Genomic DNA, 55,917 nt, shown 5'->3' with positions numbered 1-55,917 from the left:
TTCGACCGGCGGTACGCAGGGCTTGGGCCTCGGCGCGATACAGCGCCAGGCCACCGTGCTCGATGCCTGGTCCGACGACAAGGGCTGCGTGGTAATGGCGCGCGTCTACGCCAGCCGCGTTGCCCGCGACGTGGACGTGCCCTACGGTGCGCTGCGCCTGGCCATGCGCCATGAGGTGGCCTGCGGCGACGCCTGGCACCTGCGTGCCGATGCCCAGTCGGTGGCCGTGACGCTGATCGATGGCCTCGGGCACGGGCTGCCGGCGGCCGATGCCGCCCAGGCCGGCGTGGCGGTCGCAGCCGCGCGCGGGGCGGTTGCACCGGCGGACCTGGTCGCGGCGATGCATGCCGGCATGTCCGGTACCCGGGGCGGGGCCGCGGCGGTTGCCAGCGTGGACGTTGCCAGCGGCGCGGTCCAGTTTGCCGGCATCGGCAACATTTCGGCGGGCCTGCACGAGGCGACCACGACCCGTGGCATGGCCTCGCACCCGGGCATCGTCGGGGTGCAGTTCCGCAAGGCGCAACCATTCCATTTTCACGCGCCGGAAGGCACGCTGCTGCTCATGCACAGTGATGGATTGCAGGCGCGTTGGAGCCTGCGCGACTACCCCGGCCTGTTCCATCGCCACCCGGCACTTATAGTGGCGGTGCTGCAGCGCGATTTCGATCGTGGCCGCGACGACACCGGCATCATCGCCCTGCGGCTCGGAGACCTGCATTGAACGCGCTTCCCCCCGAACAGGAAATCGTCCAGCTGCGCACGCAGGCCGATGCCCTGCGCGCGGAGCTTGAGGAAACCAACCAGGGCGTGCTGGCCCTGTACGCCGAACTGGACCAGCAGGCCGAGCAGCTGCGCGAGGTCTCCGAGCTCAAGAGCCGGTTCCTGTCTTACATGAGCCATGAATTCCGCACGCCGCTGGGCTCGATACTGAGCATGACCCGGCTGCTGGAAGACGGCATGGATGGCCCGCTGACCGAGGAGCAGCGCCGGCAGGTGCGCTTCATCAGCGGCTCGGCGGCCGAGCTGCGCGAAATGGTCGACGACCTGCTGGACCTGGCCAAGATCGAAGCGGGCCGGATCACCATTTCGCCGGCCTGGTTCGACCTGATGGACCTGTTCGCGGCGCTGCGCGGCATGTTCCGGCCCCTCATCGAAGAAAACCGGGTGGACCTGGTGTTCGAGGATCCGCCGGCGTTGCCCCTGCTGTACACCGATGACAAGAAGCTGGCGCAGATCCTGCGCAACTTCATTTCCAATGCGCTCAAGTTCACGCCCAACGGCCAGGTGGTGGTGTCGGCCAAGCTGGTCGACGCGCATTCGGTGTGCTTCAGCGTTCGCGACACCGGCATCGGCATTCCGCAGGACCTGCTGCCTACCCTGTTCGAGGATTTCGTGCAGGTGGACACGCCGCTGCAGAAGCGTCTGCGCGGCACCGGCCTGGGCTTGTCGCTGTGCAAGCGCTTTGCCGAGCTGCTGGGCGGCGAGGTGGGGGTGACCAGCGAACTGGGCGTCGGTTCGGAGTTCCATGTGAAGCTGCCGCTGAAGCTGGCTGCCGAGGAGACCGCTGATGCCGACGCGTGACCGGATCCTGATCGTCGACGACAACGCGGCCACCCGCTATTCGGTGCGCCGGGTGCTGGAACACCACGGGTTCCGCGTGGAAGAAGCCGGCACCGGCACCGAAGGCCTGGTCCAGCTCAACACGCAGGATTTCGGTGCGCTGGTGCTGGACGTCAACCTGCCCGACATGAGCGGTTTCGACGTGGTTCGCCAGCTGCGCGAAGACCCGCGCATGCAGCTGTTGCCGGTGGTGCATGTCTCGGCCGCCTCGATCGCCACCGGGGACCTCATCACCGGCCTCAACGCCGGTGCCGATGCCTACCTGGTGCACCCGGTGGATCCGGACGTGCTGCTGGCCACGCTGCGCAGCCTGCTGCGTGCGCGCCGCGCCGAAGACGCATTGCGCGACGCCGAAGCGCGTTTCGGCGAGATCTTCCGCCAGATCAATGCACCGATCACCGTCCTGGATGCGCAGCTGCAGGTGCATGAAGCCAACGATGCCTTCAAGCGCCTGCTGGGAGAGGACCTGGGGCCGGGCCGGATCGAGGCCTTGCTGGACCACCAGTTCGGGCCGATGAGCGCGTTGAAGGTGGCGCTGGCCGAAGGTGAGCGTTGGCAGGGCACCTTTGCCCTGCAGGTGCAGGGCAACCGGCGCATGACCGAGTGGCGGGTGACGCCCTACAGCGCTCCTGGCCTCGGCCTGGTGCTGGTCGAAGACATCACCGAGCGCCACGTGCGCGAACTGGAGCAGCGCCAGGAACTGGAAAGCGCCAACAGCGAGCTGGCCTTCCAGATCGCCGAGCGCGAGCGCACCGAAATGGAGCTGATGCAGGCCCAGAAGATGGATTCGCTCGGCCAGCTGACCGGCGGTATCGCGCATGATTTCAACAACCTGCTGACCACCATCATCTCCGGCCTGGACATGATCGAGATGGCCGCCAGCAGCGGCAAGTGGGACAAGGCAAGCCGTTACGTCGACATCGCCACCGCCTCGGCACACCGCGCCGCGGCGCTGACCCAGCGCATGCTGGCCTTTGCCCGCAAGCAGCCGCTGGACCCGCAGACGTTCGACGTGGTTGCCCGCGTACGCTCGCTGGAAGACATGCTGCGGCGCTCGATCGGCGAGAACATCGAACTGGAACTGGAGCTGGGCGCCGAACCGCTGGTGGCCATGGCCGATCCCAACCAGTTCGAGAACGTCATGCTCAACCTGGTCATCAACGCGCGCGATGCGCTGGCCGGCCAGGGCCTGATCCGCATCCGCGCGGGCCGCGCGAGGATCGAGCGTGACCACGAGCTGTCGCCGGGCAACTACATCACCATCAAGGTGATCGACAACGGAACCGGCATTCCACTGGACCTGATCAACAAGGTGTTCGAACCGTTCTTCACCACCAAGCCGCAGGGCGAAGGCACCGGCCTGGGCCTGTCGATGACCTACGGCTTCGCGCGCCAGTCCGGCGGCAGCGCCCGTATTGCCAGCGAGCAGGGGGAAGGTGCCGAGATCGAACTGCTGTTGCCCGAGGGGCAGCAACAGGTCGAGCCGGCGTCTGCGTCCACGGCGCAGGTGCAGGTGCAGCGCGGCCATGCCGAACGCATCCTGCTGGTGGACGACACCGATTCGGTGCGGATGATGGTGCGCGAGATGCTGCTCGAGGTCGGCTACCAGGTCGTGGAAGCCACCAACGCGCAGCAGGCGCTGCTGGAGCTGCATTCAGCGCGGGCCGTGGATCTGTTGTTGTCCGACGTCGGCCTGCCCGGCATGAACGGTCGCGACCTGGCCGATGCCGCGCGCGCGTTGCGCCCGAGCTTGCCGGTGCTGTTCATCACCGGCTATACGGAAAGTGCCGCCGTGCGCAACGAGTTCCTGGGCGAGGGCATGTCGCTGCTGCCCAAGCCGTTCAGCGTGCACGAACTGCTGCACAGCGTTGGCGCGATGTTCGGCCCCCGTCAGTAACCTGCCACCGGTTCGGTTTCGAACCGTTCGCCGAAGCCGGTGATATGCGGGCGTGCGCGGGCAATGGCCTGCTGCACGCCCGGCAGCGCCAGCGAGGCGTGGTGGAGTTCAGCGCTGTCCCAGACTTCAGTGATCCAGATCGCGTCGGCATTGGCGGGATCCTTGGCCACCACGTAGCTCCGGCATCCCGGCATGGCCTGGGTGCCCTCCAGCAGGATCGCGATGACCGCGTCGCGCTCGCCGGGAGCGATGTTCATCTTTCCGATCAGACCGTACATGGATGCCTTCCTGCTGCTCGAGGGAGGGTCGATGGTATCCTGCGCGCCGTTTTGCCGCCTGGCCCCCCATGTCTGTCTCCTATCCCCCGCGCCAGCAGTGGCTCGGCAATATCCGTGGCGACCTGCTTTCCGGCACCGTGGTCGCCTTGGCGCTGATTCCTGAAGCCATTGCCTTCTCGATCATTGCCGGCGTGGACCCCAAGGTGGGCCTGTATGCGTCGTTCTGCATCGCCGTGGTCACCGCCATCGCAGGCGGCCGGCCGGGCATGATCTCGGCGGCCACCGGCGCAATGGCCCTGGTGATGGTGGACCTGGTGAAGGACCACGGCCTGCAGTATCTGCTGGCCGCGACGATCCTGGCCGGCCTGCTGCAGATCATCGCCGGCGCACTGAAGCTGGGCGCGCTGATGCGGTTCGTGTCGCGTTCGGTGATCACCGGCTTCGTCAACGCACTGGCCATCCTGATTTTCCTGGCACAGATGCCCGAGCTGATCGGGCGCTCGTGGCAGGTGTGGGCGGTGTGCGCGGCGGGGCTGGCGATCATCTACCTGCTGCCGCGGTTGACCCGCGCAGTGCCGTCGCCGCTGGTGGCCATCGTGGTGCTGACCGCGCTGTCGATCGGGCTGCACTGGGAAGTGCGGACCGTGGGCGACATGGGCGCACTGCCCGACAGCCTGCCCACGTTCCTGTTCCCCGATGTGCCGATGACGTGGGACACGCTGGCGCTGCTGCTGCCGGTCTCGGCAACCCTCGCGGTGGTGGGCCTGCTGGAGTCGATGATGACCGCGCAGATCGTCGAGGACATGACCGACACCCCGAGCCAGCGCAACCGTGAGTGCGCCGGCCAGGGCCTGGCCAACATCACCGCTGGCCTGTTCGGCGGCATGGGCGGCTGCGCGATGATCGGGCAGTCGGTCATCAATGTATCCTCCGGCGGGCGTGGCCGGTTGTCCTGCCTGGTGGCAGGCGTGCTGCTGTTGCTGCTGGTGGTGTACGGGCACGACTGGGTGCGGCAGATTCCCATGGCCGCGTTGGTGGCGGTGATGATCATGGTCAGCATCGGGACCTTCCACTGGCGTTCCTTTGCCGAGTTCCGCGTGCACCCCATGAGCTCCTCGGTGGTGATGGTGGCCACCGTCGTGGTGACCGTTGCCACCCACGACCTGGCCAAGGGCGTGCTGACCGGAGTGCTGCTGTCGGCGTTGTTCTTCGCGCGCAAGGTGGGTCGGCTGCTGGTCGTCACCGACCACACCGATGCCGGCGGAGTCCGCACCTACACGGCCACCGGGCAGGTGTTCTTCGCTTCGGCGGGGCAGTTCGGCGAGAGCTTTGATTTCCAGGAAGTGCCGGCGCGGGTGCGGATCGACCTCAGCCAGGCGCACTTCTGGGACCTGAGTGCGGTTGGCGCACTGGACAGGGTTACCCTCAAACTGCGCGGGCATGGCGCGCAGGTCGAGGTGATCGGACTCAATGCCGCCAGCCAGACGCTGGTGGAGCGGCTGGGTGGCCGTACGCCTCACTGAACCCGGTCAGGATCCGGCGCTCAACATCTCCAGCACAGGGCCGTTACCAGCGTATGACCCGACCTGCATGTGCGTTGCACCGTGCCGGGCGGGCCGCAATGGACTGCGTGACGTAGTAGCGGTGCCCTCGGGCGCGCGCTGTTCTGTACTCCTGCCTGGAACACCCCCATGTCCACGTCCCGCCCGTCCGCTTCCAAGCGCCCCGGCAGCATCGCCAACCGGCTGATGCTGGGAACCGCGCTGATCGCCATGCTCTGCTTCGGCGTGACCGCCGCCCTCAGTTACCGCGAAGCCAGCCAGGCGCTGCTCGAATCCTCGCGGCGGACCATGGAAAGCCAGGCCGAGGCCGAATCGCGCCGGGTCGGTGCCGACCTGGCCGCCGCGTTTTCCACCAGCCAGGCACTGGCCGACAGCCTGGTGGTGCAGCACCGCGCTGCCACCCTGTCGCGCGCGACCGCCGCACAGGTGCTGCAACAGCAGCTGCAATCGCACCCGGAATGGGTGGGCCTGGGCACGCTGTGGGAACCGCAGGCCTTCGATGGCAGGGACGCCGACTTCGTCGGTGCCGACGCCCACGATGCCACCGGCCGCTTCATGAGCTACTGGGCCTGGCAGGACGGCGCGCCGGTGCAGGATGTACTCAAGGGCTATGACGTCCCCGGCGATGGTGACTGGTACCTGCGCCCGCGTGAGCTCAAGCGGCAGGCCGTGAGCGAGCCGTACCGTTATGAGATCGGCGGCAGGCAGGTGCTGATGACCACGCTGTCGACCCCGGTGCTCGACAACGGCCAGTTCCTGGGCGCGGTCACCGTGGACTTCGGCCTGGCCGCGCTGCAGGAGCGTCTGGCGGCGCTGCGCCCGATGGGCCAGGGCCACGTCGAACTGATCTCGCCCGGCGGCATCGTGCTGGCCGCGCAGGATGCCGGGCAGATCGGCCAGCGCCGCGACGATGCCGTCACTGCGCAGGTCCTTGCAGCCGTGGCGCGTGACCAGCGTTTCGAAGCGTTCACTCCGGATGCCGCAGGCAACGTGAAGGCGTATGTGCCGCTACGCATCGGTGGCAGCGAAGAGCGGTTCGCGCTGGGCGTGATCGTGCCGTATGCGCTGATCACCGAACAGGCGCGCTCGCTGCTGTGGATCATCCTCGGCGTTGGCCTGGGCGCGGCGCTGGTGCTCAGCGCCAGCGTGTACGTGCTGCTGCGCCGCCAGGCGATCCGCCCGCTTGCCGATGCCGTGCGGCTCTCGGCGGACGTGGCCGAAGGCCGCCTGGACACGCCGCTGCCGCCCCCACGCGACGACGAGGTTGGCCGCCTGCTGGAATCCATGCAGCGCATGCGCGGCCAGCTGCGCGCGGTGATGGCTGCGCAGGGCGAGATGGCGCAGCGCCATGAAGCCGGCGAACTCGGCTACCGGATGGATGCGCAGGCCTTCCCGGGCGCGTACGGACGCATGGTCGAAGACACCAACCAGCTGGTGGGCGCCAACATTGCCGTCACCCGTCGCCTGGTCGAGGTGATGCAGCGCTATGCGGTGGGCGATCTGTCGCAGGACATGGACCGCCTGCCCGGCGACCAGGCCGTGTTCACCGATGCAATGGAGACCACCAAGGCCAACCTGCGCGCGATCAATACCCAGATCCGCGACCTGGCCGGTGCCGCCGCGCGCGGCGATTTCAGCCAGCGCGGCGACGGAGTGCGCTTCGACCATGACTTCCGCGCCATGGTCGAAAACCTCAACACCATGATGCAGGTGAGCGACGACAACCTGCAGCAGATCTCCGCGCTGCTGCGCGCGATCGCCGCCGGTGACCTCACCGCGCGCATGCACGGCCAGTTCCATGGCGTGTTCGCGCAGATGCGCGACGATGCCGATACCACCGTGACCCAGCTGACCGACATCGTCGGTCGTATCCAGCAGGCGACCGACAGCATCAACCTGGCGGCGGGCGAAATCGCCTCGGGCAACAGCGATCTGTCGCGCCGTACCGAACAGCAGGCCGCGAGCCTGGAGGAAACCGCCGCGTCTATGGAGGAACTGACCTCCACCGTGCGCCAGAACGCCGACCACGCCGTACAGGCCAACCAGCTGGCGGCCGGTGCTGCCAACGTGGCCGAACAGGGCGGGCAGGTGGTGGGCCAGGTGGTGACTACCATGGCCGGGATCGAGGCCGCGTCCAAGCGCATCGCCGAGATCATCTCGGTGATCGATGGGATCGCCTTCCAGACCAACATCCTGGCGCTCAACGCCGCCGTGGAAGCGGCGCGCGCGGGTGAGCAGGGCCGAGGCTTTGCGGTGGTGGCCTCGGAAGTGCGCGCGCTGGCGCAGCGCTCGGCCGGTGCGGCCAAGGAGATCAAGCAGTTGATCGACGATTCGGTGGAGCAGGTCGCCGAAGGCTCGGCGCTGGTGCAGACCGCCGGGCGCACCATGGAAGAGATCGTTGCCGGCGTGCGCCGGGTCAACGACATCATGGCCGAGATTTCCGCCGCCTCGAAGGAGCAGTCCGCCGGCATCGAGCAGGTCAACCAGACCATCACCCAGATGGATGAAACCACCCAGCAGAATGCGGCGCTGGTGGAAGAAGCCACCGCGGCGGCGCGGGCGATGGAAGAGCAGGCCCAGCACCTGGGCACGGCGGTGGCGATCTTCCGCACCGGCGCGGCTGCGCCGGCCGCAGCGCCTGCGGCACCGCGCAAGTCCGTCGGCCAGAAACGGGCCCCGGTGCGTGCAGCAGCGGCAGCGGTCGAGACCGAATGGGAAACCTTCTGAGCAACAAAAAGCCCGGTCAATCGACCGGGCTTTTCAGGTGAGGCGAGCTGCGGGGGGTTACCAGCGCATGCCCTGGAAGGGGTTCCAGCTGGTGTCGCCCTTCACTTTTTCCAGGTAGTAGTTGTAGTTGGTGGTGAGCGCAATGAACAGCGACCACGCAATCGCGATGCCACGGCCGATCGGGTCGGGCAGGAATGCCAGCACCACGCCGAGCACCAGGGTCAGGCCCAGGATCGTCAGGGCCTTGCGCCACATGCCCAGGATGAAGAGGTAGATGCAGCCGAAGAACAGGGCGAAGAAGTTGAAGTTGACCTTGACCTTCTGCCCGAACGGCAGCGCCTTGTAGGCGGCCTTGAAGGCCGGCGAGTTTGGCGCCCCGTGGGCATTGAAGAAGTCGAACCGGAACTGCCACTTGGGGCTGAAGGATGACGCGATGTTGGAATCCATATCCACTTTATGATGTTGAAAACGGTTACATGATAGTCGCTGACTATTGAAAAGCGCCAGTTTTCGGGCGCGCGGCAGTGCTGACGCATTCCGGCGTGGGCGACGTCACACATTCGTCCACAAATTCATATAGGGTTCGCATTCCTCGCGGCATGGGTGCCGCGCGGGTGTATTGGAAGCGATCGAGAGTCAGACCATGTCGAGTGTTGTGATGTCCACTGAGCGTCCTGAAGCCGGCCCGCGCATCCTGCCGTGTCCGGTTGCCACCCAGGCGCAGCATCTGCTGGCACAGCTGCAGTTCTCCCATGTCGGTTCGCGCGCGCTGGCGCGACTGCCGGTGGAGAGCGATGTGGCCGTGGACGCCACCTCGGCCTGAAGCGGGTTCATCCCCCCATTGAGCGCCGGTCTGCGCAGTTCCATGCCGGGTGCGTCTGTCCCCGGCCTTCCTGCCCAGGCTGCCCTGAGGCGCCTTCTGCCAGGGGTTACCCTACGCCCTGAATAGGGAAAGTCTTACGGCACAAGGCCTGCGGCCGTTTGTCGCAATCCGCCCGTTCGAGGGCTTGCGCAAGTTTGCTGAATGGGGAGAAATACCCCGAAAGCCCCTTCGCGCGCGGCTTACATTTGGCCCCCTATGCTGGGCCGCATTTTTCGCCTCAGTGCCGTTGGAGAGTTCGTGGGTTCCGGTAGTCACAGACATCAGCAGGGCGCCGGCCACGGCCAGGCCGCTGCAGGACAGGGCAGCACTGGCGGGAAGCGCACGCAGGGTAGCCGCGCATGAGTGTGCAGACCGTCAACGCCGTGATCGATGCCGGCCGCCCGGTGCTGCCCGTCGAAAGCCCGATGGGCATGCCCGAACAGACCTTTACCCAAGGCCGCCTGCTGACGCCGCGCCAGCGCACCGCGCCGCGCATGATTGCGCTGCGTCGCTTCTACATCTTCGGCGGCACGGCGGCCATGACCGTGGCCGCCACCCACATGATGTGGAAGGTGCTGGCTACCAACGGCATCACCGTGTTGGAAGGCTGCCTGCTGGTGCTGTTCGTGGCGTTGTTCGCCTGGATCGCGCTGTCCTTTGCCGGTGCATTGGCCGGGTTCCTCACCGCGGTGTTCGACCGCGGCTACAAGCTGGGGATCGACCCGGACGAGCCCCTGCCACAGGTGCATACGCGTACCGCGCTGTTGATGCCCACGTACAACGAAGACCCGCGTCGGCTGCTGGCCGGCCTGCAGGCCATCTACGAATCGGTGGCCAGCACCGGGCAGCTGGAACAGTTCGACTTCTTCGTGCTCAGCGACACCCGGCGCGAGGACATCGGTGCGGCCGAAGAGCAGGCGTTCGCCGAGCTGTGCGACGCGGTCGGTGGGCATGAGCGCCTGTTCTACCGGCGCCGTGGCGACAACAGCGGGCGCAAGGCCGGCAACATCGCCGACTGGGTGCGCCGCTTCGGCGGCGGTTACCCGCAGATGCTGATCCTGGACGCCGACAGCCTGATGACCGGCGACACCATCGTGCGGCTGGTGGCGGGCATGGAGCACAACCCGGACGTGGGCCTGATCCAGACCCTGCCGGCGGTGATCGGTGGGCGTACCCTGTTCGCGCGCATGCAGCAGTTTGGCGGGCGCGTGTACGGGCCGGTGATCGGGCGCGGCGTGGCCTGGTGGCACGGCGCGGAAAGCAATTACTGGGGCCATAACGCGGTGATCCGTACCGAGGCCTTTGCCGAGAACGCCGGCCTGCCGCCGTTGCCGGGCCGGCAGCCGTTTGGTGGCCACGTACTGAGCCACGATTTCGTCGAGGCGGCGTTGATGCGTCGAGGTGGCTGGGCCACCCACATGGTGCCCTACCTCAAGGGCAGCTATGAAGAAGGTCCGCCGACCCTGACCGACATGCTGGTGCGCGACCGCCGCTGGTGCCAGGGCAACCTGCAGCACGCCAAGGTGGTGGGTTCGCGTGGCCTGCACTGGGTCAGCCGCATGCACATGATGATCGGCATCGGCCATTACTTCACCGCGCCGATGTGGGCGATGCTGATGCTGATCGGCATTGCCATCCCGCTGTTCCAGGGCGGTATCGATTTCAGCGAAGTGCTGCACATGTCGCCGGGCCTGTACTGGCGCCAGCAGGATGAAACCCAGGTGATCCGCATGTTCGCCATCACCATGGCGGTGCTGTTGCTGCCCAAGGTGCTGGGCTACATCGCGATGTTGATCGACCCGGCCGAGCGCCGCGGTTGCGGCGGGGGCATTCGCGCATTCGTGTCGATGCTGCTGGAAACCGTGCTGGCCGCGCTGATGGCGCCGGTAGTGATGTACGTGCAGTCGCGCGGCGTGGCCGAAGTGCTGGCCGGCAAGGATTCCGGCTGGGATGCACAGCAGCGCGATGACGGCGGCATTTCCTGGCCGGCGCTGATCAAGGGCTACGGTGGCCTGAGCGTGTTCGGGTTGTTCATGGGCGTGCTGGCCTATGCGGTGTCGCCGGCGCTGGCCGCCTGGATGGCGCCGGTGGTGGTGGGCATGGTGCTGGCCATTCCGGTGGTCGCGTTGACTTCCGGGCGCCGCGCCGGCGACCTGCTGCACCGCCTGCGCCTGATGGAAATCCCGGAAGAGACCACCCCGCCGACCATCCTGCAGCGCGCCGCCGAACTGCGCCGTGCTGCTGCCCAACGCGCCGGCCACTGACATCTGGCCCCATAATGCGGCCAGAACGTACTGGAGCCGCACGATGTCGCAAGCGCTGGAAACCGTAGTCAACGAAACCGCCGCCAACCCGCAATGGTCCGTGCTCTGGCTGCACGGCCTGGGCGCGGATGGCCATGATTTCGCCCCGATCGTGCCCGAGCTGCTGCGTCCGCACTGGCCGGCGATCCGCTTCGTGTTTCCGCATGCCCCGATGCAGCCGATCACCATCAACAACGGCGTGCCCATGCGCGCCTGGTATGACATCGTCAGCATGGACTTCCGCTCGCGCGCCGATGCTTCCGGTGTGGATGCCTCGGTACGGGCGCTGGATGCCCTGATCGATGCCGAGGTCGCGCGCGGCATTCCGGTCGAGCGCATCCTGCTCGCCGGCTTCTCGCAGGGCGGGGCGATCATCCTCAGCGCCGCATTGCGCTCGACCCGGCCCATCGCCGGTCTGATCGCGCTGTCCACCTACCTGCCGGATCCGGAAACGGCCATCAAGGCCGCCATTGCCGATGGCGCGCGGCCGCCGGTGTTCATGGCCCATGGCGCGCAGGATCCGGTGATCCCGCAGGTGATCGCTGCCGACACCGCCCAGCGGCTCACGGCAGCCGGCTTCCCGCTGGAGTGGCATTCCTATTCCATGGCCCACCAGGTCTGCGCCGAAGAACTGCAGGCGCTGGGCGACTGGCTGGACGCACGCTTCGCCACCGCCTGAGCCATGAACGACCCGCGCCAGCAGCTGTGGTTGCCCGAGCTGTGCCGCCTGCCGCGGCTGGGCGCGATGCTCGGCCTGGCAGAGCTGGTGGTGGTGGTGGTAGCGCTGTCGCCCGACGGCAGCCGGCAATGGAGCGTGCCGGATTTCCTGTCGGCCAGCGGCCTGGCGTTGTGGCTGGCATTGGCGGTCACGGTGAGTCTGTGCGCGGCGCGGGCGACCTTGTCGCGGCTCCCGGAAGCGTTGGGTTCGGCGCTGGCAGTTGCCATGGCCGCCCTGATCGCTGCTGCCTGCACGGGCATCGTGCACGCGCTGTATGCGGTGCTGGATGCGCGCGGTTTCGCCGGGGATGTCGGCTTCTGGCGGTTCACCCTGGGCTGCGCCACGGTCACCGCGCTGATCGTGGCACTGGCGTTGCGCTACTTCTACGTGAGCGATCGCTGGAGCGCGCAGACCGTGGCCAACGCACGCGCGCAGGCCGATGCGCTGCAGGCGCGGATCCGCCCGCATTTCCTGTTCAACAGCATGAATCTCATCGCCAGCCTGGTGCGGCGTGATCCGGAAGTGGCCGAGCGCGCGGTGCTGGATCTGTCCGACCTGTTCCGTGCCGCGCTGGGGGCGGGCGAGGGCGACTCCACCCTGCAGGCCGAGTGCGAACTGGCCGAAGCCTACCTGTCGATCGAATCGCTGCGGCTGGGGGAGCGCCTGCAGGTGGAATGGCAACGCGCAGACGGTTTGCCTTGGACCCTGCCGATGCCGCGCCTGGTGCTGCAGCCGCTGGTGGAAAATGCAGTGCTGCATGGCATCTCGCGGCTGCCGGCTGGCGGCACCATCGTCATTGCGCTGTCCTTCGAAGCGGCGCAGCTGCACATCCGCATCCAGAACCCCGCGCCCGATCCGGACGTGCGTGCGCTGCCGCTGATGCAGGGCGCCGGGCACGCGCAGCGCAACATCGCGCATCGCCTGGCCTGGCGGTTCGGCCCGGCTGCACGGATGACGGGGGCATGGAACGACGGCTACTATGCCTGCGACATCTTCGTGCCTGTTCAGTGAGGAAGCCTGCTTGAGAGTTGTCATCGCCGACGACGAGCCGCTCGCCCGCGAGCGCCTGCGCAGCCTGCTGGCCGAACAGCCCGGGGTCGAGGTGGTGGCCGAAGCCGAGAATGGCGAGCAGGCGCTGCATGCCTGCGCGGAGCTGCAGCCGGACCTGGTGCTGCTGGATATCGCCATGCCCGGGCTGGACGGCCTGGAGGCCGCCCGTCACCTGGCCACGTTCGATCCGCGCCCGGCGGTGGTGTTCTGCACCGCCTACGATGCGCACGCGCTGTCCGCATTCGAAGCGGCGGCCATCGATTACCTGATGAAGCCGGTACGTAGTGAACGCCTGGTTGCCGCGCTGGAACGCGCCCGGACGTTCCTGGCCGGCCGCAACGGGCAGCCCAGCGCGCCCAGCCAGCAGGCACGCACGCTGTTGTGCGCGCGCCTGCGCGGCAGCCTGCGGCTGATCCCGATCGACGACATCCACTACATGCAGGCCGAGGAAAAGTACGTGGTGGTGCACCATGCGCGCGGCGAGGACCTCATCGAGGAGTCGCTGAAGTCGCTGGAAGAGGAATTTGCCAGCCGTTTCGTGCGCATCCACCGCAACTGCCTGGTGGCCCGCCACGAACTGGTGGAGCTGCGACGAAATGGCGCGGGCCAGGTCCAGGCCGTGCTGCGCCATGGCAAGGCCCCGCTGGAGGTCAGCCGGCGCTGCGTGGCGAGCCTGAAGCAGGACCTCAAGCACCTGTAACCGGCGATAATGGGCGCATGACCAGCCTGCGCATCGCCACCCGAAAGAGCCCGCTTGCCCTGTGGCAGAGCGAACACGTTGCCGACCGCCTGCGCCAGGCCCACCCCGGGCTGGACGTGGTGCTGGTGCCGATGAGCACCCGCGGCGACGAGGTGCTGGACCGCTCGCTGGCCGCGATCGGCGGCAAGGGCCTGTTCCTGAAGGAGTTGGAGCTGGCCATGCTGCGGGGCGATGCGGACTGCGCCGTGCACTCGCTCAAGGACGTGCCGATGGAACTGGACGCGCCGTTCGCGCTGCCGGCGATGCTGACCCGGCACGACCCGGCCGACGGGTTCATTTCCAACCTGTACGCCTCGGTGGACGCGCTGCCGATCGGCGCGCGCGTGGGCACTTCCTCGCTGCGCCGCCAGGCCCAGCTGCGCGCGCTGCGCCCGGACCTGGAACTGCTGGACCTGCGCGGCAACGTCAACACGCGCCTGGCCAAGCTCGACAACGGCGGCTACGACGCCATCGTGCTGGCCGTGGCGGGCCTGGAACGGCTGGGGCTGGGCGGGCGCATCGTGGCGCGGCTCGCTGCACCGGACTGGTTGCCGGCGCCGGCGCAGGGCGCGGTCACGGTGGAATGCAACGGCGACGATGCGCGGGTGATGGCACTGTTCGCCGCGCTCGACGATGCACGTACGCGCGCCTGCGTGGAAGCCGAGCGCGCCATGAACCGCGCGCTGCACGGCAGCTGCCACGTGCCGGTGGCAGGCTACGCGCAGTGGGAGGGCGACGATCTGTTCCTGCAGGGCCTGGTCGGCGGCGTGGCCGACGGGCGGCTGATCCGCGCCGAAGCGCGGGGCCCGGGCAGTGACCCTGATGCGCTCGGGAAGGCGGTGGCCCAGGGCCTGCTGGACGGCGGCGCCGGCGAGTTGATCGCCGTCTGAGGCGCGTTTCGATCATTGATAAACGCCGGTGGAAGGCAGCCACCGGCGTTCGGGTCGGTTTTGGATGGTTGGGCCGCGCTGCGCGCGGTGTCCGGCCAACGGCCGGACCTACGAATTGCTACGGGCCCATTGGGATCGGGATGAACCAACCACGGATCCCGGTTGTCCCCATTACTTGAATTTGTAGACCACGTTCATCGTGGTCAGGGTATCGGTCTTGCGCTTGTCTTCGGCTACGTCGCTGTTGTAACGCGCCTGCCAGGCGGCCTTCAGGGCCAGGTGCTCGTTCATGCTCACCGACACGCCGAAATCGTTCTGGCCGAAGGTGTTGTACGAGCCCGATTCCACCAGCAGGGTGTTGATCAGGTCGGTATTGGGGGTCAGCGAATACTTCACGTCGAACAGCCCGCGGCCGATCAGGCCGGTACGGGTTTCGTCGTCTTCGGTGTTGTGCGTGCGGCGCACACCGGGGCCGATCTGCGCGTCCATGTAGAAACGGTCGCCTTCGACCAGCCGGGTGCCGTAACCGAGACCGAATGAACTCTGGCGGTCGTAGGTGGCGAAATCGTCGCGCTCATAACGCACCGTGGCGGTGATCTGGCGGTGCTCGCCCAGCTGCAGCGCGCTGCCGGCACTGCCGGTGTAGCGGTTGGCGGTGGTGTTGCTGCGCTTGGTGACGGTGCCATCGTCGGCGGTTTCGGTGTATTCCGAACGCGAGCGCAGGCCGAACAGGTCCATGCTGTGCACCCAGTCGTCATCGGTATAGCGCAGGCGCAGGCGGCCGTTGGCACTTTCGGTGTTGCTGTTGCCCCGTGCGGAGGCAAAGCCGAGTTCGCCGCCGCTGCCGCTCCAAGGCGAGGTCATCGCGGCCAGGTCGGTGGTGTCCTGGGCAAAGGCGGCCGGGGCACTGAGCAGCAGGGAAGCAAGCAACGTCACGCGCAGGGACATCAACGATTCTCCGGATCAACAGGGGGGAGGAGCAACGCGTGATGATACTGGATGCCTTCACGCGGTTTTTCCTTTTCCCGCCCGTGCTTTAGGAGAGGTTTGGACTTGTCGCCTGTTCAGGGCACTGCGATCTGCAGTGTGGGGTCGTCGAAACGGCTGTAATCCACCGTGACCTTGAAGGCTTTGCCCTGGGTCTGGCCCTGCCGTTCGATCCGCACCGGAAGGCCGGCCGCGTTGATCCAGTACAGCATGCCGTCCGGTGCGGCGCTGGCATGGCGCACGCGGTAGCGGCGGGCGGGCTGCCCGTCCACGCGTTCCTCGCCCAGCGCTTCAACCTGCAGTTCGGCGGCGGTGGCGTCAGCCGGCAACGGACTGCGCCATTGCGCCAGCAGGCCCGGCGGCACCGGCACCTGGCGGACTTCGCCGGCGCGCTGCAGGAAGAACGTGTCGCCGATGATGGTCTGCACGCCCTCGTCGGTCTGCAGGCGGTAGCGGTCCGGCGCCACGAATTCCATGCGGGCGTCCAGCGTTCGCGGCCCCTGCATGTGCAGGCTGGCGTGGAAGCTGCGCAGCTGCCCGAAGCGCTGGCTGGCGGCCAGTACCGCCTGCGCGGGATCGCTGGCGACCGGCACCGGCGGCGTGGCGGCTGCAGGCGCGGCGGGCGCGGCGGGCGCAGGTGCCTGCCCGCAGGCAGACAGCAGCAGGGACAGCACGGCAACGGCAGGCAGCAGGCGCATGGCGGGGTTCGGGCGGGCAGGGGGCCCCACGATAGCCGAAGTTCGGATCCGGGCCGCCACAACGGCGGCGACTCGGACATAATCGGGTCATGGACCGATATGAACGCATCAACGCCCTGCATCGTCTGCTGAAGTCCGCCCGCTATCCGGTCACGGTGGCGACCCTGCAGGAAAAACTGGCGTGTTCGCGCGCCACCGTCTATCGCGACCTGGCCTTCCTGCGCGATGCGCTGATGGCGCCGGTCGAAGGCGATGGCGAGGCCGGCTTCCGCTACCAGGACAACGAGAGCGAGCGGTTCGAGCTGCCCGGCCTGTGGCTCAGCTCCGAAGAACTGCACGCCCTGCTGGCTTCCCAGCACCTGCTGGCGCGTACCGGCGGTGGCGTGTTGTCGTCGGTGCTGGCGCCGCTGCAGCAGCGCATCGAAGGGTTGCTGGCCGCGCAGGCCGGCGTGTCGACCTGGCCGGTGGACCGGGTGCGGGTCATTCCGCATCGCGGCCGCAAGTTCGATGAAGCCAGCTTCCGCGCCGTGGCCTCGGCCGTGCTCGAGCGCAGGCAGCTGGCGTTCGAATACCGGGCCCGTTCCACCGACGAGGCGACCAAGCGCACCGTGTCGCCGCAGCGCATGACCCACTATCGCGACAACTGGTACCTGGACGCCTGGGACCACGGCCGCGAGGGCCTGCGCAGCTTCGCCGTGGACCGCATCTACAAGGCCCGCGTGGTCGACACGGTTGCGCGCGACGTGGACGACACCGAGCTGGACGAGCAGTTGGGTGCCAGCTACGGCATCTTCTCCGGCCCGCCCAAGGGCTGGGCCACCATCGTCTTCAGTGCCAAGGCCGCGCGCTGGGTGGCCGACGAGCATTGGCATTCCAAGCAGCAGGGCCGGTTCCTGGCCGACGGCCGCTATGAGCTCAAGGTGCCCTACAGCGTTTCGCGTGAGCTGCTGATGGACGTGCTGCACTACGGTTCGGACGCGGAAATCATCGAGCCGACCGTGCTGCGCGAGCAGGCCAAGGCGCTGCTGATGATGGCGCTGAGCAATTACGAATAGCGGTCATGCCCCCCGGTCATATGGCCGGGATACCCGGCTGGCCGGGGCTTGCGGTATGGTTGGCTGCTACGCAGCCCCCCGGATTCCGTCCCCATGAAAAAGACCCTGTTGCTCCCGTTGCTGGCCGTCACGCTGGCCCTGGCCGCCTGCGGCAAGCCCGCCGCCGATTCCAGCACGCTGGTGGTCGCGGCCACTGCGGTGCCGCACGCCGAGATCCTGGCGGTGGTCAAGCCGATCCTGCAGAAGGAAGGCCTGGAACTGGACGTAAAGGTCTTCAACGACTACGTGCAGCCCAACGACCAGCTGGTGCAGAAGCAGGTGGACGTGAACTACTTCCAGACCGAACCCTACCTGGACGCCTACAACCGCGACCGCAAGACCGACCTGACCAAGGTGATCGGCGTGCACATCGAGCCGTTCGGCGCCTACTCGCGCCGCTTCAAGTCGCTCGCCGATCTGCCGGTGGGTGCCGACGTGGTGATTCCCAACGACCCGAGCAACAACAGCCGTGCGCTGATCCTGCTGCACAAGGCCGGCGTGATCACGCTCAAGGACCCGACCAACGCACTGGCCACCCAGCGCGACATCATTGCCAACCCGAAGCAGCTCAAGTTCCGCGAACTGGATTCAGCGATGCTGCCGCGCGTGCTCGACCAGGTGGACCTGGCCCTGATCAACACCAACTACGCGCTGGACGCGGGCCTCAACCCGACCCAGGACGCGCTCGCGATTGAAAGCAAGGATTCGCCGTACGTGAACTTCCTGGTCGCCCGCCCGGACAACAAGGACGACCCGCGCGTGCAGCAGCTGGCCAAGGCGCTGACCAGCCCCGAGGTAAAGGCCTTCATTGCCGAGAAATACAAAGGCGCGGTGCTGCCGGCGTTCTGATCGGGGAAGAGCCGACCAACGGTCGGCTCCTACCGCGGGGGGCGGAAGCCCATCGTCGCTTCCACCGCCTGGAGCCACCCGGCATACAGCGCTTCGCGCCGGTCAACCGCCATCTGCGGCACGAACCGGCGATCCACTGCCCACTGCTCGGCAATCTCGGCGCGGCTGCTCCAGAACCCGGTGGCCAGGCCGGCCAGGTAGGCCGCGCCCAGCGCGGTTGTCTCGGCCACCTGCGGGCGCAGCACGGGCACGCCCAGCAGGTCGCTCTGGAACTGCGCCATGAAGTCATTGGCGATCGCGCCCCCATCGGCGCGCAGTTCCTTCAGTTCAATGCCCGCACCGGCCTGCATCGCGGCCAGCACGTCGCGGGTCTGGTACGCCATTGATTCCACCGCCGCGCGGATGAAGTGTTCCTTGGTGGTGCCCCGGCTCAGGCCGAACACCGCCCCGCGCACATCGCTGCGCCAGTACGGCGCGCCCAGGCCGACGAAGGCCGGCACCATGTACACCCCGCCGTTGTCGGCCGCGCGTTCGGCATAGGCCTGGCAGTCGCTGGACTTGCCGAACATGCGCAGCCCGTCGCGCAGCCACTGCACCACCGAGCCGGCCACGAAGATCGATCCTTCCAGGGCGTACTCCACCTGCCCATCGATGCCCCATGCCAGCGTGGTGAGCAGGCCGTTGCTGGAGGCCACCGCGCGGTTGCCGGTATGCATCAGCATGAAACAGCCGGTGCCATAGGTGTTTTTGACCATCCCAGGTTCGAAACAGGCCTGGCCGAACAGCGCGGCCTGCTGGTCGCCCGCGATGCCGGCGATTGGAATGTGCTGGTCGAAGAAGAACTGCGAACGGGTGGTGCCATACACCTCGCTGGAACTGCGCACCTCGGGCAGCATCGCGCGCGGGATGTCCAGCAGCGCCAGCAACCCATCATCCCAGGCCAGGGTGTGGATGTTGAACAGCAGCGTGCGGGCCGCGTTGCTGTAGTCGGTGACGTGCACCGCGCCGCCGGTGAGGTTCCACACCAGCCAGCTGTCGATGGTGCCGAACAGCAGCTCGCCGCGCTCGGCGCGGGCCTGCGCGCCTTCCACGTGGTCAAGGATCCAGCGGATCTTGGTGGCAGAAAAGTAGGCATCCACCAGCAGCCCGGTGCGCTCGCGGATCAGCGGCTCGTGCCCCTCGGCCTTGAGTCGCTCGCAGATGTCGTTGCTCTGTCGGGACTGCCAGACGATCGCATTGTGGATGGGCTGGCCGGTGGCCTTGTCCCAGACCACCGTTGTTTCGCGCTGGTTGGTGATGCCGATCGCCGCGATCTGGCGCGGGTCGACCTGCTCGCGATTGAGCAGTTCGGTCAGGGTGGTGTAGACGCTGGTCAGGATCTCGCGCGGATCGTGTTCAACCCATCCGGGTTGCGGGAAGATCTGCCCGAACTCGCGCTGCGCCAGCCCGGCGACGTGCCCGGCGCGGTCGAACAGCATTGCGCGCGAGCTGGTGGTGCCCTGGTCGATGGCGAGTACGTAGCGTTTGTCCATGGTGGATCCTGGGGTGCGGCCGTCACGATGCACTGGCGATGGTAAGCGGGACATCCAGCATGTCATCCATGGGCTTCCCCCTCGCTATGGTGAGCAGTATCGACGTCGCCGCCGCAAGGAAGAATGAAAGCGGCAGCGCCCCAACGTTGGTCGCGCGACCGGTAAAAAGGGCAACGCCAGAAACGACAACGGGCCCGCGAGGGGCCCGTTGCCTTGCTACGTGTAGCGGAAGCGCTTAGAAGCGCGCGCCGATACCGAAGCCCACGGTCCACGGATCCAGCTTGGCTTCGTCGCCGGTGCTGCGGCCGTTGACGGTCAGGTCCGGGCGCGAATGCATGTAGCGGGCATCGGCACGGGCGAACCAGGTGCTGTTGATGTTCATGTCCACGCCGACGGTACCGATGGCGCCCTTGGCGGTTTCCAGCCCGATATGGCCGGCGTCGCTGACCAGCTTCTCGTTGCTGAAGTTCGACTCGTAGTAACCCACGCCCACGAACGGACGGAACACGTTGTCGGCCTGGCCGAAGTGGTACTGGCCGCTCAGCGCGATCGGCTGCTGCTCAACCGTGCCCAGCTGGCCGTTGGCGCCGCGCACGCGGTGGTCGAACTTGTCAGCTGCGCCCCACAGTTCCACGGCCCAGTTGTCGTTGATGTAGTAGCTGAAGCTCAGCGTCGGCGCCGGGCCGCCATCGACCTTGTCGATGCCTTCCAGCGGATCATTCTTCGGCTGCAGCAGTGCAACGCCGCCGACAACGGCGAAATGCTTGCCCGACGCGGTGTCGGTGGTGCTGTCCTGCGCGAAGGCGGCAGGTGCGAAGGCAAGGGCAGTCAGGGTAGCCAGGGTCAGGGTGCGGATGGAGCGCATGGGGGAATCTCCTCAGGTATTTTTTTGTTCTTGGGCCCCCGTTGCATCGGGGCGAGGCAAACGTAGTCCCCGCAACATGAATCGAATCCGACGCACGTTAAAATTTAGTTTGTTCTGTTCAGCCGGCAGCGCGAAATCGTTGCGCTGGCGCGCGATCATGCAAGGCGCGACATTCATGCATCTGGAGACACTGTGACGAAACCAATGCTGTGCATCGGCCTGCCTGCGCAGGTTTCGGCAGGTTGCCGCGTGCTGGTGCTGGGATCGATGCCGGGCGTGGCATCGCTGGATGCATCGCAGTATTACGCGCACCCGCGCAATCGATTCTGGCCGTTGATGTCGGCGCTGACCGGGATCAACGCCGGCCTTGCCTACGTTGATCGCCTGCAGGCGTTGCAATCGGCGGGCGTAGGGCTGTGGGATGTGATCGGGCAGTGCGAGCGGCGTGGCAGCCTGGACGCGGCGATCGTGCGCGGCAGCGAAGTGCCCAACGCCGTGGCCGATCTGGTTGGCCGATTGCCGGCCCTCGCGGCGGTCGCCTGCAATGGCGCCACTGCACACGCCGCGTTCGTGCGTTACATCCTGCCGGTGCTGGGCGAACGTGCGACGTCCCTGGCGGTGTGGTCGCTGCCCTCGACCAGCCCAGCGAATGCGGCATGGCCGCTGCCGCGCCTGCAGGTGGCGTGGCAGCCCGTCGCCGATGTCCTGGCCGGCTGAGCCGGACCGTAGCGGGACAATACGGTACCGACTGGAACACCCGCCGCAGCAGCGCCCATCCCTGCTGCAACACGCTGTCCCGGGACAGAGCGGGTGAAAATTGCCCAAGCTGGTTGGCGCTGACGCCTCATGCCCCCACAATAGGCGATTCCCTACACCAGATTGCCGGAGTTATCCCCATGGCCGAAATCAAGGAAGCACTTGTCCCCGATATCGGTGACTACAGCGATATCCCGGTAATCGAGGTGCTTGTCGCCGTTGGTGACACCGTCAAGAAGGACCAGGGGCTGGTCACGCTCGAGTCGGACAAGGCCACGATGGAAGTGCCGTCCTCGGTCGCCGGCGTGGTCAAGGAAATCAAGGTCAAGGTCGGCGACAACCTGTCCGAGGGCAAGGTCGTGGCGCTGATCGAAGTGGCTGACGCGGCCGCAGCGCCTGCCCCGACGGCCGCGCCGGCACCCGCTGCCGCCCCGGCCAAAGCCGCTGCTGCCGCCGCCCCGGCCCCGGCCACCCAGAGCGCGCCCGCCGCTGCACCGGCTGCTGCCGGCGGTGGCCCGGTGGAAGCGCTGGTGCCGGACATTGGCGATTACACCGACATCCCGGTGATCGAAGTGCTGGTCGCCGTCGGCGATACCGTCAAGAAAGACCAGGGCCTGGTCACGCTCGAGTCGGACAAGGCCACGATGGAAGTGCCGTCGTCGGTTGCCGGCGTGGTCAAGGAAATCAACGTCAAGGTCGGCGACACCCTGTCGCAGGGCAAGGTTGTCGCCATCATCGAAGCCGAGGGCGCTGCCGCCCCTGCGCCGAGCCAGGTCGCCGCTGCCGCCGCCCCGGCCGCTGCCGAAACCGGCACCAAGGTGGAACCGGTCGCCGTGCCGGCCCAGCCGGACAAGCTGGCGGCGCGCGAAATCGCCAGCGCCCCCTCGGCCGGTGCCCCGAGCAGCCCGCCGGTACAGTTCAACGCCGACAGCGTGCTGCCGTCCAAGGTGCCCTATGCCACCCCGGCGGTGCGCGTGTTCGCCCGCGAGCTGGGCGTGGACCTCAACCAGCTGACCGGCACCGAGAAGGGTGGCCGCATCACCAAGGCCGACGTGCAGAAGTTCGTCAAGTCGGCGCTGACCGGCGGTGGCGCCGCCGTTGCCGGTGGCACGGTCGCTGCGGGTGGCGGGCTCAACCTGCTGCCGTGGCCGAAGGTCGATTTCAGCAAGTTCGGTGAAGTCGAGACCCAGCCGCTGTCGCGCATCAAGAAGATCTCCGGTGCCAACCTGGCGCGCAACTGGGCCATGATCCCGCACGTCACCCAGTTCGAGCAGGCCGACATCACCGATCTGGAAGGCCTGCGCGTGGCGCTGAACAAGGAAAACGAGAAGGCCGGCATCAAGCTGACCATGCTCGCCTTCCTGATCAAGGCCAGCGCCGCGGCGCTGAAGCAGTTCCCGGAATTCAACGCATCGCTGGATGCGGCCGGTGAGAACCTGACGCTGAAGAAGTACTTCAACATCGGCTTCGCCGCCGACACCCCGAACGGCCTGGTCGTTCCGGTGATCCGCGACGTGGACAAGAAGGGCGTGGTGCAGATCGCCCAGGAAACCGGCGAGCTGGCCAAAAAGGCGCGCGACGGCAAGCTGGGCCCGGCCGACATGAGCGGCGGCTGCTTCTCGATCAGCTCGCTGGGCGGCATCGGCGGCACCGCGTTCACCCCGATCGTCAATGCACCGGAAGTGGCCATCCTGGGCGTGTCCAAGTCCTCCATCCAGCCGGTCTGGAACGGCAAGGAATTCGCTCCGAAGCTGATGCTGCCGCTGTCGCTGAGCTACGACCACCGTGTCATCGATGGTGCGCTGGCCGCGCGCTTCACCACGTACCTGTCGCAGGTGCTGGCCGACATGCGGCGCGTGCTGCTGTGAGGCAGCGCCTGGCGGGCGTTGCTGTGATGTTGGCCGCGCTGGTCGTTGCGCCCGGCGCGTCCGCCGCGTGCACGACCGATATCGGCCGCGGCTGGCCGCCGGCGGTGGGCAACTACGGCCAGGCGGTGGAAACCCTGTTCAACGGCAAGGCACAGCCCGCGCTGGCGCTGACCATCCTGCCCAAGGGCGGGGTGGAAACCGGCGTGGCGCTGCTGCCCGGCAGCCAGGACCAGGCGTGGACCCTGCGCTACAGCGAGGCCGACAAGCGCGTGTACAACTGGAACAACAGTGCACGCGGTGGTGGCGTGGAGCTGCGCGTGGACCAGGAACCGGACCAGTACCAGGTCGCCATCCCCGCCGCGTTGGCGCAGCGCCTGGTGCGCAGCTGGCAGGCCGCGCTGGATTCGGGTGTGCCGGCAGGGCGCAAGGCGCCGGTGACCGACGGTGAGGTGCTGTCCTTCCAGGTGGCTGGCGAGCGCTACAGCGGCCCGCGCTGGGAGTGCGGCGCCGGCAAACTGATGATGAAACAGGTGGCGCTGCTGATCGAAGCCAGCGACACCAAGGAAAAGAAGCTCGACCGTCGCTGGCAGGATCTGGACGAGTCGCTCGACGAACTGCAGCAACTGCTCGCCGGCAACGCCGGCTGAGACCCAGGAGAAGACGAATGGCCGCTATTGAAATCAAGGTTCCCGACATCGGCGATTACAGCGCGGTGCCGGTGATCGAACTGCTGGTCGCCGTGGGCGACACGGTGAAGAAGGACCAGGGCCTGGTCACGCTGGAATCGGACAAGGCCACCCTGGAAGTGCCGTCTTCGGCTGCCGGCGTGGTCAAGGAAATCAAGGTCAAGCTCGGCGATACGCTGTCCGAGGGCGATGTGGTGGTGGTGCTGGACGCCGAAGGCGCCGCTGCCGCCCCGGCCGCGCCTGCGGCGGAAGCGCCCAAGGCCGCCGCCCCGGCCAGCAAGCCGCCGGTGACCCCGTCGCACCGCGCCCCGGCCGAACCGGCCGCGCCGCAGCCGGCGCTGTCGTCGGGCAAGCCGGCCGACATCGAATGCCAGATGGTGGTGCTGGGGGCGGGCCCGGGCGGTTACACCGCTGCGTTCCGCTCGGCCGACCTGGGCGTGGACACCGTGCTGATCGAACGCTATGCCAGCTTGGGCGGCGTGTGTCTCAACGTGGGCTGCATTCCGTCCAAGGCGCTGCTGCATGCGGCCGCGGTGATCGACGAAGTGGCCCACGCGGGCGATTTCGGCGTGGAATTCAGCGCACCGAAGATCACGCTGGACAAGCTGCGCGGCTACAAGGAAAAGGTGGTCACCCAGCTGACCAAGGGCCTGTCGGGCATGGCCAAGCAGCGCAAGGTGCGCACCGTGCAGGGCGTGGCCACGTTCGTCTCGGCCAATGAGCTGGAGATCGTCGGCGACGACGGCAAGACCCAGCTGCTGCGCTTCCAGCAGTGCATCATCGCCGCCGGTTCGCAGGCGGTGAAGCTGCCGAACTTCCCGTGGGACGACCCGCGCGTGATGGATTCCACCGACGCACTGGAACTGGCGGACATTCCCGGCTCGCTGCTGGTGGTGGGTGGCGGCATCATCGGCCTGGAAATGGCGACCGTGTACGCGGCGCTGGGCAGCAAGGTGACCGTGGTGGAATTCATGGACCAGCTGATGCCCGGTGCCGACAAGGACCTGGTCAAGCCGTTGGCCGACCGCCTGAAGAAGCAGGGCGTCGAGGTCCATCTCAAGACCAAGGCCTCCGGCGTGACCGCGGACAAGAAGGGCATCACCGTGACCTTCGACGCCGCTGCCGAAGGCGAGAAGCCGGGCCTGGAGCAGGGCACCTTCGACCGTGTGCTGGTGGCCGTGGGCCGTTCGCCGAACGGGAAGAAGATCGGCGCGGAGAAGGCCGGGGTGGGCGTCACCGAGCGTGGCTTCATTCCGGTGGACCGCCAGATGCGCACCAACGTGCCGCACATCTTTGCCATCGGCGATATCGTCGGCAACCCGATGCTGGCCCACAAGGCCACGCACGAGGGCAAGCTGGCCGCTGAAGTGGCCTCGGGCGAGAAAAAGGAGTGGGTGGCGCGGGTGATTCCGTCGGTGGCCTACACCAACCCGGAAATCGCCTGGGTCGGCGTGACCGAAACCGAAGCCAAGGTGCAGGGCCTGAAGGTCGGCGTGGCCAAGTTCCCGTGGGCCGCCAGCGGCCGCGCGATCGGCATCGGCCGTACCGAGGGCTTCACCAAGCTGATCTTCGACGAGGACACCCACCGCATCATCGGCGGCGCGATCGTCGGCGTGCACGCCGGTGACCTGCTGGCCGAGATCGGCCTGGCCATCGAGATGGGCGCCGAAGCCGAAGACATCGGCCACACCATCCACGCCCACCCGACGCTGAGCGAATCGGTGGCGATGGCTGCGGAAATCTACGACGGCACCATCACCGATCTGTACATCCCGAAAAAGAAATAAAAGGAACCCGGCGAAAGCCGGGTTTCTTTTATTTCGGTAGCTCACGACCGTTGGTCGTGAGACCGGTTCAAACAAAAAACCCGGCTTTCGCCGGGTTTTTCGTGCGGTAACACACCAACCAGCGGTTGGATCAGAACGAAACGCTGATGCCGGCCACCGGGCCCTTGAATTCCTGCTTCAGGCCGATGGTGCCATCGCTGCCGGTCTGGTCGACGTCGAGGCGGAACCAGTCGTAGCCGGCGAACATGCCGAAATTATCGGTGAACCTGTAATCCACGATCACGTTGGCGCGGGTCAGGTCGCCATCGTAGTCATCGAAGTTGCCCCAGTCCGTGTTGAGGTACTGGCCCTGCGCGGTGATCATCCACTTCTCGGACGGGGTGATGGTGAAGCGCGCACCGACCACCGGCGCAACGCCGTCGGCCTTCTCGTCCAGGAACTCGCCCTGGTACACGGTGCCCAGGTCGGCGTAGGCCTTGGTGCTCACCTTGGCGTACTCCGCACCCAGCTGCAGGCCGAGGTCGAACTTCTCGGTGTCCACTACCGAGTAGTCGTACACCAGGCTGGCCACCTGGTACTTCAGCTCGCCCTTGACGAAGCTGCCGGCCGGCACGGTTTCGCCGCCGAAGCTGATGCCGTCGTTGAGGGTCTCGCGGCGGTCCTTGTCGTACTTGAAGTAGTTGAAGATCAGGCGCTGGCGGTCGCTGATGCGGAACAGGCCGTCAATGCGCGGCTCCCATTCCTTGCCGCCCAGGCCGAAGTCCTCGGAGAAGCCCACATCCTGGCCGAGCACCGTGGTGTTGCCCCGGATCGTGTTGTCCGAGTCGATGTTCATCGCACCCAGGCGCAGGGCGAAGCGGTCGTCGCCTTCGGCTGCGCTCGCGGACGTGGCGTGGGTGAGGGCGGCCATGGCCAGCGGCAGGGCGAGCAGGGGAAGCAGGCGCATCGTTCTATCCTTGGAGGGATTCAGTGAAGTGGAATCACTCTGCCCAGCGCCGCGTCCACCATTCGTGAACGTATGGTGGAGATTGTGTGTACCGTTCATGCACCCCGGGTGACCGTCGGGCTCCGCGCGTGGCCGCCGCGTGCACCCCACGACGTTGTAGCGGATGCGGCCTGCCCGGAAAAAAGGCGGCCCCGGAGAGAGCTCGGGGCCGCCCGGTACCGGCCTGCTTCAGGGGCGTCGACGAGGATCGAATTGGCAGGCCCACTTCTCTGACCCAGCCCCACGACCAAAGTTCAATATGGTGCGACGCGACATGAATTGGGGCGGGCTGTGGCGGGATCGGCCCCCCTTCCGGGCCAAAATCTGTGGCGATGCAGCAACTTGCGTCGTCCGGGATGAACAGGCGCAGGTTGTCTCGCAAATTGTCCCGTTGCTATAATTTGGCGGCTCGACGGGGCACAGGCAGTTCCAGCCCCGGTCACTCCTCCCACAACCATGCAGGACATACGTGTGCTGAACTCCGTTGACGCGGGTCGGCGACTGATGCTGCGCGCAGCGGTGTACCCGCTGGCTGCAGTGGCTGTCCTGGCCCTGGTGCTCCTGCTGCTGGCAGGCCCGAAGTACGCGCTTGGCGCGCTCGCATCGGGCATTGCGGTATCGGCAGGTGGCTGGGTCGCGGCGCGGATGGCGCTGGGGGGCGGGGTGCAGGCGGCAGGTTCAGCGATGTCGCGGCTGATCCTGGCGGTGGTGGCAAAGTGGGCGCTCGTATTCGGTGTCCTGGCGGTGGGTTTCGTGGTCTTCAAGCTGCCTGCATTGGCGCTGCTGGCCGGAATCGCCGTCGGACTGATGTTCCAGGTCCTGGCTCTGGCCAGGCGCTGATCCAATTTATTTAACTCAAGGTTCCGGACACATGGCAGGCGAGGCGCTTACACCCACCTCCTACATCCAACATCACCTGCACAACCTGACGTTCCACATGCAGGAAGGTGGTTTCTGGGCAATTCACGTCGACACCATTGTGACTTCGGTCCTGATGGGTTTGTTGATGGTGTTTGGCTTCTGGATGGCCACCCGCAAGGCCACCGCCGGCGTACCGGGCAAGTGGCAGGCGTTCGTTGAAATCTGCCTGGAGTTCGTTGACCGCCAGGCCAAGGACACCTACCACGGCACCAGCAAGCTGGTGACCCCGATCGCGATCACGATCTTCTTCTGGATCCTCCTGATGAACCTCATCAAGATGATCCCGGCCGACTTCATCGCCCTGCCGCTCGAAGCGCTGGGCATTCCGTACTGGAAGCCGGTCCCGACCGCCGACGTCAATGCCACCCTGGGCATGTCGATCAGCGTGTTCTTCCTGATGCTGTTCTTCGCGCTGCGCGCCAAGGGCCTGGGTGGTTTCACCAAGGAATTCCTGACCGCACCGTTCGGCAAGTGGATGATGCCGTTCAACCTGATCCTCAACATCGTCGAGTGGCTGAGCAAGCCGATCTCGCTGGCGATGCGACTGTTCGGCAACATGTTCGGCGGCGAAATCGTGTTCCTGCTGATCTGGGTGCTGGGCAGTGCCGGCATCATGGGCGCCATCGCAGGCGGTGCCTTCGGCCTTGGCTGGATGCTGTTCCACCTGCTGGTGATTCCGCTGCAGGCCTTCATTTTCATGATGTTGTCCATCGTGTACCTGAGCCTGTCGGAAGACGCTCACTGAGTTTCCGCTTCACCCTTCATCCGTTTCATTACCCTTAGCTACTTAAGTTTCCGGAGATAACCCATGTACTTTGCCGTCCTGACCAACCTCGCCCAAGTCCAGAGCTCCACCGTCCTCGCCGTCGGCATCATGATCGGCCTGGCCGCGCTGGGTGCCGGTCTCGGTCTGGCCATCATGGCCGGTAAGTTCCTGGAATCGGCTGCCCGCCAGCCGGAACTGATCCCGGTGCTGCAGGTCCGCATGTTCATCACCGCCGGCCTGATCGACGCCGCGTTCATCATCTCGGTCGCCGTCGGCCTGCTGCTGGCCTTCGCCAACCCGACCATCGCTGAGTTCGTGACCCGCCTGCCGCCGGTTGCCGGCTGATCCAGCGAAAGCGAAACGATCAGGCGCCTTGAGCGCCTGATCGCGGATGAAGGAACGGATGCGCCGCTCCTGCGGCGCCTCCACCCCATCACCCCAGATTGAGCGAACCCCATGGAAATCGGTTTTACCCTCGTTGCCCAGGCACTGGCGTTCGCCGGTCTGATCTGGATCATCGCGACCAAGATCTGGCCGCCGCTGATGAACGCCATCGAAGAGCGCCAGCAGAAGATCGCTGAAGGGCTCGCTGCTGCCGACCGCAGCCAGAAGGATCTGGCCCAGGCGCAGGAAAAGGTCAACGAAGCACTGAAGGATGCGCGCACCAAGGCCAACGAGATCATCGACCAGGCCCATGCCCGCGCCAACCAGATCGTTGATGCTGCCAAGAATGAAGCCATCGTCGAAGCGAACCGCCAGAAAGAACTGGCCCACGCCGAGATCGAACTGGCCGCCAACCGTGCCCGCGAGGATCTGCGCAAGCAGGTGTCCGTGCTGGCCGTGACCGGTGCCGAAAAGCTGCTCAAGCGCGAAATCGACGCCAACGCCCACAAGGCGCTGCTCGACGAGCTGGCCTCGGAGATCTGATCGATGAGCCAGGCCCTCACGCTTGCACGCCCGTATGCCCGCGCCGCGTTCGCGACCGCGCGCGACGAAGGCACGTTCGCGCCGTGGTCGGACGCGCTTGCGTTCTCCGCCCATGTAGCCGCCGATCCGCGCGTGTCGGCCCTGCTGTCGAACCCGGAGCTGGGCCGTGACGATGCCGTCGCGTTGCTGGCCCCGGAAACGGCAGGCGAGTCGTTCGGTCGCTTCCTGGCCATCCTGGCCGAAGCGCACCGGCTGCCGCTGCTGCCGGAAATCGCAGGCATGTACGACCAGCTCCGCGCTGAAGCCGAACACGTGGTGAAAGCCACCGTGACCTCGGCCGCCGAGCTGTCCACCGCTGAGCTGGACGCCATCAAGGCCGCGCTGCGCAAGCGCTTCGGCCAAGAGGTCGACGTCACCACCGCCATCGATGCGTCGCTGATCGGCGGTGCGGTGATCGACGCTGGCGACGTGGTGATCGATGGCTCGCTCAAGGGCAAGCTGTCGCGCCTGCAGACCGCGCTCGCTAACTGAATTCATTTAACGTCCGGCGTGATCGCCGGCACTAGGACTTGACGATGGCAACCACGCTCAACCCCTCCGAAATCAGCGAACTGATCAAGAACCGCATCGAGAAGGTCAAGCTGGCCGCGGAATCGCGCAACGAAGGCACCGTGACCAGCGTGTCCGACGGCATCGTGCGCATCTTCGGCCTGGCCGACGTGATGCAGGGCGAAATGATCGAACTGCCGAACAACACCTTCGCCCTGGCCCTGAACCTGGAGCGCGACTCGGTCGGCGCCGTGGTCCTGGGTGGCTATGAGCACCTGCGCGAAGGCGACGTGGCCAAGACCACCGGCCGCATCCTGGAAGTGCCGGTCGGTCCGGAGCTGCTGGGCCGCGTGGTCAACGCGCTCGGCGAGCCGATCGACGGCAAGGGCCCGATCGCTGCCCAGGCCACCGCACCGGTGGAGCGCGTTGCCCCGGGCGTGATCTGGCGCAAGTCGGTCGACCAGCCGGTGCAGACCGGTTACAAGTCCGTCGACTCCATGATCCCGATCGGCCGCGGCCAGCGCGAGCTGGTCATCGGTGACCGCCAGACCGGCAAGACCGCCCTGGCCATCGATGCGGTGATCAACCAGAAGGACACCGGCATCAAGTGCGTGTACGTCGCGATCGGCCAGAAGGCCTCGACCGTGGCCAACATCGTGCGCAAGCTGGAAGAGAACGGCGCCCTGGCCCACACCGTGGTCGTGGCCGCCACCGCGTCCGAATCGGCTGCCATGCAGTACATCAGCGCCTACTCGGGCTGCACCATGGGTGAGTACTTCATGGACCGCGGCCAGGATGCCCTGATCGTGTACGACGACCTGTCCAAGCAGGCCGTGGCCTACCGCCAGATCTCGCTGCTGCTGAAGCGTCCGCCGGGCCGTGAAGCCTACCCGGGTGACGTGTTCTACCTGCACTCGCGTCTGCTCGAGCGCGCAGCCCGCGTGTCGGAAGAGTACGTGGAGAAGTTCACCAACGGTGCCGTCAAGGGCCAGACCGGTTCGCTCACCGCGCTGCCGATCATCGAAACCCAGGCCGGTGACGTTTCCGCGTTCGTGCCGACCAACGTGATCTCGATCACCGACGGCCAGATCTTCCTGGAAACCGACCTGTTCAACTCGGGCATCCGCCCGGCCGTGAACGCCGGTATCTCGGTGTCGCGCGTCGGTGGTGCGGCCCAGACCAAGATCATCAAGAAGCTGTCGGGCGGCATCCGCATCTCGCTGGCCCAGTACCGTGAGCTGGCGGCGTTCGCGCAGTTCGCCTCGGACCTGGACGAAGCCACCCGCAAGCAGCTCGAGCGCGGTCAGCGCGTGACCGAGCTGATGAAGCAGAAGCAGTACGCCCCGATGTCGATCGCCAACCAGGCGCTGTCGATCTACGCCGTCAACGAGGGTTACCTCGACGACGTGCCGGTCAACAAGCTGCTGGCCTTCGAAGAAGGCCTGCACGCCCACTTCGCCAACACCCAGGGCGAACTGGTCGGCAAGGTCAACGCCACCGGCGGTTGGGACAACGACATCGAAGCGGCCTTCAAGAAGGGCATCTCCGAGTTCAAGACCACCGGCAGCTGGTAAGCCGCTTCGTGGGGCGGGGAGTGTTTCCCCGCTGCGCAAACGACAAAGCGGGGCATGGCCCCGCTCTACGGGAATAAGAGATGGCAAGCGGACGCGAAATCAAAACCAAGATCAAGAGCGTGCAGAACACCCGCAAGGTGACCCGCGCGCTTGAAATGGTCTCGGCCTCCAAAATCCGCAAGGCGCAGGAGCGGATGAAGACGTCGCGTCCGTATGCGCAGGCGATGAAGCAGGTGATCGGCCACCTGGCCCAGGCCAGCACCGATTACCAGCATCCGTTCCTGGTCCAGCGCGACGAAGTGAAGCGCGTGGGCTACATCGTGGTCTCTTCCGACCGCGGCCTGGCCGGCGGCCTGAACAACAACCTGTTCCGCAAGATGCTCGGCGACGTGCGCGAGTGGCAGGACAAGGGCGCCGAGATCGACCTGGTGACCATCGGCCAGAAGGCATCCACCTTCTTCCGCCGCGTCAAGGTCAACATGGTCGGCAGCGTCACCCACATGGGCGATGTGCCGCACCTGGAACAGCTGATCGGTGTCATCAAGGTCATGCTCGATGCCTTCACCGAGGGCAAGGTCGACCGTGTGTACCTGGTCTACAACCGCTTCATCAACACGATGACGCAGAAGGCCAGCTTCGACCAGCTGCTGCCGTTGCCGGCCGCCGAGAAGCAGGTTGCACACCACGACTGGGATTACCTGTACGAACCCGACGCCGCGACCGTGCTGGAGCACGTGATGACGCGTTACGTCGAATCGCTGGTGTACCAGGCAGTGCTGGAAAACGTCGCGTCCGAGCATGCAGCCCGCATGGTCGCGATGAAGTCGGCCAGTGACAACGCCAACAAGCTGATCGGAACCCTGCAGCTGGTCTACAACAAGGCCCGCCAGGCAGCGATCACCCAGGAAATTTCGGAAATCGTCGGCGGCGCGGCAGCAGTCTGACGCGCGCAGTCAAAGCATTTAAATTAGAGGATGCAGCAATGAGTCAGGGCAAGATCGTTCAGATCATCGGCGCCGTCGTCGACGTGGAATTCCCCCGCGAGTCGGTGCCGAAGGTGTACCACGCGCTGAAGGTGGACAACACCGAAATCACGCTGGAAGTGCAGCAGCAGCTCGGCGACGGCGTGGTCCGTTGCATCGCGCTGGGCTCCACCGACGGCCTGAAGCGCAACCTGGTGGCCACCAACACCGAACGCGCCATCTCGGTGCCGGTCGGTGCCGGCACCCTGGGCCGCATCATGGACGTGCTGGGCCGTCCGATCGACGAAGCCGGTCCGGTGACCGCCAGCGACAGCTGGGAAATCCACCGTGAAGCGCCGTCGTACGAAGACCAGTCCCCGGCCACCGAGCTGCTGGAAACCGGCATCAAGGTCATCGACCTGATGTGCCCGTTCGCCAAGGGCGGCAAGGTCGGCCTGTTCGGCGGCGCCGGCGTGGGCAAGACCGTCAACATGATGGAACTGATCAACAACATCGCCAAGGCGCACAGCGGCCTGTCCGTGTTCGCCGGCGTGGGCGAGCGTACCCGTGAGGGCAACGACTTCTACCACGAGATGAAGGACTCCAACGTCCTGGACAAGGTCGCGATGGTGTACGGCCAGATGAACGAGCCGCCGGGCAACCGCCTGCGCGTCGCGTTGACCGGCCTGACCATGGCGGAATACTTCCGCGACGAGAAGGACGAAAACGGCAAGGGCAAGGACGTGCTGCTGTTCGTCGACAACATCTACCGCTACACCCTGGCCGGTACCGAAGTGTCGGCACTGCTGGGCCGCATGCCGTCGGCCGTGGGTTACCAGCCGACCCTGGCCGAGGAAATGGGCGTCCTGCAGGAGCGCATCACCTCGACCAAGAACGGCTCGATCACCTCGATCCAGGCCGTCTACGTGCCGGCCGATGACTTGACCGACCCGTCCCCGGCGACCACCTTCGCCCACCTGGATTCGACCGTGACCCTGTCGCGTTCGATTGCCTCGCTGGGTATCTACCCGGCGGTGGATCCGCTGGATTCGACCAGCCGCCAGATGGACCCGCTGGTCATCGGCCACGAACATTACGACACCGCCCAGCGCGTCCAGCAGACCCTGCAGAAGTACAAGGAACTGAAGGACATCATCGCCATCCTGGGCATGGACGAACTGTCCGAAGAAGACAAGCAGGCCGTGTCGCGCGCCCGCAAGATCGAGCGCTTCTTCAGCCAGCCGTTCCACGTGGCCGAAGTGTTCACCGGCTCGCCGGGCAAGTACGTGTCGCTGAAGGACACCATCCGCGGCTTCAAGGCCATCGTCGACGGTGAATACGACCACCTGCCGGAGCAGGCGTTCTACATGGTCGGCAGCATCGAAGAAGCGGTCGAGAAAGCCAAGAAGATGGCTGAGAAGGCCTGATCATGAGCACCATCCGTTGCGACATCGTCAGCGCCGAGCAGGAAATCTTCCGTGGTGAAGCGACTCTGGTCGTGGCTACGGGTGAGCTTGGCGAACTGGGCATCGCGCCCAAGCACGCCCCGCTGATCACCCGGCTCAAGCCGGGCAAGGTGGTGGTCACCACCCCGAATGGCGAACAGCTGGACTTCGCCATCTCCGGCGGCATCCTCGAGGTGCAGCCGCAGGTCGTGACCGTGCTGGCCGACACCGCGATCCGCGCGCAGGACATCGACGAAACCTCGGTCCGCAAGGCCAAGGAAGAAGCCGAGCGCATCCTGGCCAACCGTGGCGAAGCGATGGAAGTGGCCGAAGCCCAGCAGAAGCTGGCCGAAGCCGTGGTCCAGCTGCAGGCGCTGGAGCGCCTGCGCAAGACCCTCAAGCACTGAGTTCCAGCGCTTACCGCTGCATGCGACAACGCCGGCTTCTGCCGGCGTTGTTGTTTCCGCGTACCGGAAACGCGGCACATTGACGGCGGGCGTTCTAGAATCGCAGTCGTCACCTTTGATCACCCTCCATCCCCATGACCCAAGCCCTGCACGTCATCATCCTCGCCGCCGGCGCTGGCAAGCGCATGAAGTCGGACCTGCCCAAGGTGCTGCAGCCGATTGCCGGCCGCCCGATGCTGGCCCATGTGATCGATACCGCGCGCCAGCTGCGGCCCGACGCCATCCATGTGGTGTACGGCCACGGTGGTGAAGCGGTGCGCGCGGCGTTCGCCGACCAGCCGGACCTGCAGTGGGCCGAACAGACCCAGCAGCTGGGCACCGGCCATGCCGTGCAGCAGGCCATGCCGCAGGTCCCCGATGCGGCCACGGTGCTGGTGCTGTACGGCGATGTGCCGCTGATCCAGGTGGATACCCTGCGCCACCTGCTCGCCCAGCCGGGCCGCCTGGCCGTGCTGGTGGCCGATATGGTCAACCCGACCGGCTATGGCCGGATCGTACGCAATGCCGAAGGCAAGGTGGGCGCGATCGTCGAGCAGAAGGACGCGACCGACGAACAGCTGGCCATCCGCACCATCAACACCGGCATCATCACCGCCGAATCGACCGCGCTGCGCACCTGGTTGTCGCAGCTCTCCAACAGCAACGCGCAGGGCGAGTACTACCTGACCGATGTGTTCGCGTCCGCCGCAGCGGACTACACGCCCGCCGACATGGCCTTCGTGGCCGACGCGCAGGAGGCCGAGGGTGCCAACGACCCCTGGCAGCTCTCGCAGCTCGAACGCGCGTGGCAGCTGCGCGAAGTGCGTGCGCTGTGCGCGCAGGGCGCCCGCGTGATCGACCCGGCCCGGCTCGATATCCGGGGTACGGTCACGGTCGGCCGCGATGTGCAGATCGACGTCAACGTGATCCTGGAAGGCACCGTTGAACTGGGCGACGGGGTCAGCATCGGCCCGTTCACCCGGCTCAAGGACGTCAAGCTGGCCGCCGGCACGGTGGTCAAGCCGCATTGTGACCTGGACGGCGTGGTCAGCGAGGGCGCGGCCGACATCGGCCCGTTCGCGCGGCTGCGCCCGGGTACCGTGCTGGCCGAGGGTTCGCACGTGGGCAATTTCGTGGAAACCAAGAAGGTCCATCTGGGCGTCGGCAGCAAGGCCAACCACCTTACTTACCTGGGTGATGCGGTGATCGGCAGCAAGGTCAACATCGGCGCCGGCACCATCACCTGCAACTACGACGGCGTGAACAAGTCGCAGACCACCATCGGCGACAACGCCTTCATCGGCTCCAACAGCTCGCTGGTGGCGCCGGTGACGATCGGCGACGGGGCGACCATCGCCGCCGGTTCGGTGATTACCCGGAACGCGCCGGAAGGCAAGTTGACGCTGGCACGCGTGCGCCAGGAAACCATTGATGGCTGGCACCGCCCGGTGAAGAAGTAACCGGGCACCGCCTGGGCCGGCCAACGGCCGGCGCTACCGCGGCGTATCCGGAGCCCATGGTTGATTGATCCGGATCCCAATGGACCCGTAAAAATTCGTAGCGCCGGCCGTTGGCCGGCCCAGGCGAACCCATCACCCCGGCAAAAAGATCGCCACGCACAGACCGCCCTCGCGGCGGTTCTGCAGCGACACGCGCCCACCATGCGCCTCGACGATTTCGCGGGTAAGCGCCAACCCGAGCCCCGTGCCATTGCGCTTGGTGGAATAGAACGGCATCAGCGCGTTCTGCAGTACCGCCTCGTTCATGCCCTTTCCACGGTCCTGCACCTCGATCCGCAGCCACTGCGGCAGCCGGGTCAAGCGCAGCTCGACATCGTCGTTCGGCGGTTCGGCCTCGCTGCACGCTTCATGCGCGTTCTTGAGCAGGTTCAGCAGCGCCTGGCCCAGCTGGGCGATGTCCACGCGCCCCTGGAGGTCCTCGGGAATGTCCCCCATGCGGAATGGGATCTGCAGCTGCAGCCCGGCCAGGAACTGCTTCCACTGCACGTTCTGCAGCTGCGGCTGCGGCAGCTTGGCAAAGCGCGCGTAGCCGCGGATGAAGCCTTCCAGGTGCCGTGACCGGTCTTCGATGGTGGCGAACACTTCTTCCAGGCGCTCGGTTTTGCCACGCCGCACCAGCTCGCCCCCCGAATGCGCCAGCGACGCAATCGGTGCCAGCGAGTTGTTGAGTTCGTGGCTGATCACCCGGATCACCTTCTTCCAGGTCTGCACTTCCTGTCGCCGGAGCTCGGCGGTGAGCAGGCGGATCAGCAGCAGGTCGTGCGGGCGGCCGTTGAGATGGAAGCTGCGCCGCGACAGGTGGTAGACCTGCTCGTCATCGTCATCCGCCTCGTCATCCACGTCACCCGGGCCGCGCACGGCAAACAGGCTGTCGCCGCCGCGTTCGATGGCATCGCGCAGCTCCACCGGCATGGTCTCCAGCACGTTCTGCATGGCCTGGCCTTCCAGCTTCCAGCCGTTGTGCAGCAGCTTGCGCGCAGCCAGGTTGGAGAACATGACGCGCTGCACGCCATCGCCGCCGTTGGCCAGCAGCAGCATCGACACCGGCGTGTTCTGCACCATGGTGTCCAGCAGCAGCTCGCGCTGCACCAGCCCCTGGCGCTGTTCGCGCAGCACGTCACCCAGCTCGCGGTGCGCCTGGACCAGGTCGCCCAGTTCATCGTTGCCCGGCCAGTACACGCTGAAGTTGTATTCGCCATCGCGGTAGCTGCTGGTGGTGCCCGACAGCGCCCGCAGCAGCGAGCGTACCGGCGCGGTGGCACGGCGCAACGTCCACCACATCAACACCAGCAGCGCCACGGCCGACACCAGCGTCACCAGCCAGCCCTGGTCCATCCAGTACGCCAGCAGCCACGGCCCGGCCGCGGCCAGCGCCAGCACCGGCAGCAGGCGCAGGAACAGGCGGAAGGTGAACGAGGTGCGCTTCATTCGCGCGGAATACCGTAGCGGTCCATGCGGCGGTACAGCGCCTGCCGGCTCAGGCCGAGTTCGGCCGCGGCCTGGGCAATGATGCCGTGGCTGTGCGACAGCGCCGATTCGATCCGGCTGCGGTCCGGATCGGCGGCAGGCGTGGCCGCACGCGGCGCCGCCACGGCACGCGGCAGGTTCAGGTCCCCCACTTCAATACGCGGGCCCTGTGCGAGCAGGCCGGCGCGCTGGATCACGTTGCGCAGCTCGCGCACGTTGCCGGGCCACGCGTGCCGTTGCAACGCACTGGCGGCGGCATTGGACAGTGGCTTGCCATCGCCCAGGAAGCGTTCGGCCAACGGCAGGATGTCGCCTGGCCGCTCGGCCAGTGGCGGCAGTGCCAATTCAACGGTGTTGAGGCGGTAATACAGGTCTTCGCGGAACTGGCCGTCGCGGATCATCGCCGGCAGGTCGGCGTTGGTCGCGCTGATCACGCGCACCTTGACCTGGCGCTCGCGGTTGGAGCCCAGCCGCTCGAAACGGCCGGTTTCCAGCACGCGCAGCAGCTTCATCTGCCCGCCCAGCGACAGGTTGCCGATCTCGTCCAGGAACAACGTGCCGCCATCGGCGGCTTCGAACTTGCCCTCGCGCGCCTTGTTGGCGCCGGTGTAGGCACCGGCCTCGCTGCCGAACAGTTCAGCCTCGATCAGCTCGGACGGAATGGCGCCGCAGTTCAGCGCCACGAACGCGCCCTTGGCCACCAGCGAGTTGGCCTGGATGATCTCGGCGATCTTCTCCTTGCCTGCACCGTTGGGCCCGGTGATCAGCACGGGCAGCTCCGAGCGCGCGACCTGGCAGGCCAGGTTCACCACGCGTTCGCTGGCCGGGTCGGCCACCACCGCGCCGCGCAGGTCGTAGCGTGCCTCCAGCGCACTCCGGTCGCGCTGCTCGCGCGCACGGCGGCGGTCAAGCTCGCGACGGGTTTCAGACAGCTCCAGCAGGTTGTTGACCGTGGTCAGCAGCTTGCGGTCGTCCCAGGGCTTGGCCAGGTAGTCGGCCGCGCCGGCCTTGACCAGGTCCACCGCGCTGCTCAGATGGGTCCAGGCGGTGAGCAGGATCACCGGCAGGTCCGGGTGGCGGGCGCGGATCTGCTGGAACAGCGCCTCGCCTTCTTCACCGGACGTCGTGTCTTCGGTGAAGTTCATGTCCTGGATGACCAGGTCCACCGGCTGCTGTTCCAGCAGCGCCAGGCCCTCGTCTGGCGACAGCGCGTGCACGGCATCGATGTCGTGCAGCGAGAACAGGACCTCCAGCGCGGTAGCCACGCTGGCGTTGTCGTCAATGATCAGGATCGAAGGCATGCGGCAACGAAGGACCGGAAAGTAGGCAGAGAGTACCCGAGCGCCGGGCCCACCGGCAGGGTGGGCCCGGAAGGCGGCTTACGGGCGTTCCGGCGGTGACGGCGGCGCCGGCGGGCGAGGCGGGGGCGGTGGCTGCACCGCGCGCCATGCTGAGGTCGGCACGCTGACGACCTGGTCGCGGCCGGCGCGGCGCACCGTGACCGGCACGCTGGCTTTGTCGCTGGCCGACAGTGCGTCGGTCAACTCGCCCACCTTGCGCACCGGCACGCCGTCCACGCGCAGGACCTGGTCGCCGGCCTGCACGCCGAAGCGGCTGGCCGGCGACGCGGCGGTAACGCTCACCGCGCCCTGTTCGGATTCGAGGGTGAGGCGCGCGCCATCCTGGCGCCAGTCCATACGCGACGACTCGGTCTGGGTGCTTTCGGCGCAGGCGGTGGTGCTGATCATCAGCAGGGCGGCCAGCGTGAGACGGATGGGGGAAACGGTCATGTCAGGCACTCCGGGTGGCGACGGCCGGCGGTACCGCCGCGGCGCGGTGGGCGGGCCCGAACACGGCGATCTGGCCCAGCAGCCAAAGTAGCACTGCGCCAATGGGCAGGTAGGTGATCGGCATGCGCGGCAGCTCGTAGGCACCCATCAGCCACAGGTTGATCGAGTACGCCAGCAGCATGCCCAGCACGATACCCACGGTGGCCAGCAGGAAGTTCTCGGTCTGGAAGTACCGGAGGATCTGGCCACGGGTGGCGCCCAGCGCACGGCGGATGCCGATCTGCTTGGTACGCTGCTGCACCCAGAAGCTGGCCAGGCCGACGATGCCCAGCGCGGTGACCACCAGCAGCGCCACGCACACGGTGATCAGCAGGCCCACCATGGCGCGGTCGTTCTGGAAGTACTTCTCGCGCTGTTCGGTGTAGGTGAGCTTGGCGCGCACCATGCGGCTGCTGTCCACCTTCTCCAGCGCGGCCACGGCGGCCGCCAGCACTTCCTGGCGACGTGCCGGGTCGGTCACCCGGATCAGGTACAGCCCCATATCGTAGTTCACCCGTACCGGCAGGATCATCGAGTAGCCGGTGTCGGACTCCACCGTCACCGGGCGCGCCAGTTCCTTCACCACGCCCACGATGCGCAGCGGCATGCGGCCGCTGTAGATGGTCTTGCCGACGGCCTGGCCATCCGGGAACAGCTTGTTGGCGGCCTTGCTGCTCAGGATCACCGCCGAGCCCCGCTGCTCGATGGTGGCGTCCTTCTCCACGTCTTCCAGGTTGGCGAACTCATCGCCCTCGAAGTCGCGGCCGGCCACCAGCTGCAGGCCCATCGTATCCAGCGTGCCTTCGCTGGCGAAGAACTGCGCGGCGTTGAAGTTGGGGCGTTCCTGGTCGGGGATCAGTGACAGGCTGGTATTCCAGGAATTGCGCCGGAACGGCAGCTGGTTGATCGGCACCGCGTTCTTCACCCCGGGGATGGCACGCAGCGCCGCCAGGTCTTCGCGGGTGCGCGCGGTGGCGTTGACCTGGGTGCCGATGCCGCCCAGCCGCACTTCCAGCAGTTCCTGCTCGGCAATGCCGCTGGGCTGGTTGATCTTCTCCAGGCGCTGGCCGATCAGGAACAACGCATTGCAGACGATCGCGCAGGTCAGCGCGATCTCCAGCACGATGAGTGCGGCAGCGGTCTTGTGCCGGCGCAACGTGCTCAGGATGGGTCGGATATCCATGATGTGCTCCGGATCCTTACTGCGATTTGAGTTGAATGGCGGGGGTGACCTGCATGGCGCGCAGCGCCGGCAGGAAACCGGCCAACAGGCTGGCGGCCAGGGTCAGGCCGAAGGTGAGCAGCAGCATCTTGCCGTCCAGCGTGGCCAGCTTGGCGTAGTCCACCGGCTGCTGCCGAACCGCATACAGGCCCAGCAGGGCCAGTCCCAGACCCAGCACGCCACCGGCCAGGCCGACGGTGCCGGCTTCGACCAGCGACTGCAGGAAGATCTGCCCACGGCTGGCACCCAGTGCGCGGCGTACGCCGATTTCGCCGCTGCGGCGCAGGAACTTGGCCAGCAGCAGGCCCACCGTGTTGATCAGGCACACCGCCAGGAAGCCCAGTGCCAGCCACAGCTGCAGGCGCACGTCGCTGGGCACCACCTGCTTGAAGTCCAGCCACTCCATCACGTTGCGCAGGCGCACGTTGGACGGACGCTGGAAGCGACCGGCGGCCTTCTGCTGTGCCGAGTAGTTTTCCAGATACGCCCGGTAGTCGCCGGCGTCGGCCGGCGAGGCCAGCTCAACCCAGTACTGCATCCACACGCACGGTGCATTGAGTGCGGTTTCCTCGCCGTTGGCGTTGTCCCAGCAGTTCATGTTGCCGTTGCGGCCGAACTTCAGGTCCAGCGCGGTGAACACCGGTACGAAGATGTCTTCGCTGTCGCCGTAGCGGCCGGTCTCCAGGTCGTAGAAGTGCGGGTTGGGATTCCATTCGTCCAGCACGCCGACGATGTTGAAGGTGTGCCCATCCATGCGCAATGGCTTGCCCACGCTGTTCTGGCCGTTGAACAACTTCTCGTTCAAGGCCTTGGAGATCACCGCTACCCGGCCACGGCCTTCGTCCTGGTCGGGCTTCCAGCCCTGGCCGTACTTGAACGGCGCATCGAACATGGCGAAGAAATCGCTGGACGCGTAGCGCGCATCGGTGTCGAACGGGCGCAGCGTGCTGTTGTCCGGTTCCACCGTGACGCCACCACCGGTCATCAGCACCTGGTGTTTGGCCTTCTTCTCACGCAGCAGCTTTTCGCCATCGAAGCGGGTGACCTGTTCTTCGGGCTCTTCGCTGGGCTGGTAGCCGATCATCGGCCGCGGGTCGACCTGCACGTTGAACAGGCGGTCGCTCTTCTGCGGGATCGGATCGCCTGACAGCACATGGAACACGGTCAGGGTGGTCATGGAAGCACCGATGCCCAGCGCGATGGCGATCACCATCAGCGCGGTCAGCACCTTGTTGCGCCGGAAGCTGCGCAGGGCCAGTCGGAAGTAGTAGGCGAGCATGGTGGCGGGCCTCAGTCGTTGAGCGTGGCGACGGCAACGCGCGGGGTGGCCAGCACCGGTTCGCGCACCAGGTCGGTGGCCTGGCCATCGACGATGTGCACGTTGCGCTGGGCACGCGCGGCCAGTTCCGGGTCATGGGTGACCATGACGATGGTGGTGCCGGCGGCGTTGATCTCTTCCAGCAGTTCCATCACCCCGCGGGCCATCTGGCTGTCCAGGTTGCCGGTCGGTTCGTCGGCCAGCAGCAGGCGCGGGCTGCCGGCCAGGGCGCGGGCGATGGCGGCGCGCTGCTGCTGGCCGCCCGACAGTTCGGAGGGGTAGTGCTTCATGCGCGAGCCCAGCCCGACCTGGCCGAGTGCGCGTTCGATGCGCTGCTTGCGTTCGCTGGCCGGCATGCCGCGGTAACGCAGCGGCACGTCGACGTTGTCGAACAGGTTGAGGTCGGAGATCAGGTTGAAACCCTGGAAGATGAAGCCGATCTTCTGGTTGCGCAGGCGGCTGCGGGCATCGTCGCCCAGCTTGCTCACGTCCTGCCCATCGAGCATGTAGGTGCCGCTGGTGAAGGTTTCCAGCAGGCCGGCGATATTGAGGAAGGTGGTCTTGCCCGAACCGGACGGGCCGGTCACCGCAACGAACTCACCCTCGCGCACGTGCAGGTCCAGCGAACGCAGGGCATGGGTTTCCACCTGTTCGGTGCGGAATACTTTGGCGACCGAGCGCATCTCGAGCATGGCTGTTTCCTTGGTTGAAGTGATGAGGGTGATCAGTTGATGGAGACGGATTCGGCATCGCCGAACAGGTCAGCGCCGGAGACGACCACGCGGTCGCCCGGGCGCAGGCCGGACAGGATTTCCACTTCGCCCAGGCTGCTGACGCCCAGCCGCACCGGGCGGCGGATCGCGGTATCGCCATCCATGACGTAGGCCTGGCCGTTGCCCTGTTCCACGAACGGGCCACGCTCGACCTTGATGACATTGCGGCGGGTATCGAGCACGATCCGCGACTGCATGCGCTGGCTCTGGCGCAGGCCCTGCGGCTGCTTGTCGGTGAAGCGGATGCGGGCATTGACTTCGCCGGCCACCACTTCGGGCGATACCGCGCTGATCTCGCCCGGGAACGGCTGGCCATTGCCGCTGGTGAGCTGGGCCGGAATGCCGATGGACAGGTCGCGGGCGAAGCTTTCCGGCACCTTGATCTCGATCTCGAAGCGCGACAGATCGACCACGCCCAGGATCGGCGCGTTGGCCGCTACCTGGGTGTGCTGGGTGGCCTGGACCTGGCCTACCTGGCCATCGAACGGTGCGCGCAGGGTCAGCGCGTCCACCTGGCGCTGCACTTCTTCCACCACCGCACGCTGGCGGTCGGCCAGCAGGCGCTTGTTGCGGGCATCCAGGTCCGCGCCCTGGCCCTGCAGGCGGGCGTCGGTCTGGGCGTTGGCCAGCGAGATGTCGGCCTTCTTCAGGCTGTCGTTGGCCTTGGCGAGGTCGATCTGCGGCACCGCGCCGCCGTCATAGCCGCGCTGGTAGCGCTGCAGGTCGCGTTCGGCGGCCTGGCGCTCAATGCTGGCCTGGTCGGTTTCCTTGCTGGCCTTGGCCCGGGCCAGGGTGGCATCGAGCACGGCGCGGCTGGCTTCGGCTTCCAGCCCGGCCAGGGTGGTGCGCTCCTGGGCCAGCTTGCTGCGCAGCTCGGGGCTGTCGATCACGGCCAGCTCCTGGCCCTTCTTCACCACATCGCCGGCCACCACCTTCAGGTCCACCGTACCGGCGGAGATCGCGTACAGGATCGGGCTGTTGGCGGCGATCACCCGGCCATCGGCGGCCAGGTCGCGGACGAGGTCGCCCTGCTTGACTTCGGCAATGCGCACCCGCGCGCTGTCGAAGGAGCGGCTGGACCCGAGCCAGGCGCGGGCGGCAAAAATGATCGCCAGCAGCACCACCAGCGCGGCGATGCCCGGCCACAGCCAGCGCTTCCACGGCGCGGCCGTGCCCGGGGTGGAGAGGGTCTGGTCCTGTGCGGAAGTGTCGCGGATCATCGGGCTCGTTCGCGGTTGGGTTGCGGTATACCAAGCACACCGCGTGCCAACATTCGCCCCTTTGAAAACAACAGCTTGCGAAGCGGGCGCGATTGTCCGGGTGTCCGCGGACACCGCAGCGGACACTTTTGTTAAGCGGACAGCGTCCAAGCGGTCCAGCCGCCCACGCTAGAATGGGCGTTCGACAGCAGGGATCTGAATCTATGTGCGGGATTGTGGGGGCGATCGCGGATCGCGATGTGGTACCGGTACTCATCGAAGGACTGAAGCGGCTGGAATACCGGGGCTACGACTCGTCCGGCATCGCGGTACTGGACCAGACCCAGGCCCAGGCCGACGTGCGCCGCGTGCGCCGTACCGGCCGCGTGGCCGAGATGGAAAAGGCCGCCATTGCCGAAGGCTTCGACGCCACGCTCGGCATCGGCCACACCCGCTGGGCTACCCATGGCGGCGTGACCGAAGCCAATGCCCACCCGCACATCAGCCACGGCGTGGCGCTGGTGCACAACGGCATCATCGAGAACCACGAAGAGCAGCGTGAGCGCCTGCGCGGGTTGGGCTACGTGTTCGAGTCGCAGACCGACACCGAAGTCATCGCCCACCTGATGCACCACAACCTGAAGAACGGCGACAGTCTCCTGTCGGCGCTGCAGCGCACGGTCAAGGAACTGACCGGTGCCTACGCGTTGGCAGTGATGAGCCGCGCCGAGCCGAACCACTTCGTCTGTGCGCGCATGGGCTGCCCGCTGCTGGTGGGCCTGGGCCAGGGCGAGAACTTCGTGGCCTCCGACGTGTCAGCGGTGATCTCGGCCACCCGCAACGTGATTTTCCTGGAGGAGGGCGACACCGCCGACATCCGCCGCGATGGCGTGCAGGTGTATGACGAACACAACCAGCCGGTGGACCGTGGCGTGCACCAGTCGGATGTGTCGCTGGCCTCGCTGGAGCTGGGCCCGTACCGCCACTTCATGCAGAAGGAAATCCATGAACAGCCGCGCGCGCTGGGCGACACCATCGAAGCGGCGATCGACGCCGGTGGCTTCCCGGCCGAGCTGTTCGGCAAGAACGCCGAAAGCGTGCTGGCCGGCATCGAAGGCGTGCAGATCCTGGCCTGCGGTACCAGCTACTACGCCGGCCTGACCGCGCGCTACTGGATCGAATCCATCGCCGGCCTGCCGTGCAGCGTGGAGATCGCCAGCGAGTATCGTTACCGCGCCGCGTATGCCAACCCCAAGCACCTGATCGTCACCATCTCCCAGTCCGGTGAAACCCTGGACACGATGGAGGCGCTGAAGTACGCCAAATCGCTGGGCCACCTGCATACGCTGTCGATCTGCAACGTGCCGGAAAGCGCCATCCCGCGCGCCAGCGAACTGGTCTGCTACACCCGTGCCGGTGCCGAGATCGGCGTGGCCTCGACCAAGGCGTTCACCACCCAGCTGGCCGCGCTGTTCCAGCTGACCGTGGTGCTGGGCAAGCTGCACGGCCGCATCGATGCTGCGCAGGAAGCGGAGTACCTGGAGCAGCTGCGCTTCCTGCCGGGCAGCGTGCAGCATGCGCTGAACATGGAACCGCAGATCGCCATCTGGGCAGAGCGCTTCGCGCGCAAGAACAGCGCCCTGTTCCTGGGCCGCGGGCTGCATTACCCGATCGCCCTGGAAGGCGCGCTCAAGCTCAAGGAAATCACCTACATCCACGCCGAAGCCTACCCGGCCGGCGAGCTCAAGCACGGCCCGCTGGCGCTGGTGGATGAAGACATGCCGGTGGTGGTGATCGCGCCGAACGACAGCCTGCTGGAGAAGGTCAAATCCAACATGCAGGAAGTGCGCGCGCGCGGCGGCGAGCTGTTCGTGTTCGCCGACCAGGACAGCAACTTCGTCGAATCCGAAGGCGTGCACGTCATCCGCACCCCACGCCACGCTGGCGTGCTCAGCCCGGTGGTGCACACCATCCCGGTGCAGCTGCTGGCGTACCACACCGCGTTGGCGCGCGGCACCGACGTGGACAAGCCGCGCAACCTGGCCAAGAGCGTGACGGTGGAGTAAGCGATCGACCCAGGTCGATCGCGGGTAGGTGCCCACCGTTGGTGGGCACGCTTCAACAAAAAAAAGGGGGCGGCCCAGCAGGGCCGCCCTTTGCCGTTTCTGGCGTCGGGAAAACTTTAGTCGAGTCCGCCTGCGACATTCAGCGTCGGTTCTAGTCGAAATGCCATTCTCGGGGTGTCAGCCGCTGGCTGCGTCAATCGGTCCCACCACGCAAGGCGTGTGGCTTCACCCAGTCTGCAACAGGAAAAAGAATGAACGTTCGCGAACTTCTGCAATCCAAGAAAGACTCCGTTGTCACCATCGACGTCGAAGACACGATCGGCGCCGCTGCCCACAAGATGAGCGCGCACAAGATCGCCGCGCTGGTGGTGATGAAGGATGATGTGCCGGTCCGGATCATCTCCGAGAAAGACATCGTGCGCAGCCTGGCCGACGACGGCCCGCAGGCGGGTCGCCGGGTCATCTCCACGCTTCCCTCGGCCGGCCTGGAAGGCATCGCCCCCGAGGCGACCCTGAAGCAGGCCATGGCGCTGATGACCTACTCGCGCCACCGCCACCTGATGGTGACCGAAGGCAGCAAGCTGGTGGGCATCCTGAGCCTGGGTGACATCGTCAAGAACCTGCTCAGCGAGCTGGAGCTGGAGAAGGCGGTGCTTCAGGACATCTACATGGCCGCGCACTGAAAAAGGCGGGGGTGGGGCGGACGTCTAGTCCGCTTCCACGCGGCGACGGGACTTTGGATTGGCTTCACGCGCTGCGTGGAGCGCCGCCTGGGCTTTGACGAGTTCCTCTGGACTGAGGAGTTCGGCCTCGGCCGGCAGAAACCAACCTTTGATGCAGCTGAAGTCCCTGAGCGCGATCTGTACGTGGCTGTCCCTGTGAAATCCCGACCGAGGTGCGATCTCTGGACCTTGGCGGAAAGCGCCCCGTACGGCTTGATAGTATTCAAAGCCGTAGACCTGGAAGAGTTTGGAGTGAATAAACTCGAAAACCGCTCGATCCAGTCCACGAAGGAGAAACTCCTCGTCAAGAGGATTGACGGGGACGTTCAGCGGGGTTCGTTGACCACTGCGAAGATGGGTCGCCTGAAAATACAGGTGCGCGTTCTCGAACTCTCGACGGCCAGTACTGGTGGTCATATCCAGGCAGCGTTGGATGCTGAAGATGCAACCGACAACCGCAGGCGAGGCAATTGGCCTCGCGGTCAGCCTGCGCAAAGGCTCGCTCGCCGCAGCTTCGGCGAATGCCAGCGCCCGTTCCTGATCCGCTTCAAATAGATAGAAGCCCGACCCGAGCCAGTCGTATTGGTTGTTGCTTGGCTTGGGTTTCAGCTGTCCCGATATGAGGCCATCCCGGACCGCGATATCGCAGCCGTGATATCCGATCTGAAGGTGGCCATGGCTCATCTATAGCAGCGCTTCAACTTGCCGGCGGGCGTCAGCAACCCTGCTTTTCGCATGATCTCGACGGATTCCTCCGGCGTCATGTCATATATCCAATGGATCCGCTGCTCGTGGCTTTCGCTGAGAAGCTGTGCGGCAGTCAACGGCAGGGTAGGGGGCCGGCCGGTCAATCCCTTGGCCGCAGGCTTCTTCTTGGAGATTGGAGTGACCATGGACGGAGCATAGCTTCCCCGGTTCGTGCTTGGCACTGGCAGGCATGTGCTGCGGTGGGTTGATACGACAGGAGGTGGAAATTTGCGAGGAAAAAACGCTTCCAGATGATCATCTTGGGGAAGGACTGCGTGGCAGACATGTTGTCGTGAATGGCAAGGGGAGATGTCCGCTTTACTCAGTGCTGCTGTTTCCAGCGTGGATCGACAGCCTTTCCAGGTCACCCAACAGCAGGCGATAGGCATCTTCCTGCGCACCACCCGCAGGCTGCCGCAACACCCAGGAAGGGTGCACCGTCGCAAAGCCCCGTGTGCCATCTTCCAACGTGTGCCAGCGGCCACGGTCGCGACCCAGGTTGAAGCCGGGGCCAAACACGGCACGCGCTGCACTGGCCCCCAGACAGACGATCACCTTGGGGTTCACCTGTTCAATCTCCGCCAGCAACCATGGCCGGCACGCATTGATGTGGGTGACCTGCGGTTTGGAGTGGATGCGTTTCTTGCCGCGCCGCTCGTAGCGGAAGTGCTTCACCGCGTTGGTCAGGTACAGCGTGTTGCGATCGATGCGCAGTTCCTGCAGCGCCCGATTCAACAGCTGCCCGGCTGGCCCGACGAAGGGGTGGCCGCTCAGGTCCTCGGAGTCCCCGGGTTGCTCGCCGACCAGCATCACCTGCGCATCGCGCGGGCCTTCGCCGAACACGGTCTGGGTGGCCGGCTCCCAGAGCGGGCAACGGCGGCAAGCGGCGGCCGCGGTGCGCAGCTCGTCGAGGGAATCGCCGTTCGCGGTTGCCGGGCCGCGCAGGGGAATGTGCTGCTCGGGAATCCGCCGCTGTGGCGCCTGCGCTTCACGGTCATGCATTTCCTGCACGCGGTCACCGGCATCGCGTACAAGCGTGGGCAGCAGGCTCGCCTCCGGCAGGTGCTTCCAGTACCGGGCCGGCATTTCCTGCTGCATCATCCGCGTGTTGAGCCGGGCAGGGTTGAAGATGTTGGCGTAGTAGGTGCGCCACAGCTCTTCGCGCGCATCCTCCACCGGCGCATCCGCCTGCTTGCTGCCGGGGCCGAATGCCAGCACCTGGCCGTCCCAGCGGGCACTGCGATACGGCGTGAGGATGGCCCAGCGCATGCCCGCAAAGCGGCGCGCGAAGAACGGCGCGACCCGATCCACGATGAAGTGATCGGGCTCGAACCAGGCGATGAAGGCATCCTCTTCGCCCGGTACTTCGCGGAAACGCACGAAGGCTTTCATCTTGTGGCTGTCGCGGCGCACCGCCTGGGCGAGGGCCATCGCACGCAGCACGTCCGGATCGGCCGGGTTGGTGAGCAGGCCACGCTCGCCGTGGGTGATCCGCCACAGCATGCGGTACAGCAGCGAGTGGCGCTGCGGATCGCGGTGGCACAGGCAGCTGGCGGCCAGTTCGAGGAACGCCTTCGGCACCGCAATGGCGGTGGCTTCAGCGTCAGGCACTGAGAGGGGGGCCAGCGCCGGCGCGTCCAGCAGCGAACCTTCACCCTGCTGCAGCCAGTCCAGCTGCTCCGGTGCGACGCGGTGCTGCAGCGCCCGCCGCGCGGCCTCACGCCAGGACTGCACCGACCACGCCGGGTCGAGTCGCACACTCCACCGGGTCATGCGGCGGCGTCGGGGAACAGCGAGGCCTGGCGCGGTGGCGGTGCCAGCCGCGCGCGCAGCGCGGTGGGGTCATCCAGTGCGCGACGCGGGTGATGGTCGGCCAGCTGCACGAACGGCAGCAGCTTGCTCATCGGCGCGCGCAGGCGGGCTACGTCGGCCACGCGCAGGCGGCCATGGCGGCGCGCCATCAGCACGCGTTTGACGTTGCGCACGCCCAACCCCGGCACGCGCAGCAACATCTCCTTCGACGCCACGTTGAGATCGACCGGGAAGCGTTCAGGGTGGCGGATCGCCCAGGCCAGCTTCGGGTCGATGTCCAGGTCGAGCATGCCGTTCTGCGTGGTGTCGGTGATTTCGTCCACGCCGTAGCCATAGAAGCGCAGCAGCCAGTCGGCCTGGTACAGGCGGTGTTCGCGCGCCAGTGGCGGTGCCTGCACCGGAAGGAGGCGGCTGGCATCGGGGATCGGGCTGAAGGCGGAGTAGTACACCCGGCGCATGCGGTAGTTGCCGTACAGGTTGTCGGCAGCACCGAGGATCTGCTGGTCGCTGGCGCCGTCGGCTCCGACGATCATCTGCGTGCTCTGGCCAGCAGGTGCAAAGCGCGGCGCACGGGCGCGGCCAGCGCGCTTGGCCGGGGCGGTCGGCGTCGGTGCGGCCACCGTGGTGGGCTTGGCCTCGCTGGCGGCCTTGGCCTCCTTGGCTTCTTCGATGCGCCAGCGCAGTTCACCCATCGCGCCGCGAATGGAAGGCAGCGATTTCTCTGGCGCGAAGCTGCTCAAGCCCTCCTCGGTGGGCAGCTCGATGTTGATCGACAGGCGGTCGGCGTAGCGACCGGCGGCCGCCAGCAGTTCGGGCGAGGCTTCCGGAATGGTCTTGAGATGGATGTAGCCGGAGAACCGGTGTTCCTCGCGCAGCTGCCGCGCCACTTCCACCATCTGCTCCATGGTGTAGTCGGCATTGCGGATGATGCCGCTGGAAAGGAACAACCCTTCGATGTAGTTGCGCTTGTAGAAATCCATGGTCAGCGCGACGACTTCGGCCACGTTGAAGCGTGCGCGCGGTACGTTGCTGGAGACCCGGTTCACGCAGTACGCGCAGTCGTAGATGCAGAAGTTGGTGAGCAGGATCTTCAGCAGCGATACGCAGCGACCGTCGGGGGTGTAGCTGTGGCAGATGCCGGCGCCTTCGGTGCTGCCGATGCCGCCGGATGCGCGCGAATCCCGCCGACCCGCGCCACTGGAGGCGCAGGACGCGTCGTACTTGGCGGCATCGGCCAGGATCGCCAGTTTGCGTATCGTCTCCATGCGGAAACGGTAGGCAAAGCCAATCTCATCTCGTGAGACTGATTATCGCGAAGGTGAAGAATTCAGGTTCAGAAGGTCACCTTCACCGAGTCGGCGCTGTAGGTCGCCGGGCCGTGGTACACGACCTCGATGTTGTTGCCGTCCGGATCGATCGCGAAGGCGGCGTAATAGCCCGGGTGGTAGGGGCGTTCGCCGGGGGCGCCGTTGTCCTTGCCGCCTGCGGCCAACGCCGCCTTGTGGAAGGCATCGACGGTGGCGCGGTCGCGGGCCTGGAAGGCCAGGTGGTGGCGGCCGGTCAGTTCACCGGCGGCCGCTTCGCTGTCGGCGGTGGAAATGAACAGCTCATCGGCCCAGAAATACGTATCGCCCTCGCCGGCGATGGGAATGCCGATGGTGTCGAACACGGCCTGGTAGAAGCGGCGGCTGGCCGGCAGGTCACGCACGATCAGTTGCAGGTGGTCGATCAGCCGGCCGCGGTGCAGTTCCATGGTTTCCATGCGGGTTCCTTCGGGTGGAAAGGAACGCAGGTATACCACCGGCGGTGCACGCCCGCCTTGGCAGGGCGTGCACATTGTTGAAGCCGGGGCGGTCAGCCGATCGGGGTGTTGGAGATGATCTCCACCCAATAGCCGTCCGGGTCCTTGATGAAGGCCAGGTGCTTCATGCGGCCGTCTTCCAGGCGCTTCTGGTAGGGCACCTCGAGGTCATCGAAACGCTTGCAGGCGGCGTGGATGTCCGGCACGGAGACGCAGATGTGGCCGAAGCCGCGCGGGTCCTGGTTGCCGTCGTGGTACACGCGGCCTTCCTGGGTTTCGGTGCCATGGTTGTGGGTCAGTTCCAGCACGCCCGGAAGGCCGGCCATCCACACCCGGCGGGCGTCGTCGCCCTCGGGGATGGACGTGCCCGCCGGCAGCAGGGCCAGGAAGTACAGGCTGAACCGCGCCTCGGGGAAATCGCGCTGGTCGAGCAGGCGGAAGCCGAGTACGCGGGTGTAGAAGTCCAGCGAGGCGGCGGCGTCCTTGACGCGCAGCATGGTGTGGTTGAACACGAAGCCGGTGGTTTCGGCCGGCGGCTGGGCGGCAACGCCCGGCTGGGACTGCAGGGAGGCAAGGCTCATGGGGGATCCTGTGGGGGGCCGCGCAACGCGGCTGGCCGTTCATTTTAGCGGGGCGGCGGCAAGGGGACGTAGAATGCTGCATCTTCCTGGCCCGTCGTCGACATGTCGCAGCGTGAATGGGTGGCCGCCGCCATCCGCAAGATCGAAGCCGATTTCAACCGTTCGGCCGATACCCACCTCATTCCGATGGACCTGCCGGGCCACCCGGGCATCGAGCTGTACTTCAAGGATGAATCCAGCCATCCCACCGGCAGCCTGAAGCACCGCCTGGCGCGCTCGCTGTTCCTGTACGCACTGGCCAACGGCTGGCTGCGCGAAGGGCGCCCGGTGATCGAGGCGTCCAGCGGCTCAACCGCGGTGTCCGAAGCCTACTTCGCGCGCCTGCTGGGCCTGCCATTCATTGCCGTGATGCCGGCCACCACCTCGCCGGAAAAGATCGCCGCCATCGAATTCCATGGCGGACGCTGCCACCTGGTGGAACGCGCCTGCGACCTGAACTGCGATTCGGAAAAGCTGGCACGCGAAACCGGCGGCCACTTCATGGACCAGTTCACCTACGCCGAGCGCGCCACCGACTGGCGTGCCAACAACAACATCGCCGAATCCATCTTCAAGCAGATGGCCGAAGAGCCGCATCCGGTACCGGAATGGATCGTGTGCAGCCCCGGCACCGGCGGTACCGCCGCTACGCTGGGCCGTTATGTCAGCTACCGCCGGCACGACACCCGCATCCTGTGCGCGGACCCGGAAGTGTCGGTGTTCTTCGACGGCTACCGCGCGGCCCTGGCCGGTGAACCGTGGCGCGAGCTCACCTGCAGCGGTGGTTCGCGGGTGGAAGGCATCGGCCGGCCCAGGGTGGAATCCAGCTTCATCCCAACCAGCGTGGATGCGATGGTCAAGGTGCCCGACGCGTTGAGCCTGGCCGCCATGCGCCACGTCAGCCGCCAGTTGGGGCGCCGGGTCGGCGGCTCCACCGGTACCAATTTCATCGGCGTGCTGCATGCCGCCGAGCGCATGCGTGCGGCCGGGCGCAGCGGCTCGATCGTGACGATCCTGTGCGACAGCGGCGAACGCTATGCGCACAGCTACTACAACCCGGACTGGTACCCGCGGCAGGGCATCGACGTGGAGCAGGCCGATGCGGTGATCGCGGCGGCCGTTGCCGGGCAGGGCCTGCCGGAGCTGCCCAACGCCGCGCTGGAAGCCCTGTACTGAGCACCGCAGGCGGGTGAACGGCCACGAACCCGTGGCCGGCGGGGCTTGTGCAGCGCCGGGTCCGGTGCCATATCGTGGGAAACGCCGGCGTGCCGGCCCCGCTGTCTGGAGACCCCTGTGACCCCTGCCAATCCCCTGCTCGATTTTTCCGGCCTGCCCCGTTTCGATGCGATCCAGCCCGAGCACATCGGGCCGGCCATCGACACCTTGCTGGCGCAGGCCGAAGCGGCGGTGAAAGCCGCCGAAACCGTGCAGCCGGTCAGTTGGGCCAGCTTCGTCGAGCCGCTGGACGATGCCACCGAACGCCTGTGGCGCGCCTGGGGCCAGGTCGGCCACCTGCAGGCGGTGGTGAACACCCCGGCGCTGCGCGAGGCCTACAACAGCAACCTGCCGAAGGTGACCCGCTTTGGCAGCGCGCTCGGCCAGAACCTGGCGCTGTTCGAGCAGTACCGCGCGCTCGCCGCCACGCCGGAAGCGACGCAGTACGACCCGGCCCGGCGCAAGGTGCTGGACAACGCGCTGCGGGATTTCCGCCTGGGCGGCGCCGAGCTGGACGAGGCCGGCAAGGCGCGTTACAGCGCGATCCGCGAGGAGCTCTCGGCGCTGTCGGCGACGTTCTCGCAGAACGTGCTCGATGCGACCGATGCGTGGTCGCTGCACGTGGAAGACCGCAGCGAGCTGGCCGGCCTGCCCGACGATGTGGTCGCCGCTGCGCGCGCCGCCGCGGAGAAGGACGGTCTTCCAGGCTGGAAGCTGACCCTGCAGATGCCGTGCTACCTGCCGGTGCAGACCTATGCAGAACACCGCCCGCTGCGCGAGACGCTGTACCGCGCCAACGCGCTGCGCGCCTCCGAGTTCGGCGATCCCAAGCTGGACAACAGCGCGCACATTGATCGCGTGCTGGCGCTGCGCGCCGAGCTGGCGGCCCTGCTGGGCTTTGCCAACTACGCCGAGTACTCCATCGCCACCAAGATGGCCGACGACGCGCCGCAGGTGCTGGGTTTCCTGCGCGACCTGGCAGCGCGTGCGAAACCCTACGCGCAGCGCGATCGCGCCGAGCTGGACGCATTCGCACGCGACGAGCTGGGCCTGCCTGCGCTGGAAGCGTGGGACCTCGCCTTTGCCTCCGAGAAACTGAAGCAGGCGCGTTACACCTATTCCGAGCAGGAAGTGAAGCAGTACTTCACCGAGCCGAAGGTGCTGGAGGGTTTGTTCAGCGTCATCCACGGCCTCTATGGCCTGCAGGTGCAGCCCGACCAGGCGCCGGTGTGGCATCCGGACGTGCGCTTCTTCCGCCTGGTCGATGCGCAGGGCGCGCTGGTCGGCCAGTTCTACCTGGATCTGTACGCGCGCGAAGGCAAGCGCGGCGGCGCGTGGATGGACGACTGCCGCAACCGCCGCGATACCGCGCAGGGCGTGCAGACGCCGCTGGTGTACCTGGTATGCAACTTCGGCAAGGGCGCCGATGGTAAGGCCTCGACCTTCAGCCACGACGAAGTGACCACGCTGTTCCATGAAATGGGCCATGGCCTGCACCAGCTGCTGACCCGCATCGGCGAGCTCGGCGTGGCTGGCATCAACGGCGTGGAATGGGATGCGGTGGAACTGCCCAGCCAGTTCATGGAGAATTTCTGCTGGGAATGGGACCGCGTGCAGGCCATGACCGCGCATGTGGACAGCGGCGAGCCGCTGCCGCGCGCGCTGTTTGACCGGATGCTGGCCGCGCGCAATTTCCAGAGCGGCATGTTCACCGTGCGCCAGCTGGAGTTCGCGCTGTTCGACATGCAGCTGCACAGCAGTTTCGATCCGGTGCAGGACAGCGTGCTGCAGCTGCTGGAACGCGTGCGCGACGAAGTGGCGGTCAACCGCCCGCCGGAATGGAACCGCTTCCCGCACCAGTTCAGCCACATTTTCGCGGGTGGGTATGCGGCGGGCTATTACAGCTACAAATGGGCCGAGGTGCTCAGCGCCGATGCGTATGCCGCATTCGAGGAAGCGCCGGAGCAGGTGGCCGAAACGGGCAGGCGCTTCCGCGATGAAGTGTTGTCGCGGGGCGGCAGCCGGAGTGCAGCGGAGAATTTCGCCGCGTTCCGCGGGCGTGCGCCGAATGTGGACGCGTTGTTGCGCCACAACGGCATGGCCGGTTGATGCGATGGGTACCGACCAACGGTCGGTACCTACCGGTGATTCGGGGCGGGTGCCGACCGTTGGTCCGCACGTACCATGGATCCGGGTAGGTGCCGACCGTTGGTCGGCACGGCGGTGAATCACTCGGCGTAGATCATCGTGCGGCTCATGCCGCCATCGACGATGTGGTCCTGTCCGGTGATGAAGCCGGACAGGTCCGAGAGCAGGAACACCGCGAGCGCGCCGATGTCTTCCGGCTGGCCGACACGCCCCACCGCATGCTGCGCGTGGTCGCGGCGCGACAGCTTCGGCGTGCGCCGCCGTGCCGGGGCCTGCCAGGCATCGGTGGTGATCCAGCCGGGGCTGATGCTGTTGACCCGCACATCGGGCCCGCTGCTGATCGCCAGCGCGTGGGTAAACGCCACCAGCCCGCCCTTCGCCGCCGCATAGGCTTCGCTGTCCGGCTCGGACTGCCAGGCGCGGGTGGAGGCGATGTTGATGATTGACGCGCCGGCCTGCGCGCGCAGCGCCGGCAGTGCGTGCTTGCTGCACAGGAACGCGCCGTGCAGGCTGGACAGGCGGCGCTGCCATTCGGCCAGGGTCATCTCCGCCAGCGGGGTGCCATGCGCGCTGGCGATGCCGGCGTTGTTGACCAGCCCATCAATCCGCCCGAAACGCTTCAGCGTTGCCTTGACCAGCGCCTGCACGCTGCGTTCGCTGGCGACATCCGCGCGCTGGAACGCAGCGCGCTCGGGCAGTGCCCATTCCTTCAGGCAGGCGCGGCCGGCGTCAGCGTCCAGGTCGGCGATCATCACGCTGCCGCCGGCGCCCAGCACCGCCTGCGCGATGCCACGGCCCACGCCCTGCGCGCCACCGGTGACGATCACCACGCGGTCGCGCAGCGGTTGCGCGGGCCAGTCGGTGATGGTCGGGGTCAGTGGCACCGGGGCGTGTCCTTGCGGCCGAGCAGGCGGGTCCAGCCTTCGATGCCCAGCTTGTCCAGCGTTTCGATGTTGCGCTCGACGATCACGTCCGGGTCCGGGAAGGCGGCCACGGCGCGTTCCACGCTGTCTTCGCGCAGCAGGTGCAGGGTCGGGTAGGGCGCGCGGTTGGTGTAGTTGCTCACGTCATCCGGCGCGACCCCGGCGAACTGGTACTGCGGGTGGAAGCTGGCC

General features: G+C 66.6%; 53 protein-coding genes (2 of these 53 only partly in view). 31 read left to right on the top strand and 22 right to left on the bottom strand.

The features are described from left to right. The 3 genes in view from AC06E7_RS04285 to AC06E7_RS04275 are tightly spaced (each overlapping or abutting the next) and all read left to right on the top strand, a layout consistent with a single transcriptional unit that may run on beyond the window. On the top strand, positions 1 to 721 hold the 3' portion of the coding sequence (locus tag AC06E7_RS04285; protein WP_478063165.1) for an ATP-binding protein. 296 nt of this gene lie to the left of the window's left edge; only the last 721 of its 1,017 coding nucleotides appear in the window; its start codon lies beyond the left edge, outside the window; it ends in the stop codon at positions 719 to 721. After that, positions 718 to 1,581, top strand: a complete 864-nt coding sequence (locus AC06E7_RS04280; protein WP_068854124.1) for a sensor histidine kinase — start codon at positions 718 to 720, stop codon at positions 1,579 to 1,581. The genes AC06E7_RS04285 and AC06E7_RS04280 overlap by 4 nt, the downstream gene beginning before the upstream one ends. Then, positions 1,568 to 3,517 (top strand): response regulator, encoded by a 1,950-nt coding sequence (locus AC06E7_RS04275; RefSeq protein ID WP_478063162.1) that lies wholly within the window; start codon positions 1,568 to 1,570, stop codon positions 3,515 to 3,517. Before AC06E7_RS04280 ends, AC06E7_RS04275 begins: the two co-directional genes overlap by 14 nt. On the opposite strand, the gene AC06E7_RS04270 is transcribed toward AC06E7_RS04275, so the two are convergent. Continuing rightward, entirely contained in the window at positions 3,511 to 3,795 is a 285-nt protein-coding gene (locus AC06E7_RS04270; protein WP_217535661.1) for a putative quinol monooxygenase, read from the bottom strand. The two genes, AC06E7_RS04275 and AC06E7_RS04270, sit on opposite strands and share 7 nt — an antisense overlap. A gap of 68 nt (positions 3,796 to 3,863) precedes the next feature. On the opposite strand from AC06E7_RS04270, the gene AC06E7_RS04265 reads away from it, so the two are divergent. Together AC06E7_RS04265 and AC06E7_RS04260 are read left to right on the top strand one after the other, a co-directional pair. Beyond that, complete coding sequence (locus AC06E7_RS04265) at positions 3,864 to 5,318, top strand: SulP family inorganic anion transporter (RefSeq protein WP_478063161.1); 1,455 nt, start codon at positions 3,864 to 3,866, stop codon at positions 5,316 to 5,318. A 168-nt stretch (positions 5,319 to 5,486) separates the two neighbouring features. Further along, on the top strand, positions 5,487 to 8,084 hold the full coding sequence (locus AC06E7_RS04260; RefSeq protein ID WP_478063159.1) for a methyl-accepting chemotaxis protein: 2,598 nt from the start codon (positions 5,487 to 5,489) through the stop codon (positions 8,082 to 8,084). Positions 8,085 to 8,141: 57 nt separating this feature from the next. On the opposite strand, the gene AC06E7_RS04255 is transcribed toward AC06E7_RS04260, so the two are convergent. Then, positions 8,142 to 8,531 carry a DUF2628 domain-containing protein gene (locus AC06E7_RS04255; RefSeq protein WP_068854119.1) on the bottom strand — a complete coding sequence of 130 codons (390 nt, stop codon included), beginning with the start codon at positions 8,529 to 8,531 and terminating at the stop codon, positions 8,142 to 8,144. Positions 8,532 to 8,742: 211 nt separating this feature from the next. On the opposite strand from AC06E7_RS04255, the gene AC06E7_RS04250 reads away from it, so the two are divergent. The 6 genes from AC06E7_RS04250 to hemC all read left to right on the top strand — a co-directional run bounded on the left by AC06E7_RS04250 (position 8,743) and on the right by hemC (position 14,646). Next, positions 8,743 to 8,907, top strand: coding sequence for a hypothetical protein (locus AC06E7_RS04250; protein ID WP_478063157.1), 165 nt, complete (start codon positions 8,743 to 8,745; stop codon positions 8,905 to 8,907). A 398-nt stretch (positions 8,908 to 9,305) separates the two neighbouring features. Beyond that, positions 9,306 to 11,210, top strand: coding sequence for a glucans biosynthesis glucosyltransferase MdoH (gene mdoH, locus AC06E7_RS04245; RefSeq protein ID WP_478063155.1), 1,905 nt, complete (start codon positions 9,306 to 9,308; stop codon positions 11,208 to 11,210). 43 nt (positions 11,211 to 11,253) lie between these two features. After that, positions 11,254 to 11,928 carry an alpha/beta hydrolase gene (locus AC06E7_RS04240; protein ID WP_447786754.1) on the top strand — a complete coding sequence of 225 codons (675 nt, stop codon included), beginning with the start codon at positions 11,254 to 11,256 and terminating at the stop codon, positions 11,926 to 11,928. A 3-nt stretch (positions 11,929 to 11,931) separates the two neighbouring features. Beyond that, positions 11,932 to 12,978 (top strand): sensor histidine kinase, encoded by a 1,047-nt coding sequence (locus AC06E7_RS04235; protein ID WP_478063153.1) that lies wholly within the window; start codon positions 11,932 to 11,934, stop codon positions 12,976 to 12,978. A gap of 10 nt (positions 12,979 to 12,988) precedes the next feature. After that, positions 12,989 to 13,717 carry a LytR/AlgR family response regulator transcription factor gene (locus tag AC06E7_RS04230; RefSeq protein ID WP_068854116.1) on the top strand — a complete coding sequence of 243 codons (729 nt, stop codon included), beginning with the start codon at positions 12,989 to 12,991 and terminating at the stop codon, positions 13,715 to 13,717. Positions 13,718 to 13,734: 17 nt separating this feature from the next. Beyond that, positions 13,735 to 14,646 carry a hydroxymethylbilane synthase gene (hemC, locus tag AC06E7_RS04225; RefSeq protein ID WP_478063151.1) on the top strand — a complete coding sequence of 304 codons (912 nt, stop codon included), beginning with the start codon at positions 13,735 to 13,737 and terminating at the stop codon, positions 14,644 to 14,646. Between the two features lie 171 nt (positions 14,647 to 14,817). Here the strand turns inward: hemC and AC06E7_RS04220 are convergent, their stop codons facing one another. Both AC06E7_RS04220 and AC06E7_RS04215 read right to left on the bottom strand, forming a co-directional pair. Next, a complete protein-coding gene (locus tag AC06E7_RS04220; RefSeq protein ID WP_068854114.1) occupies positions 14,818 to 15,594 on the bottom strand; it encodes a DUF481 domain-containing protein in 777 nt (258 codons plus the stop codon). 116 nt (positions 15,595 to 15,710) lie between these two features. Beyond that, a complete protein-coding gene (locus AC06E7_RS04215) occupies positions 15,711 to 16,331 on the bottom strand; it encodes a LolA family protein (protein WP_478063148.1) in 621 nt (206 codons plus the stop codon). Positions 16,332 to 16,420: 89 nt separating this feature from the next. Here AC06E7_RS04215 and AC06E7_RS04210 point away from each other — a divergent pair, with 89 nt between their 5' ends. Further along, positions 16,421 to 17,386 (top strand): helix-turn-helix transcriptional regulator, encoded by a 966-nt coding sequence (locus AC06E7_RS04210; protein WP_068854112.1) that lies wholly within the window; start codon positions 16,421 to 16,423, stop codon positions 17,384 to 17,386. A 93-nt stretch (positions 17,387 to 17,479) separates the two neighbouring features. Next, positions 17,480 to 18,274 carry a MetQ/NlpA family ABC transporter substrate-binding protein gene (locus AC06E7_RS04205; protein WP_478063146.1) on the top strand — a complete coding sequence of 265 codons (795 nt, stop codon included), beginning with the start codon at positions 17,480 to 17,482 and terminating at the stop codon, positions 18,272 to 18,274. A 29-nt stretch (positions 18,275 to 18,303) separates the two neighbouring features. On the opposite strand, the gene glpK is transcribed toward AC06E7_RS04205, so the two are convergent. Further along, positions 18,304 to 19,806: a glycerol kinase GlpK gene (gene glpK, locus AC06E7_RS04200; RefSeq protein ID WP_478063144.1), complete on the bottom strand. Its 1,503-nt coding sequence runs from the start codon at positions 19,804 to 19,806 to the stop codon at positions 18,304 to 18,306. A 235-nt stretch (positions 19,807 to 20,041) separates the two neighbouring features. Then, the gene (locus tag AC06E7_RS04195; RefSeq protein ID WP_478063143.1) at positions 20,042 to 20,671 is read right to left on the bottom strand and encodes an OmpW/AlkL family protein; all 630 of its coding nucleotides are present in this window, start codon (positions 20,669 to 20,671) and stop codon (positions 20,042 to 20,044) included. Between the two features lie 192 nt (positions 20,672 to 20,863). On the opposite strand from AC06E7_RS04195, the gene AC06E7_RS04190 reads away from it, so the two are divergent. The 4 genes from AC06E7_RS04190 to lpdA all read left to right on the top strand — a co-directional run bounded on the left by AC06E7_RS04190 (position 20,864) and on the right by lpdA (position 25,768). Next, positions 20,864 to 21,388 (top strand): DNA-deoxyinosine glycosylase, encoded by a 525-nt coding sequence (locus AC06E7_RS04190; protein WP_478063141.1) that lies wholly within the window; start codon positions 20,864 to 20,866, stop codon positions 21,386 to 21,388. 179 nt (positions 21,389 to 21,567) lie between these two features. Then, complete coding sequence (gene aceF / locus AC06E7_RS04185) at positions 21,568 to 23,295, top strand: dihydrolipoyllysine-residue acetyltransferase (RefSeq protein WP_478063140.1); 1,728 nt, start codon at positions 21,568 to 21,570, stop codon at positions 23,293 to 23,295. Between the two features lie 26 nt (positions 23,296 to 23,321). Continuing rightward, positions 23,322 to 23,942 (top strand): hypothetical protein, encoded by a 621-nt coding sequence (locus AC06E7_RS04180; protein ID WP_095363107.1) that lies wholly within the window; start codon positions 23,322 to 23,324, stop codon positions 23,940 to 23,942. 17 nt (positions 23,943 to 23,959) lie between these two features. Continuing rightward, entirely contained in the window at positions 23,960 to 25,768 is a 1,809-nt protein-coding gene (lpdA, locus tag AC06E7_RS04175) for a dihydrolipoyl dehydrogenase (protein ID WP_478063138.1), read from the top strand. Positions 25,769 to 25,898: 130 nt separating this feature from the next. On the opposite strand, the gene AC06E7_RS04170 is transcribed toward lpdA, so the two are convergent. Further along, positions 25,899 to 26,714, bottom strand: coding sequence for a hypothetical protein (locus AC06E7_RS04170; protein WP_478063136.1), 816 nt, complete (start codon positions 26,712 to 26,714; stop codon positions 25,899 to 25,901). 510 nt (positions 26,715 to 27,224) lie between these two features. Here AC06E7_RS04170 and AC06E7_RS04165 point away from each other — a divergent pair. From AC06E7_RS04165 to glmU, 10 genes are all read left to right on the top strand, one after another. After that, on the top strand, positions 27,225 to 27,593 hold the full coding sequence (locus AC06E7_RS04165) for a hypothetical protein (protein ID WP_176472592.1): 369 nt from the start codon (positions 27,225 to 27,227) through the stop codon (positions 27,591 to 27,593). A gap of 31 nt (positions 27,594 to 27,624) precedes the next feature. Further along, entirely contained in the window at positions 27,625 to 28,419 is a 795-nt protein-coding gene (gene atpB / locus AC06E7_RS04160; RefSeq protein WP_068854103.1) for a F0F1 ATP synthase subunit A, read from the top strand. Positions 28,420 to 28,482: 63 nt separating this feature from the next. Then, complete coding sequence (gene atpE, locus AC06E7_RS04155) at positions 28,483 to 28,785, top strand: F0F1 ATP synthase subunit C (protein ID WP_068854102.1); 303 nt, start codon at positions 28,483 to 28,485, stop codon at positions 28,783 to 28,785. A gap of 111 nt (positions 28,786 to 28,896) precedes the next feature. Then, on the top strand, positions 28,897 to 29,367 hold the full coding sequence (locus tag AC06E7_RS04150; RefSeq protein ID WP_068854101.1) for a F0F1 ATP synthase subunit B: 471 nt from the start codon (positions 28,897 to 28,899) through the stop codon (positions 29,365 to 29,367). A gap of 3 nt (positions 29,368 to 29,370) precedes the next feature. Beyond that, the gene (locus tag AC06E7_RS04145) at positions 29,371 to 29,898 is read left to right on the top strand and encodes a F0F1 ATP synthase subunit delta (RefSeq protein WP_068854100.1); all 528 of its coding nucleotides are present in this window, start codon (positions 29,371 to 29,373) and stop codon (positions 29,896 to 29,898) included. Positions 29,899 to 29,942: 44 nt separating this feature from the next. Continuing rightward, positions 29,943 to 31,490 (top strand): F0F1 ATP synthase subunit alpha, encoded by a 1,548-nt coding sequence (atpA, locus tag AC06E7_RS04140; RefSeq protein WP_068854099.1) that lies wholly within the window; start codon positions 29,943 to 29,945, stop codon positions 31,488 to 31,490. A gap of 80 nt (positions 31,491 to 31,570) precedes the next feature. Next, complete coding sequence (atpG, locus tag AC06E7_RS04135) at positions 31,571 to 32,434, top strand: F0F1 ATP synthase subunit gamma (RefSeq protein WP_068854098.1); 864 nt, start codon at positions 31,571 to 31,573, stop codon at positions 32,432 to 32,434. A 38-nt stretch (positions 32,435 to 32,472) separates the two neighbouring features. Next, positions 32,473 to 33,879 (top strand): F0F1 ATP synthase subunit beta, encoded by a 1,407-nt coding sequence (gene atpD / locus AC06E7_RS04130; protein WP_068854097.1) that lies wholly within the window; start codon positions 32,473 to 32,475, stop codon positions 33,877 to 33,879. 2 nt (positions 33,880 to 33,881) lie between these two features. Continuing rightward, positions 33,882 to 34,304: a F0F1 ATP synthase subunit epsilon gene (locus tag AC06E7_RS04125; RefSeq protein WP_068854096.1), complete on the top strand. Its 423-nt coding sequence runs from the start codon at positions 33,882 to 33,884 to the stop codon at positions 34,302 to 34,304. Positions 34,305 to 34,438: 134 nt separating this feature from the next. Beyond that, a complete protein-coding gene (gene glmU, locus AC06E7_RS04120) occupies positions 34,439 to 35,803 on the top strand; it encodes a bifunctional UDP-N-acetylglucosamine diphosphorylase/glucosamine-1-phosphate N-acetyltransferase GlmU (RefSeq protein WP_478063132.1) in 1,365 nt (454 codons plus the stop codon). Positions 35,804 to 35,935: 132 nt separating this feature from the next. On the opposite strand, the gene AC06E7_RS04115 is transcribed toward glmU, so the two are convergent. The 7 genes from AC06E7_RS04115 to AC06E7_RS04085 all read right to left on the bottom strand — a co-directional run bounded on the left by AC06E7_RS04115 (position 35,936) and on the right by AC06E7_RS04085 (position 43,692). Next, entirely contained in the window at positions 35,936 to 37,291 is a 1,356-nt protein-coding gene (locus tag AC06E7_RS04115) for a sensor histidine kinase (RefSeq protein WP_478063130.1), read from the bottom strand. Continuing rightward, entirely contained in the window at positions 37,288 to 38,631 is a 1,344-nt protein-coding gene (locus AC06E7_RS04110) for a sigma-54-dependent transcriptional regulator (protein WP_478063128.1), read from the bottom strand. The genes AC06E7_RS04115 and AC06E7_RS04110 overlap by 4 nt, the downstream gene beginning before the upstream one ends. A 78-nt stretch (positions 38,632 to 38,709) precedes the next feature. After that, the gene (locus AC06E7_RS04105; protein ID WP_478063127.1) at positions 38,710 to 39,120 is read right to left on the bottom strand and encodes a PDZ domain-containing protein; all 411 of its coding nucleotides are present in this window, start codon (positions 39,118 to 39,120) and stop codon (positions 38,710 to 38,712) included. 1 nt (position 39,121) lies between these two features. Continuing rightward, positions 39,122 to 40,342, bottom strand: coding sequence for an ABC transporter permease (locus tag AC06E7_RS04100; RefSeq protein ID WP_184125710.1), 1,221 nt, complete (start codon positions 40,340 to 40,342; stop codon positions 39,122 to 39,124). A gap of 16 nt (positions 40,343 to 40,358) precedes the next feature. Beyond that, positions 40,359 to 41,660: an ABC transporter permease gene (locus AC06E7_RS04095; RefSeq protein ID WP_478063124.1), complete on the bottom strand. Its 1,302-nt coding sequence runs from the start codon at positions 41,658 to 41,660 to the stop codon at positions 40,359 to 40,361. Positions 41,661 to 41,671: 11 nt separating this feature from the next. Continuing rightward, the gene (locus tag AC06E7_RS04090) at positions 41,672 to 42,391 is read right to left on the bottom strand and encodes an ABC transporter ATP-binding protein (RefSeq protein WP_068854090.1); all 720 of its coding nucleotides are present in this window, start codon (positions 42,389 to 42,391) and stop codon (positions 41,672 to 41,674) included. Positions 42,392 to 42,423: 32 nt separating this feature from the next. Then, positions 42,424 to 43,692 (bottom strand): efflux RND transporter periplasmic adaptor subunit, encoded by a 1,269-nt coding sequence (locus AC06E7_RS04085; RefSeq protein ID WP_449324523.1) that lies wholly within the window; start codon positions 43,690 to 43,692, stop codon positions 42,424 to 42,426. A gap of 203 nt (positions 43,693 to 43,895) precedes the next feature. Here AC06E7_RS04085 and glmS point away from each other — a divergent pair, with 203 nt between their 5' ends. Together glmS and AC06E7_RS04075 are read left to right on the top strand one after the other, a co-directional pair. Then, complete coding sequence (gene glmS / locus AC06E7_RS04080; protein WP_478063122.1) at positions 43,896 to 45,737, top strand: glutamine--fructose-6-phosphate transaminase (isomerizing); 1,842 nt, start codon at positions 43,896 to 43,898, stop codon at positions 45,735 to 45,737. 251 nt (positions 45,738 to 45,988) lie between these two features. Next, a complete protein-coding gene (locus AC06E7_RS04075) occupies positions 45,989 to 46,420 on the top strand; it encodes a CBS domain-containing protein (RefSeq protein ID WP_068854086.1) in 432 nt (143 codons plus the stop codon). A gap of 24 nt (positions 46,421 to 46,444) precedes the next feature. On the opposite strand, the gene AC06E7_RS04070 is transcribed toward AC06E7_RS04075, so the two are convergent. The 6 genes from AC06E7_RS04070 to gloA all read right to left on the bottom strand — a co-directional run bounded on the left by AC06E7_RS04070 (position 46,445) and on the right by gloA (position 51,400). After that, positions 46,445 to 47,143, bottom strand: coding sequence for a hypothetical protein (locus AC06E7_RS04070; protein ID WP_478063120.1), 699 nt, complete (start codon positions 47,141 to 47,143; stop codon positions 46,445 to 46,447). Further along, complete coding sequence (locus tag AC06E7_RS04065; protein ID WP_143584444.1) at positions 47,140 to 47,352, bottom strand: hypothetical protein; 213 nt, start codon at positions 47,350 to 47,352, stop codon at positions 47,140 to 47,142. Before AC06E7_RS04065 ends, AC06E7_RS04070 begins: the two co-directional genes overlap by 4 nt. Before the next feature lie 172 nt (positions 47,353 to 47,524). Further along, positions 47,525 to 48,979: a UdgX family uracil-DNA binding protein gene (locus AC06E7_RS04060; protein WP_478063118.1), complete on the bottom strand. Its 1,455-nt coding sequence runs from the start codon at positions 48,977 to 48,979 to the stop codon at positions 47,525 to 47,527. After that, a complete protein-coding gene (locus AC06E7_RS04055) occupies positions 48,976 to 50,283 on the bottom strand; it encodes a putative DNA modification/repair radical SAM protein (protein WP_478063117.1) in 1,308 nt (435 codons plus the stop codon). Before AC06E7_RS04055 ends, AC06E7_RS04060 begins: the two co-directional genes overlap by 4 nt. 68 nt (positions 50,284 to 50,351) lie before the next feature. After that, complete coding sequence (locus tag AC06E7_RS04050) at positions 50,352 to 50,780, bottom strand: VOC family protein (protein WP_068854082.1); 429 nt, start codon at positions 50,778 to 50,780, stop codon at positions 50,352 to 50,354. A 92-nt stretch (positions 50,781 to 50,872) separates the two neighbouring features. Next, the gene (gloA, locus tag AC06E7_RS04045) at positions 50,873 to 51,400 is read right to left on the bottom strand and encodes a lactoylglutathione lyase (protein ID WP_478063115.1); all 528 of its coding nucleotides are present in this window, start codon (positions 51,398 to 51,400) and stop codon (positions 50,873 to 50,875) included. 102 nt (positions 51,401 to 51,502) lie between these two features. Here gloA and AC06E7_RS04040 point away from each other — a divergent pair, with 102 nt between their 5' ends. Both AC06E7_RS04040 and AC06E7_RS04035 read left to right on the top strand, forming a co-directional pair. Further along, entirely contained in the window at positions 51,503 to 52,615 is a 1,113-nt protein-coding gene (locus tag AC06E7_RS04040; RefSeq protein ID WP_093534005.1) for a PLP-dependent cysteine synthase family protein, read from the top strand. A 117-nt stretch (positions 52,616 to 52,732) separates the two neighbouring features. Beyond that, on the top strand, positions 52,733 to 54,763 hold the full coding sequence (locus AC06E7_RS04035; protein WP_478063113.1) for a M3 family metallopeptidase: 2,031 nt from the start codon (positions 52,733 to 52,735) through the stop codon (positions 54,761 to 54,763). A 119-nt stretch (positions 54,764 to 54,882) separates the two neighbouring features. Here the strand turns inward: AC06E7_RS04035 and AC06E7_RS04030 are convergent, their stop codons facing one another. After that, positions 54,883 to 55,686 (bottom strand): SDR family oxidoreductase, encoded by an 804-nt coding sequence (locus AC06E7_RS04030; protein ID WP_478063111.1) that lies wholly within the window; start codon positions 55,684 to 55,686, stop codon positions 54,883 to 54,885. Continuing rightward, on the bottom strand, positions 55,677 to 55,917 hold the 3' portion of the coding sequence (locus AC06E7_RS04025; protein WP_095362992.1) for a DUF1415 domain-containing protein. Its footprint extends 353 nt past the window's final position; 241 of the gene's 594 nt are visible here — the last part of the coding sequence; its start codon lies off the right edge, out of view; its stop codon occupies positions 55,677 to 55,679. The genes AC06E7_RS04030 and AC06E7_RS04025 overlap by 10 nt, the downstream gene beginning before the upstream one ends.

It is taken from the genome of Stenotrophomonas sp. Steno-Z4 (assembly GCF_056393145.1).
This window is presented reverse-complemented; position numbering and strand designations above follow the sequence as displayed.

Bases quoted from the DNA above. Each gene is read 5' to 3' on its own strand.
- AC06E7_RS04275 (WP_478063162.1), top strand. From the start codon at position 1,568: ATGCCGACGCGTGACCGGATCCTGATCGTCGACGACAACGCGGCCACC.
- AC06E7_RS04270 (WP_217535661.1), bottom strand. From the start codon at position 3,795: ATGTACGGTCTGATCGGAAAGATGAACATCGCTCCCGGCGAGCGCGAC.
- AC06E7_RS04265 (WP_478063161.1), top strand. From the start codon at position 3,864: ATGTCTGTCTCCTATCCCCCGCGCCAGCAGTGGCTCGGCAATATCCGT.
- AC06E7_RS04260 (WP_478063159.1), top strand. From the start codon at position 5,487: ATGTCCACGTCCCGCCCGTCCGCTTCCAAGCGCCCCGGCAGCATCGCC.
- AC06E7_RS04255 (WP_068854119.1), bottom strand. From the start codon at position 8,531: ATGGATTCCAACATCGCGTCATCCTTCAGCCCCAAGTGGCAGTTCCGG.
- AC06E7_RS04250 (WP_478063157.1), top strand. From the start codon at position 8,743: ATGTCCACTGAGCGTCCTGAAGCCGGCCCGCGCATCCTGCCGTGTCCG.
- mdoH (WP_478063155.1), top strand. From the start codon at position 9,306: ATGAGTGTGCAGACCGTCAACGCCGTGATCGATGCCGGCCGCCCGGTG.
- AC06E7_RS04240 (WP_447786754.1), top strand. From the start codon at position 11,254: ATGTCGCAAGCGCTGGAAACCGTAGTCAACGAAACCGCCGCCAACCCG.
- AC06E7_RS04235 (WP_478063153.1), top strand. From the start codon at position 11,932: ATGAACGACCCGCGCCAGCAGCTGTGGTTGCCCGAGCTGTGCCGCCTG.
- hemC (WP_478063151.1), top strand. From the start codon at position 13,735: ATGACCAGCCTGCGCATCGCCACCCGAAAGAGCCCGCTTGCCCTGTGG.
- AC06E7_RS04220 (WP_068854114.1), bottom strand. From the start codon at position 15,594: ATGTCCCTGCGCGTGACGTTGCTTGCTTCCCTGCTGCTCAGTGCCCCG.
- AC06E7_RS04215 (WP_478063148.1), bottom strand. From the start codon at position 16,331: ATGCGCCTGCTGCCTGCCGTTGCCGTGCTGTCCCTGCTGCTGTCTGCC.
- AC06E7_RS04210 (WP_068854112.1), top strand. From the start codon at position 16,421: ATGGACCGATATGAACGCATCAACGCCCTGCATCGTCTGCTGAAGTCC.
- AC06E7_RS04205 (WP_478063146.1), top strand. From the start codon at position 17,480: ATGAAAAAGACCCTGTTGCTCCCGTTGCTGGCCGTCACGCTGGCCCTG.
- glpK (WP_478063144.1), bottom strand. From the start codon at position 19,806: ATGGACAAACGCTACGTACTCGCCATCGACCAGGGCACCACCAGCTCG.
- AC06E7_RS04195 (WP_478063143.1), bottom strand. From the start codon at position 20,671: ATGCGCTCCATCCGCACCCTGACCCTGGCTACCCTGACTGCCCTTGCC.
- aceF (WP_478063140.1), top strand. From the start codon at position 21,568: ATGGCCGAAATCAAGGAAGCACTTGTCCCCGATATCGGTGACTACAGC.
- AC06E7_RS04180 (WP_095363107.1), top strand. From the start codon at position 23,322: ATGTTGGCCGCGCTGGTCGTTGCGCCCGGCGCGTCCGCCGCGTGCACG.
- lpdA (WP_478063138.1), top strand. From the start codon at position 23,960: ATGGCCGCTATTGAAATCAAGGTTCCCGACATCGGCGATTACAGCGCG.
- AC06E7_RS04170 (WP_478063136.1), bottom strand. From the start codon at position 26,714: ATGCGCCTGCTTCCCCTGCTCGCCCTGCCGCTGGCCATGGCCGCCCTC.
- atpB (WP_068854103.1), top strand. From the start codon at position 27,625: ATGGCAGGCGAGGCGCTTACACCCACCTCCTACATCCAACATCACCTG.
- atpE (WP_068854102.1), top strand. From the start codon at position 28,483: ATGTACTTTGCCGTCCTGACCAACCTCGCCCAAGTCCAGAGCTCCACC.
- AC06E7_RS04150 (WP_068854101.1), top strand. From the start codon at position 28,897: ATGGAAATCGGTTTTACCCTCGTTGCCCAGGCACTGGCGTTCGCCGGT.
- AC06E7_RS04145 (WP_068854100.1), top strand. From the start codon at position 29,371: ATGAGCCAGGCCCTCACGCTTGCACGCCCGTATGCCCGCGCCGCGTTC.
- atpA (WP_068854099.1), top strand. From the start codon at position 29,943: ATGGCAACCACGCTCAACCCCTCCGAAATCAGCGAACTGATCAAGAAC.
- atpG (WP_068854098.1), top strand. From the start codon at position 31,571: ATGGCAAGCGGACGCGAAATCAAAACCAAGATCAAGAGCGTGCAGAAC.
- atpD (WP_068854097.1), top strand. From the start codon at position 32,473: ATGAGTCAGGGCAAGATCGTTCAGATCATCGGCGCCGTCGTCGACGTG.
- AC06E7_RS04125 (WP_068854096.1), top strand. From the start codon at position 33,882: ATGAGCACCATCCGTTGCGACATCGTCAGCGCCGAGCAGGAAATCTTC.
- glmU (WP_478063132.1), top strand. From the start codon at position 34,439: ATGACCCAAGCCCTGCACGTCATCATCCTCGCCGCCGGCGCTGGCAAG.
- AC06E7_RS04115 (WP_478063130.1), bottom strand. From the start codon at position 37,291: ATGAAGCGCACCTCGTTCACCTTCCGCCTGTTCCTGCGCCTGCTGCCG.
- AC06E7_RS04110 (WP_478063128.1), bottom strand. From the start codon at position 38,631: ATGCCTTCGATCCTGATCATTGACGACAACGCCAGCGTGGCTACCGCG.
- AC06E7_RS04105 (WP_478063127.1), bottom strand. From the start codon at position 39,120: ATGACCGTTTCCCCCATCCGTCTCACGCTGGCCGCCCTGCTGATGATC.
- AC06E7_RS04100 (WP_184125710.1), bottom strand. From the start codon at position 40,342: ATGGATATCCGACCCATCCTGAGCACGTTGCGCCGGCACAAGACCGCT.
- AC06E7_RS04095 (WP_478063124.1), bottom strand. From the start codon at position 41,660: ATGCTCGCCTACTACTTCCGACTGGCCCTGCGCAGCTTCCGGCGCAAC.
- AC06E7_RS04090 (WP_068854090.1), bottom strand. From the start codon at position 42,391: ATGCTCGAGATGCGCTCGGTCGCCAAAGTATTCCGCACCGAACAGGTG.
- AC06E7_RS04085 (WP_449324523.1), bottom strand. From the start codon at position 43,692: ATGATCCGCGACACTTCCGCACAGGACCAGACCCTCTCCACCCCGGGC.
- glmS (WP_478063122.1), top strand. From the start codon at position 43,896: ATGTGCGGGATTGTGGGGGCGATCGCGGATCGCGATGTGGTACCGGTA.
- AC06E7_RS04075 (WP_068854086.1), top strand. From the start codon at position 45,989: ATGAACGTTCGCGAACTTCTGCAATCCAAGAAAGACTCCGTTGTCACC.
- AC06E7_RS04070 (WP_478063120.1), bottom strand. From the start codon at position 47,143: ATGAGCCATGGCCACCTTCAGATCGGATATCACGGCTGCGATATCGCG.
- AC06E7_RS04065 (WP_143584444.1), bottom strand. From the start codon at position 47,352: ATGGTCACTCCAATCTCCAAGAAGAAGCCTGCGGCCAAGGGATTGACC.
- AC06E7_RS04060 (WP_478063118.1), bottom strand. From the start codon at position 48,979: ATGACCCGGTGGAGTGTGCGACTCGACCCGGCGTGGTCGGTGCAGTCC.
- AC06E7_RS04055 (WP_478063117.1), bottom strand. From the start codon at position 50,283: ATGGAGACGATACGCAAACTGGCGATCCTGGCCGATGCCGCCAAGTAC.
- AC06E7_RS04050 (WP_068854082.1), bottom strand. From the start codon at position 50,780: ATGGAAACCATGGAACTGCACCGCGGCCGGCTGATCGACCACCTGCAA.
- gloA (WP_478063115.1), bottom strand. From the start codon at position 51,400: ATGAGCCTTGCCTCCCTGCAGTCCCAGCCGGGCGTTGCCGCCCAGCCG.
- AC06E7_RS04040 (WP_093534005.1), top strand. From the start codon at position 51,503: ATGTCGCAGCGTGAATGGGTGGCCGCCGCCATCCGCAAGATCGAAGCC.